Origin of the sequence: Neorhizobium sp. P12A (assembly GCF_008365395.1) — a bacterium.
Lineage (GTDB): Bacteria > Pseudomonadota > Alphaproteobacteria > Rhizobiales > Rhizobiaceae > Rhizobium.
Window position 1 is genome coordinate 394,057 of the sequence record NZ_QOVX01000002.1, and the last position, 55,258, is coordinate 449,314.

General features: G+C 59.9%; 57 protein-coding genes, 1 tRNA gene and 1 pseudogene (2 of these 59 running past the window's edge). 32 read left to right on the plus strand and 27 right to left on the minus strand.

Annotation, left to right across the window (positions count from 1 at the left end; genetic code table 11):
- Position 1: a 1-nt sliver of an anti-sigma factor gene (locus tag DTW90_RS07960; RefSeq protein ID WP_132520776.1), read on the plus strand. Its footprint begins 707 nt before the window's first position; a 1-nt sliver of its 708-nt coding sequence is all that appears in the window; the start codon falls outside the window, past its left edge; only part of the stop codon is in view: it crosses the left edge, with 1 base visible at position 1.
- Positions 2-190: 189 nt separating this feature from the next.
- Complete coding sequence (locus DTW90_RS07965) at positions 191-748, plus strand: fasciclin domain-containing protein (protein ID WP_149337530.1); 558 nt, start codon at positions 191-193, stop codon at positions 746-748.
- A gap of 57 nt (positions 749-805) precedes the next feature.
- Here the strand turns inward: DTW90_RS07965 and yihA are convergent, their stop codons facing one another.
- Complete coding sequence (gene yihA, locus DTW90_RS07970; RefSeq protein ID WP_149337532.1) at positions 806-1,468, minus strand: ribosome biogenesis GTP-binding protein YihA/YsxC; 663 nt, start codon at positions 1,466-1,468, stop codon at positions 806-808.
- Positions 1,469-1,659: 191 nt separating this feature from the next.
- Here yihA and DTW90_RS07975 point away from each other — a divergent pair, with 191 nt between their 5' ends.
- Positions 1,660-2,625, plus strand: coding sequence for a lytic transglycosylase domain-containing protein (locus DTW90_RS07975; RefSeq protein WP_246664910.1), 966 nt, complete (start codon positions 1,660-1,662; stop codon positions 2,623-2,625).
- A 135-nt stretch (positions 2,626-2,760) separates the two neighbouring features.
- Positions 2,761-3,480 carry a DUF1194 domain-containing protein gene (locus DTW90_RS07980; protein ID WP_165927783.1) on the plus strand — a complete coding sequence of 240 codons (720 nt, stop codon included), beginning with the start codon at positions 2,761-2,763 and terminating at the stop codon, positions 3,478-3,480.
- A 90-nt stretch (positions 3,481-3,570) separates the two neighbouring features.
- Here the strand turns inward: DTW90_RS07980 and yidC are convergent, their stop codons facing one another.
- From yidC to rpmH, 3 genes are read right to left on the minus strand one after another with little or no spacing between them, the layout of a single operon-like run.
- Positions 3,571-5,394, minus strand: coding sequence for a membrane protein insertase YidC (yidC, locus tag DTW90_RS07985; protein ID WP_149337536.1), 1,824 nt, complete (start codon positions 5,392-5,394; stop codon positions 3,571-3,573).
- On the minus strand, positions 5,394-5,783 hold the full coding sequence (gene rnpA / locus DTW90_RS07990; RefSeq protein ID WP_188079900.1) for a ribonuclease P protein component: 390 nt from the start codon (positions 5,781-5,783) through the stop codon (positions 5,394-5,396). Before rnpA ends, yidC begins: the two co-directional genes overlap by 1 nt.
- A 31-nt stretch (positions 5,784-5,814) precedes the next feature.
- Positions 5,815-5,949 carry a 50S ribosomal protein L34 gene (gene rpmH / locus DTW90_RS07995; protein WP_016552555.1) on the minus strand — a complete coding sequence of 45 codons (135 nt, stop codon included), beginning with the start codon at positions 5,947-5,949 and terminating at the stop codon, positions 5,815-5,817.
- 447 nt (positions 5,950-6,396) lie between these two features.
- On the opposite strand from rpmH, the gene DTW90_RS08000 reads away from it, so the two are divergent.
- From DTW90_RS08000 to DTW90_RS08010, 3 genes are all read left to right on the plus strand, one after another.
- Positions 6,397-8,400, plus strand: coding sequence for a methyl-accepting chemotaxis protein (locus DTW90_RS08000; RefSeq protein WP_149337538.1), 2,004 nt, complete (start codon positions 6,397-6,399; stop codon positions 8,398-8,400).
- Positions 8,401-8,615: 215 nt separating this feature from the next.
- Positions 8,616-10,130 (plus strand): HAMP domain-containing sensor histidine kinase, encoded by a 1,515-nt coding sequence (locus tag DTW90_RS08005; RefSeq protein ID WP_132520797.1) that lies wholly within the window; start codon positions 8,616-8,618, stop codon positions 10,128-10,130.
- 126 nt (positions 10,131-10,256) lie between these two features.
- A tRNA-Arg gene (locus DTW90_RS08010) sits at positions 10,257-10,333 on the plus strand.
- 77 nt (positions 10,334-10,410) lie between these two features.
- Here DTW90_RS08010 and DTW90_RS08015 read toward each other — a convergent pair.
- Positions 10,411-10,623 carry a hypothetical protein gene (locus DTW90_RS08015; RefSeq protein ID WP_132520800.1) on the minus strand — a complete coding sequence of 71 codons (213 nt, stop codon included), beginning with the start codon at positions 10,621-10,623 and terminating at the stop codon, positions 10,411-10,413.
- Between the two features lie 388 nt (positions 10,624-11,011).
- Here DTW90_RS08015 and DTW90_RS37030 point away from each other — a divergent pair, with 388 nt between their 5' ends.
- The 3 genes from DTW90_RS37030 (at position 11,012) to DTW90_RS08025 (ending at position 13,106) form a co-directional block, all read left to right on the plus strand.
- The gene (locus DTW90_RS37030) at positions 11,012-11,185 is read left to right on the plus strand and encodes a hypothetical protein (RefSeq protein WP_165927784.1); all 174 of its coding nucleotides are present in this window, start codon (positions 11,012-11,014) and stop codon (positions 11,183-11,185) included.
- 172 nt (positions 11,186-11,357) lie between these two features.
- Entirely contained in the window at positions 11,358-12,017 is a 660-nt protein-coding gene (locus DTW90_RS08020; protein WP_132520803.1) for a peroxiredoxin, read from the plus strand.
- A 51-nt stretch (positions 12,018-12,068) separates the two neighbouring features.
- Positions 12,069-13,106: an MBL fold metallo-hydrolase gene (locus DTW90_RS08025; protein ID WP_132520806.1), complete on the plus strand. Its 1,038-nt coding sequence runs from the start codon at positions 12,069-12,071 to the stop codon at positions 13,104-13,106.
- A gap of 74 nt (positions 13,107-13,180) precedes the next feature.
- On the opposite strand, the gene DTW90_RS08030 is transcribed toward DTW90_RS08025, so the two are convergent.
- Complete coding sequence (locus DTW90_RS08030) at positions 13,181-13,654, minus strand: nuclear transport factor 2 family protein (protein WP_132520809.1); 474 nt, start codon at positions 13,652-13,654, stop codon at positions 13,181-13,183.
- A 92-nt stretch (positions 13,655-13,746) separates the two neighbouring features.
- Between DTW90_RS08030 and DTW90_RS08035 the strand changes: the two genes are divergently transcribed.
- Positions 13,747-14,169, plus strand: a complete 423-nt coding sequence (locus DTW90_RS08035) for a lipocalin-like domain-containing protein (protein ID WP_132520812.1) — start codon at positions 13,747-13,749, stop codon at positions 14,167-14,169.
- Positions 14,170-14,196: 27 nt separating this feature from the next.
- Here DTW90_RS08035 and DTW90_RS08040 read toward each other — a convergent pair whose 3' ends face one another.
- The 4 genes from DTW90_RS08040 to DTW90_RS08055 all read right to left on the minus strand — a co-directional run bounded on the left by DTW90_RS08040 (position 14,197) and on the right by DTW90_RS08055 (position 18,167).
- On the minus strand, positions 14,197-15,738 hold the full coding sequence (locus tag DTW90_RS08040) for an MDR family MFS transporter (RefSeq protein WP_149337540.1): 1,542 nt from the start codon (positions 15,736-15,738) through the stop codon (positions 14,197-14,199).
- A complete protein-coding gene (locus DTW90_RS08045) occupies positions 15,735-16,184 on the minus strand; it encodes a MarR family transcriptional regulator (RefSeq protein ID WP_149337542.1) in 450 nt (149 codons plus the stop codon). The genes DTW90_RS08040 and DTW90_RS08045 overlap by 4 nt, the downstream gene beginning before the upstream one ends.
- A gap of 121 nt (positions 16,185-16,305) precedes the next feature.
- Positions 16,306-17,025, minus strand: coding sequence for a hypothetical protein (locus DTW90_RS08050; RefSeq protein WP_188079901.1), 720 nt, complete (start codon positions 17,023-17,025; stop codon positions 16,306-16,308).
- A 194-nt stretch (positions 17,026-17,219) separates the two neighbouring features.
- A complete protein-coding gene (locus DTW90_RS08055; protein WP_149337544.1) occupies positions 17,220-18,167 on the minus strand; it encodes an SDR family oxidoreductase in 948 nt (315 codons plus the stop codon).
- Between the two features lie 219 nt (positions 18,168-18,386).
- Here DTW90_RS08055 and DTW90_RS08060 point away from each other — a divergent pair, with 219 nt between their 5' ends.
- Positions 18,387-19,103, plus strand: a complete 717-nt coding sequence (locus tag DTW90_RS08060; RefSeq protein ID WP_149337546.1) for a methyltransferase domain-containing protein — start codon at positions 18,387-18,389, stop codon at positions 19,101-19,103.
- The gene (locus DTW90_RS08065; RefSeq protein WP_149337548.1) at positions 19,103-19,753 is read left to right on the plus strand and encodes a TetR family transcriptional regulator; all 651 of its coding nucleotides are present in this window, start codon (positions 19,103-19,105) and stop codon (positions 19,751-19,753) included. Before DTW90_RS08060 ends, DTW90_RS08065 begins: the two co-directional genes overlap by 1 nt.
- Before the next feature lie 60 nt (positions 19,754-19,813).
- On the opposite strand, the gene DTW90_RS08070 is transcribed toward DTW90_RS08065, so the two are convergent.
- Complete coding sequence (locus tag DTW90_RS08070; RefSeq protein WP_149337550.1) at positions 19,814-20,743, minus strand: LysR family transcriptional regulator; 930 nt, start codon at positions 20,741-20,743, stop codon at positions 19,814-19,816.
- Positions 20,744-20,865: 122 nt separating this feature from the next.
- On the opposite strand from DTW90_RS08070, the gene DTW90_RS08075 reads away from it, so the two are divergent.
- A complete protein-coding gene (locus DTW90_RS08075; RefSeq protein WP_149337552.1) occupies positions 20,866-21,702 on the plus strand; it encodes an oxidoreductase in 837 nt (278 codons plus the stop codon).
- A gap of 34 nt (positions 21,703-21,736) precedes the next feature.
- On the plus strand, positions 21,737-22,615 hold the full coding sequence (locus tag DTW90_RS08080; RefSeq protein ID WP_132520836.1) for an aldo/keto reductase: 879 nt from the start codon (positions 21,737-21,739) through the stop codon (positions 22,613-22,615).
- 173 nt (positions 22,616-22,788) lie between these two features.
- On the opposite strand, the pseudogene DTW90_RS08085 reads toward DTW90_RS08080, so the two are convergent.
- Positions 22,789-23,613, minus strand: a pseudogene (locus tag DTW90_RS08085) (LysR family transcriptional regulator); the annotation flags it as partial.
- 105 nt (positions 23,614-23,718) lie between these two features.
- On the opposite strand from DTW90_RS08085, the gene DTW90_RS08090 reads away from it, so the two are divergent.
- Positions 23,719-24,552, plus strand: a complete 834-nt coding sequence (locus DTW90_RS08090) for an SDR family oxidoreductase (protein WP_149337553.1) — start codon at positions 23,719-23,721, stop codon at positions 24,550-24,552.
- Between the two features lie 282 nt (positions 24,553-24,834).
- Here the strand turns inward: DTW90_RS08090 and DTW90_RS08095 are convergent, their stop codons facing one another.
- Positions 24,835-25,218 (minus strand): hypothetical protein, encoded by a 384-nt coding sequence (locus tag DTW90_RS08095; protein WP_149337555.1) that lies wholly within the window; start codon positions 25,216-25,218, stop codon positions 24,835-24,837.
- A 209-nt stretch (positions 25,219-25,427) separates the two neighbouring features.
- Between DTW90_RS08095 and DTW90_RS37035 the strand changes: the two genes are divergently transcribed.
- From DTW90_RS37035 to DTW90_RS08105, 3 genes are read left to right on the plus strand one after another with little or no spacing between them, the layout of a single operon-like run.
- Positions 25,428-25,589, plus strand: a complete 162-nt coding sequence (locus tag DTW90_RS37035; RefSeq protein ID WP_188079930.1) for a hypothetical protein — start codon at positions 25,428-25,430, stop codon at positions 25,587-25,589.
- 11 nt (positions 25,590-25,600) lie between these two features.
- On the plus strand, positions 25,601-26,311 hold the full coding sequence (locus DTW90_RS08100; RefSeq protein WP_149337557.1) for an SDR family oxidoreductase: 711 nt from the start codon (positions 25,601-25,603) through the stop codon (positions 26,309-26,311).
- Positions 26,312-26,325: 14 nt separating this feature from the next.
- Positions 26,326-27,375 (plus strand): 4-hydroxyproline epimerase, encoded by a 1,050-nt coding sequence (locus DTW90_RS08105; RefSeq protein WP_149337559.1) that lies wholly within the window; start codon positions 26,326-26,328, stop codon positions 27,373-27,375.
- A 43-nt stretch (positions 27,376-27,418) separates the two neighbouring features.
- On the opposite strand, the gene DTW90_RS08110 is transcribed toward DTW90_RS08105, so the two are convergent.
- Positions 27,419-28,288 (minus strand): SDR family oxidoreductase, encoded by an 870-nt coding sequence (locus DTW90_RS08110; protein ID WP_149337561.1) that lies wholly within the window; start codon positions 28,286-28,288, stop codon positions 27,419-27,421.
- Between the two features lie 107 nt (positions 28,289-28,395).
- Between DTW90_RS08110 and DTW90_RS08115 the strand changes: the two genes are divergently transcribed.
- A complete protein-coding gene (locus tag DTW90_RS08115; protein WP_149337563.1) occupies positions 28,396-28,974 on the plus strand; it encodes a TetR family transcriptional regulator in 579 nt (192 codons plus the stop codon).
- A gap of 23 nt (positions 28,975-28,997) precedes the next feature.
- Here the strand turns inward: DTW90_RS08115 and DTW90_RS08120 are convergent, their stop codons facing one another.
- Together DTW90_RS08120 and DTW90_RS08125 are read right to left on the minus strand one after the other, a co-directional pair.
- The gene (locus DTW90_RS08120; protein ID WP_149337565.1) at positions 28,998-29,435 is read right to left on the minus strand and encodes an RbsD/FucU domain-containing protein; all 438 of its coding nucleotides are present in this window, start codon (positions 29,433-29,435) and stop codon (positions 28,998-29,000) included.
- Positions 29,419-30,663: an ROK family transcriptional regulator gene (locus DTW90_RS08125; protein ID WP_149337567.1), complete on the minus strand. Its 1,245-nt coding sequence runs from the start codon at positions 30,661-30,663 to the stop codon at positions 29,419-29,421. The genes DTW90_RS08120 and DTW90_RS08125 overlap by 17 nt, the downstream gene beginning before the upstream one ends.
- 330 nt (positions 30,664-30,993) lie before the next feature.
- On the opposite strand from DTW90_RS08125, the gene DTW90_RS08130 reads away from it, so the two are divergent.
- The 6 genes from DTW90_RS08130 (at position 30,994) to DTW90_RS08155 (ending at position 37,113) form a co-directional block, all read left to right on the plus strand.
- The gene (locus DTW90_RS08130; protein WP_210251408.1) at positions 30,994-32,010 is read left to right on the plus strand and encodes a sugar ABC transporter substrate-binding protein; all 1,017 of its coding nucleotides are present in this window, start codon (positions 30,994-30,996) and stop codon (positions 32,008-32,010) included.
- 80 nt (positions 32,011-32,090) lie between these two features.
- Positions 32,091-33,206, plus strand: coding sequence for an ABC transporter permease (locus DTW90_RS08135; RefSeq protein ID WP_149337568.1), 1,116 nt, complete (start codon positions 32,091-32,093; stop codon positions 33,204-33,206).
- Positions 33,203-33,991, plus strand: coding sequence for an ATP-binding cassette domain-containing protein (locus DTW90_RS08140; protein ID WP_132520866.1), 789 nt, complete (start codon positions 33,203-33,205; stop codon positions 33,989-33,991). The genes DTW90_RS08135 and DTW90_RS08140 overlap by 4 nt, the downstream gene beginning before the upstream one ends.
- The gene (locus DTW90_RS08145; RefSeq protein WP_149337570.1) at positions 33,988-34,620 is read left to right on the plus strand and encodes a nucleoside triphosphate hydrolase; all 633 of its coding nucleotides are present in this window, start codon (positions 33,988-33,990) and stop codon (positions 34,618-34,620) included. The genes DTW90_RS08140 and DTW90_RS08145 overlap by 4 nt, the downstream gene beginning before the upstream one ends.
- Positions 34,621-34,712: 92 nt before the next feature.
- Entirely contained in the window at positions 34,713-35,753 is a 1,041-nt protein-coding gene (gene pyrC, locus DTW90_RS08150; RefSeq protein WP_149337572.1) for a dihydroorotase, read from the plus strand.
- A 181-nt stretch (positions 35,754-35,934) separates the two neighbouring features.
- Positions 35,935-37,113: a sensor domain-containing diguanylate cyclase gene (locus DTW90_RS08155; protein ID WP_149337574.1), complete on the plus strand. Its 1,179-nt coding sequence runs from the start codon at positions 35,935-35,937 to the stop codon at positions 37,111-37,113.
- On the opposite strand, the gene DTW90_RS08160 is transcribed toward DTW90_RS08155, so the two are convergent.
- Complete coding sequence (locus DTW90_RS08160) at positions 37,074-38,063, minus strand: GGDEF domain-containing protein (protein ID WP_149337576.1); 990 nt, start codon at positions 38,061-38,063, stop codon at positions 37,074-37,076. The genes DTW90_RS08155 and DTW90_RS08160 overlap by 40 nt on opposite strands.
- A 412-nt stretch (positions 38,064-38,475) precedes the next feature.
- On the opposite strand from DTW90_RS08160, the gene DTW90_RS08165 reads away from it, so the two are divergent.
- Together DTW90_RS08165 and DTW90_RS08170 are read left to right on the plus strand one after the other, a co-directional pair.
- Positions 38,476-39,165 (plus strand): orotate phosphoribosyltransferase, encoded by a 690-nt coding sequence (locus DTW90_RS08165; RefSeq protein WP_149337578.1) that lies wholly within the window; start codon positions 38,476-38,478, stop codon positions 39,163-39,165.
- Between the two features lie 86 nt (positions 39,166-39,251).
- Positions 39,252-40,178, plus strand: coding sequence for a carbohydrate kinase (locus tag DTW90_RS08170; RefSeq protein ID WP_149337580.1), 927 nt, complete (start codon positions 39,252-39,254; stop codon positions 40,176-40,178).
- Positions 40,179-40,181: 3 nt separating this feature from the next.
- Here DTW90_RS08170 and DTW90_RS08175 read toward each other — a convergent pair whose 3' ends face one another.
- The 3 genes from DTW90_RS08175 to DTW90_RS08185 all read right to left on the minus strand — a co-directional run bounded on the left by DTW90_RS08175 (position 40,182) and on the right by DTW90_RS08185 (position 44,312).
- Positions 40,182-40,979, minus strand: a complete 798-nt coding sequence (locus DTW90_RS08175; RefSeq protein WP_149337582.1) for an alpha/beta hydrolase — start codon at positions 40,977-40,979, stop codon at positions 40,182-40,184.
- A 156-nt stretch (positions 40,980-41,135) separates the two neighbouring features.
- On the minus strand, positions 41,136-42,761 hold the full coding sequence (gene pgi, locus DTW90_RS08180; RefSeq protein WP_149337584.1) for a glucose-6-phosphate isomerase: 1,626 nt from the start codon (positions 42,759-42,761) through the stop codon (positions 41,136-41,138).
- 366 nt (positions 42,762-43,127) lie between these two features.
- On the minus strand, positions 43,128-44,312 hold the full coding sequence (locus DTW90_RS08185) for an aspartyl protease family protein (protein WP_149337585.1): 1,185 nt from the start codon (positions 44,310-44,312) through the stop codon (positions 43,128-43,130).
- 267 nt (positions 44,313-44,579) lie between these two features.
- Here DTW90_RS08185 and DTW90_RS08190 point away from each other — a divergent pair, with 267 nt between their 5' ends.
- Together DTW90_RS08190 and DTW90_RS08195 are read left to right on the plus strand one after the other, a co-directional pair.
- Positions 44,580-45,509, plus strand: a complete 930-nt coding sequence (locus tag DTW90_RS08190; protein ID WP_188079902.1) for a hypothetical protein — start codon at positions 44,580-44,582, stop codon at positions 45,507-45,509.
- Positions 45,510-45,743: 234 nt separating this feature from the next.
- Positions 45,744-46,118 carry a VOC family protein gene (locus DTW90_RS08195; RefSeq protein WP_132520889.1) on the plus strand — a complete coding sequence of 125 codons (375 nt, stop codon included), beginning with the start codon at positions 45,744-45,746 and terminating at the stop codon, positions 46,116-46,118.
- 513 nt (positions 46,119-46,631) lie between these two features.
- On the opposite strand, the gene DTW90_RS08205 is transcribed toward DTW90_RS08195, so the two are convergent.
- Positions 46,632-48,341 (minus strand): long-chain fatty acid--CoA ligase, encoded by a 1,710-nt coding sequence (locus tag DTW90_RS08205; RefSeq protein WP_149337589.1) that lies wholly within the window; start codon positions 48,339-48,341, stop codon positions 46,632-46,634.
- A gap of 280 nt (positions 48,342-48,621) precedes the next feature.
- Between DTW90_RS08205 and DTW90_RS08210 the strand changes: the two genes are divergently transcribed.
- Positions 48,622-49,014, plus strand: coding sequence for a PRC-barrel domain-containing protein (locus tag DTW90_RS08210; RefSeq protein ID WP_149337591.1), 393 nt, complete (start codon positions 48,622-48,624; stop codon positions 49,012-49,014).
- Here DTW90_RS08210 and DTW90_RS08215 read toward each other — a convergent pair.
- From DTW90_RS08215 to DTW90_RS08240, 6 genes are all read right to left on the minus strand, one after another.
- The gene (locus tag DTW90_RS08215; protein ID WP_149337593.1) at positions 49,002-49,796 is read right to left on the minus strand and encodes a carbon-nitrogen hydrolase family protein; all 795 of its coding nucleotides are present in this window, start codon (positions 49,794-49,796) and stop codon (positions 49,002-49,004) included. The genes DTW90_RS08210 and DTW90_RS08215 overlap by 13 nt on opposite strands.
- 47 nt (positions 49,797-49,843) lie before the next feature.
- Entirely contained in the window at positions 49,844-50,239 is a 396-nt protein-coding gene (locus tag DTW90_RS08220) for a VOC family protein (protein WP_132520899.1), read from the minus strand.
- A 76-nt stretch (positions 50,240-50,315) separates the two neighbouring features.
- Complete coding sequence (locus tag DTW90_RS08225) at positions 50,316-51,065, minus strand: ABC transporter permease (protein ID WP_132520901.1); 750 nt, start codon at positions 51,063-51,065, stop codon at positions 50,316-50,318.
- Positions 51,062-52,021, minus strand: a complete 960-nt coding sequence (locus DTW90_RS08230) for an ABC transporter ATP-binding protein (RefSeq protein WP_132520903.1) — start codon at positions 52,019-52,021, stop codon at positions 51,062-51,064. Before DTW90_RS08230 ends, DTW90_RS08225 begins: the two co-directional genes overlap by 4 nt.
- Positions 52,018-53,211 (minus strand): ABC transporter permease, encoded by a 1,194-nt coding sequence (locus DTW90_RS08235; protein ID WP_132520905.1) that lies wholly within the window; start codon positions 53,209-53,211, stop codon positions 52,018-52,020. The genes DTW90_RS08230 and DTW90_RS08235 overlap by 4 nt, the downstream gene beginning before the upstream one ends.
- A gap of 78 nt (positions 53,212-53,289) precedes the next feature.
- Positions 53,290-54,198, minus strand: coding sequence for an ABC transporter substrate-binding protein (locus tag DTW90_RS08240; protein WP_132520907.1), 909 nt, complete (start codon positions 54,196-54,198; stop codon positions 53,290-53,292).
- 450 nt (positions 54,199-54,648) lie between these two features.
- Between DTW90_RS08240 and DTW90_RS08245 the strand changes: the two genes are divergently transcribed.
- Positions 54,649-55,258, plus strand: partial view of a LysR family transcriptional regulator gene (locus DTW90_RS08245; protein ID WP_149338386.1) — the 5' portion only. Its footprint extends 587 nt past the window's final position; only the first 610 of its 1,197 coding nucleotides appear in the window; the start codon lies at positions 54,649-54,651; its stop codon lies beyond the right edge, outside the window.

Here is a 55,258-nt window from a genome sequence, read left to right on the forward strand (position 1 = left end):
AACGATTCTTCGAAACGGTCTCCGTCACCGCTACGGGCGGCAGCGATGAACTGCGCCGCGGGTTTTGAAGAATCTCATTTCGGCTGAAACTCTTTTTCCGGCCTCTTCGTACTTCCAATACCCCCGGCGATGAACGGCAAGCGCTAAGGCAAGCTGCGATAGGGGCCAAAAGAGGAAGAGGATTAGACATATGATCAGGACTACGATCCGCATCGTTGCGATTGCGGCAGCGCTTTCGGCTGGCTCGAGCCTCGCCTATGCGAAGAACCCTGTCGTCGGCGGCGCGCCGATGTATGCGACGAAGAACATCGTCGAGAACGCCGTGAACTCCAAGGATCACACCACGCTGGTCGCCGCGGTCAAGGCCGGCGGCCTGGTCGATACGCTGGAAGGCAAAGGCCCGTTCACCGTTTTCGCTCCGACCAACGAGGCTTTCAATAAACTGCCGCCGGGCACGGTTCAGACGTTGCTGAAGCCGGAGAACAAGGCGCAACTTGTGAAGATCCTTACCTGCCACGTCGTCGCCGGCGACGAGATGGCCTCGGCCATCAAGAAGATGACGATGGGCAATGGTGGCGAATACGACCTGAAGACAGTCGGCGGCTGCACCATCAAGGCAATGGACAAGGGTGGCAAGATAACCCTGACGGACGAGGCCGGGGGCATCGCTCACGTCACCATTGCCGACGTGAAGCAGTCGAACGGCGTGATCCACGTGATCGACAAGGTCCTGTTGCCGAAAATGTAAGGTTTCTCGGCAGCTTTGGCCGTCGCTTGCCCGATCGGGGGCGGCGGCCCTTTTGCGTCAGATATTTGCAATCTCGACCGTATCGCCGATCGCGCGGCGCAACTCGTCCAGCCCCTCGTTCTCTTCGGAGGAGGTCGCGATAATCCCGGGATAGGCTGCAGGCCGCTTGCGGATCTTTTCGGTCGTCTCGGCAATCAGCCTCGGCACACCCGCTTCCTTGATCTTGTCCGTCTTCGTCAGCACCACCTGATAGGAAACCGCTGCCTTGTCGAGCAGGGTCATGACCTCCTCGTCATTCTTCTTGATGCCGTGACGGCTGTCGATCAGCAGGTAGACGCGCTTCAGCGTCGAACGGCCGCGCAGATAATCGAAGACGAGCTTGGTCCAGGCATCGACATGTTCCTTCGGCGCCTGCGCGTAGCCATAGCCCGGCATGTCGACCAGCGCCATCGGCGGCAGGTCGCCCGCTTCGCCGGAATAGCCCTCGGGCACGAAATAGTTGAGCTCCTGGGTGCGGCCCGGCGTATTCGAGGTGCGTGCCAGACCCTTGTGGCCGACCAGCGCATTGATCAGCGACGACTTGCCGACATTGGAGCGGCCGGCGAAGGCGACTTCCGGTGGTCCCTCAGGCGGCAGGAACTTCATCGCCGGAACGCCGCGGATAAAGATCCAGGGGCGCCCGAAGAGGGGCTTTTCATCCTTTTCCGTCGTTCCGGCCATTCTGTCCTGTCTCTCATATCAGGGAAGCGGACCGATTCAGGCTTTTGCGTCCGATTGTCAAGGGAAAGCGCCCGCGGACCGGGCCCACCGTGCGTATGACACATATTTGCCGATGCTAAAAAGTATATTAGTCTTTGCCCCGCGGCTTGAGGGAATGCTTGTATCGGTATCGAAGAAGCTGAGGTGACCGGTTGGAAAAGAGTGACCAGCAGTCCCGCGTCCTGAGGACGATCCTTACCCTCTGCGTTTCCATCCCGCTTTTCCATTCCGCCGCTCAGCCGGCCAGCGCCCAGCCGGAGCCACATCCAGACCCCAAGCCGGCTCTTTCAGGCTGCATGTATCTCGGCCCCTCTCAGACCGATCCCGGAGCAACGCTCTGCATCCGCAAGGAAAGCTATGACAAGGATCTCTGCGGCGCGATCGAGCACTTCGCGGGCGCCAACAGGCTGCCGCCGGATTACTTTGCAAGGCTGATCTGGAAGGAAAGCCGGTTCCAGCCGGATGCGCTGAGCATGAAAGGTGCGCAGGGGATCGCCCAGTTCATGCCGGGAACGGCAAAGCTTCGCGGACTGGAAGACAGCCTCGACGTGTTGAAATCCTTGCGCGCCTCGGCGGAATATCTGGACGAACTTCGCAATCGCTTCGGCAATCTCGGTCTGGCCGCCGCCGCATACAATGCAGGAGAGGCCGGCTTGTCCAACTTCCTTGCCTCAGGCGGCCTTCCCTATGAAACGCGCGGCTACGTGCTTTCGATCACCGGTCACACCGCCGACGAATGGAAGGATACGCCGCCTGACGTCGCGGCCGCCCCCCTCGACAAGGACAAGTCCTTCGTCGACGCCTGCGTTGCGCTCGCCCGGACGAAAAACCTGAAGGAACCCGCCTTCCAGCCGGAGGGCATATGGGCGCCCTGGGGCGTCCAGCTCGCTTCGAACCCGCAGGGACAGGTCGCCCGCAGCCTCTTCTTCCGGGTCGTCAATCGCCTGCCGGCGCCGCTGAATGCCGAACAGCCGCTGATTTTCCGTAAGCGTGACAGGAGCTTCGGCTTCCGGCCTCGATATGTGGCCCGCATCGCAAGGCAGACCCGGCCCGAGGCGGATAAGGTCTGCGCCCAGATCCGCTCCGCCGGCGGCGCCTGCACCGTCTTCAAGAACTGAATGCACTTGCGACGGATCGCATGGCCGCTCTATTCGGCGGCCGATTCCAATCTTTTGGGTTACAGAGTTTCACTCGCAGCCATGATATTATGCCTCTGGTTTGGTTTCGATGAATCCAAACATGGGTGGGGGGCCATGCGACCGACGTTGCTATGTCTGTCTTCCGCACTGTTCCACATTGCAGGCACGGTGTTTCCAGCGCTTGGCTGCGTCGATGTCGCGCTTGTTCTCGCGGTAGACGGCTCCGATAGTGTCGATGAAGGAGAGTATCGGTTCCAGACCAGTTCGATAGCGACGGCATTCCGTGACAAGGCCGTTCTACACGCAATGAAAGGGGCAGGGATCGTTGCGGTGTCCGCGGTGTTCTGGGGCGACGGCCAGCTGCCATCGCAAGAGTTGGATTGGGTCGTTGTGAACCGTGGAGAGGGCGCAGAGTTCTTCGCACGCAAGATCGAAACCAATCTCCGGGCGGTTTATGGCAATACCGACATTGGTAATGGCATCTGGGCGGCGCTTGACCGACTTTCGTCTTCCGATCTATGCGCCCGCCGATCGGTCATCGACATCTCGGGTGACGGTCGGGAAACCCTGGGTCCAAAGCGGGAAAACGTTATCTCGCTGCATCACGCGCGCCGTCGCGCGAAAGAAATGCGCGTAACGATCAACGGGCTGGCCATATCCGACGATGGGGGAGACCTTGCCCGCTATTACGCTGGACATGTCGTCCTCGGGTCGGACGCCTTCGTCATGCATATCAACAAATATGCGGATTATTCCGTTGCCATCAGGAAAAAGCTCGTTGCGGAACTATCGTACGGAGCTAGCGGATATTTCGCCTTCGATGAAGCCAGATAGGATTTCTGCGAATTCGCAACCACGCAAATGTGGAATCGGGATAACTGTATCCCCGATACGAAAAAGCCCCGCCGAAGCGGGGCTTTGACTTTATTTCGATGGTGCCTCTTTTCGTCGGAAGAGACCCTTGAGATTGTCGAAGAGTTCCACCTTCACGCCATGGCGCTTCATGATGATCGACTGCTGGATGACCGAGAGCGTGTTGTTCCAGGCCCAGTAGATCACGAGGCCGGCAGGGAAGCTCGACAGCATGAACATGAAGATCAGCGGCATCCAGTTGAAGATCATCGCCTGCGTCGGGTCCGGCGGGGTCGGGTTCATGCGCATCTGCAGGAACATGGTGACGCCCATGATCAGCGGCCATACGCCGAGATGCAGAACCGTCGGAGCGGCAAACGGCAGCAGGCCGAACAGGTTGACGATCGAGGTCGGGTCTGGCGCGGAAAGGTCGCGGATCCAGCCGAAGAACGGCGCGTGGCGCATCTCGATGGTGATGTAGATCACCTTGTAGAGCGAGAAGAAGATCGGGATCTGAAAGGCGATCGGCCAGCAGCCGGCGATCGGATTGATCTTCTCTTCCTTGTAGAGCTGCATCGTTGCCTGCTGCAGCCCCATCTTGTCGTCGCCGAATTTCTTCTTCAGCTCTTCCATCTTCGGCTGCATGCGCTTCATGTTCGCCATGGATGCGTATTGCTTGCTGGCGAGCGGGAAGAACAGCGCCTTGACGACGATGGTCGTGCAGAGGATCGCGACGCCGAAATTGCCGAAGAAGTGATAGAAAAAGTCCATCAGCTTGAACATCGGCTTGGTGATGAAATAGAACCAGCCCCAGTCGATCAGGCGGTCGAAGCGCGGGATCGAATAGGTCTGCTCATACTGATCGATAACGGGCACTTCCTTGGCGCCGGCAAAGACGAGGTTCTTCAGGTCGACGGACTGGCCGGGAGCGATGGTCACGGCTTCCTGCTTGTAGTCGGCCTGGAAACGCGGCGTTCCATCGGTGAAGTGCGAGAAGCGGGCATCATAGGCGCCGGTCTGCGGCGGCACCATCGTTGCGGCCCAATACTTGTCCGTTATGCCGAGCCAGCCGCCTGTCGCCCTCGGAGGCGCGACATTTTCCTTTTCGACGGCCGCGTACTTGTATTCGAGCAGGCTGTCGCCGACCACGCCGATGAACCCTTCGTGAAGGACATAGGTCGAGGCGACGAGAGGCTTGTTGTAGCGCGTGACGCGGCCATAGCTTGAAAGCGCGACCGGGGCCTGACCGGCGTTGCTGATCTTGTCGGCCACGGTAAACATATAGTGATCGTCGACGGAGATCGTGCGGCTGAAGGTGACGCCCTTGTCGTTCGTGTAGGTCAGCGTGACCGGCGTCTTCTCCGTCAGCTTGTCGCCGCTTGCGAGCTTCCATTGCGTGCCGGGGCCGGGCGCGGTGCCTGCGGCTGCGTCGCCGACATAGCCGAGTTCGGTAAAGTAGCCGTCCTTGGTGTCGGCCGGTGCGAAGAGCGTGACGATCGGGCTGCTCTTGTCGACGGTCTCATGGTAATTCTTGAACTTCAGGTCGTCGAGGCGGGCGCCGACGAGATTGATCGAGCCCGTAAGCGCCGGGGTGTCGATGATGACGCGCGGGGTCTTGGCAAGCGCTTCATCAACGGTCTCCACCGTCGGCGTCGACTGGCCGGTCGCCGGAAGAGAGCCGTTGACCGGAGCACCCGTGCCTGCCGCCGGCGTTTGTGCTTGACCCGTTTGGGCCTGTCCCGTCTGGGCTTGCTGCGTCGTGTGCTGCTGCGCCTTGGCCAATTCGTCGGCCTTGCGCTGCGCTTCGATGCGCGGATTCATGTAAAGAAACTGCCAGGCTAGGACAATCAGCACAGACAGGCCAATCGCGATGAAGTAATTGCGGTTGTTTTGCATCATACCTTCCTGGGGCGGTCCTCACGGGACCGCCGGTGTTTCTGCCTGTTTTCGAAGCGGGCGACGAGCTCGTCGGCCAGCACATCGAAGGGCGCAGTCAATACCTCACGCCGCGCGACAACCACATAGTCGTGTCCGGGCTGCATTGCAATTCCGCCATGGAGACGCACCGCTTCTTTCAGCCGGCGCCGCATGCGGTTTCTTTCCACCGCGTTTCCGTGTTTTTTGGTAACGGTAAAGCCGACGCGAGGATCGGTATCGGGCTCTTTGCGATCGAGTGCTTCGATCAGGAAGAAGCTGCCGCGGCGCTTTTCTCCCTCCCGAACAGCAAGAAACTGCGGCCGGCTTTTCAGCCGCCCGACAGTCTTTTCTGGTCGATTATTCGTCATTCGCCCGCCATCTCTATCGGGCATTCCGGCCTTAGGCCGAAAGACGCTTGCGGCCACGGGCACGACGGGCAACGATGACCTTGCGGCCGCCCTTCGTCGCCATGCGCGCACGGAAACCGTGACGACGCTTGCGGACAAGCTTGGATGGTTGATAGGTACGCTTCATTTATTTTAACACCGCGGAGTGCGGCCCTTCTTGAGTTTGCATTTTAGCAAGGAGCGTTATGCAGCGCGAACAGGCCCGCAAAAGCAGGCTCCAAGATCGAGCGTGCGCGGGCTTATAAGGTTGAAGGCTCTCGAAGTCAATTATCGCCGGGCAGATTCATCTCGGGCGAGATATTCCTTGATAGGTTCGCGCCTCGCGCTATGTGGCTTCAGGCATGTTTCCCTAAGTTGTGCTTTTGATCTGGAAAATATCCGCAGTTTGCTCTTTCCAGCCAAGCAACCTCAGTATTTCGCAATTTTTACGCTTTCCCGAAGAGAATCATGTGCAACTGTATGAATTTTCCGCCGATCTATATTAGGGACGGCGCAAGGTAACATTAAGCATTTTAGTCAATCTTGAGCGGTATATCCGGGGAACTTCTGTTCTCCGCCCCAAGGAGATACACCGTTGAATATTCGCGGCAAGATTAACCTGCTCGTTTCCGTCATGGCCTGTGCGGCGTTGCTGATTGGCGTGACTGCCCTTTATGCGATGCGCCAATACAATGAAAAGCTGCAGGCCTACGAGCAGGCGGCGAGCCGCGCCTATATGGGCGAGCGGCTGAACCGCTACGTCACGGCCGTCGTCATGGAGTCCCGTGGGATCTATGCTTCGGGCTCGACGAAGGAAGCAAAGCCCTTCGCAGACGGATTGATGAAGGATCTTGACGAGATCGATAAGGGCTTTGCCTCATGGTCGCCGCTCGTTCCGGCAAGCGAAAAGCCTGAATTCGACAAATTGCTGGCCCGCGCCCAGGAATTCCGGACTTTCCGCACCGAGACCGCGCGGCTCGGAACGGTCGAGAGCCCCGACGCTGCAAACAAGCAGGGTAACAACGACGCCAACAGAGCCAACCGCAAGGCCTTCCAGGCCGAGATCGACGCCGTCGTACAGACCGACAAGGATGCGCTCGATGAGGTAAATGCCGATCTGGAGGTTTTCCGCAGCATCGTCTTCTGGCTGGTGCTTGGAATTATTGCCCTTGGTATCGGAGCGGGTGTCAGCATGGGCTTCTATATCGGCACTGCCCATCTCAGCCGCCCGATCAAGAAGGTGACGAATGCCATCAAGGAGGTTGCCGAGGGCAATTTCGATGCGGCTGTTCCCTTCGCCGGACGCAGGGATGAAATCGGCGAGATGGCTGCTGCCGTCGAGGTCTTCAAGCAGAATGGTCTTGCGGTGAGGCGGATGAACGCGCAGGAAACTGCCATGCGCGCCAAGAGCGACGATCTGCAATCCAGCATGTCGCTCGTCGTTGCCTCTGCCGCGGAAGGCGATTTCAGCCGCCGCATCGAGAAGGACTACGAGGACGCCAACCTCAACCGTTTCGCCCGCAACATCAACGAGCTTCTGTCCGGCGTCGATACCGGCGTCACCGAGACCCGTCGCGTGATCGCAAGCCTTGCCGAGGGCGATTTGACACAGACCATGCGCGGCAGTTTCCAGGGTGCTTTCGCCGAACTGCAGCAGAACGTCAACAGCACGCTGGCAATCCTGCAGAAGACGATGCGAGAGGTCCACGAGACCACGCAGTCGATCACCGGCAACAGCAACGAGCTGCGTCACGCCAGCGACGATCTCTCCAAGCGCACCGAACAGCAGGCCGCCGCACTGGAAGAGACCTCGGCCGCGCTCGACGAGATCACCGCCGTCGTGCAGAATTCGACGGCTCGGGCCCAGGAAGCGAGCACGATGGTGACGGAGGCCAAGGAAAATGCAGCCCGTTCCGGCGTTGTCGTGCGCGATGCCGTCGCTGCCATGGGCCGCATCGAACAGGCCTCCCGCGAAATCAGCCAGATCATCAGCGTCATCGACGAGATCGCCTTCCAGACAAACCTTCTGGCGCTGAATGCCGGCGTCGAAGCCGCCCGCGCCGGCGAGGCGGGCAAGGGCTTTGCCGTCGTCGCCCAGGAAGTGCGCGAACTGGCGCAACGCTCCGCCACCGCCGCCAAGGACATCAAGGCGCTGATCACCAAGTCCGGCGGTGAAGTGCAGGTCGGGGTCAAGCTGGTGCAGGCGACCGGCGAGACGCTGGGCGAAATCGAGACCCGCGTTCTTGCGATCAACGATCACATCCACTCTATCGCCACTGCTGCCCGCGAACAGGCGACCGGCCTTCAGGAGGTCAATACCGCCGTCAACCAGATGGACCAGGTGACCCAGCAGAATGCCGCGATGGTCGAGGAAACCTCTGCCGCCACTCACAAGCTCTCCGGCGAAGCCGATGGCCTGCTGCGCCTGATCTCTCGCTTCAAGGTCGGCAATGCGGCACCCGCCGCGCCCACCTTGGTCCGTTCGCAGTCGCATGCCGCCGTGGGGTCGCCGGCGCGACGCATGGTTGGCAAGGTCGCGAGGGCTTTCTCCGGTGGCGGAAATGCAGCCGTGGCCCAGCAGGATTGGGAAGAATTCTGATCGATCAGGCAAGCGCCTGACGAAGCGCCGTGCGGCAACGCGCGGCGCTTTTCATATCATCTGCGCCCTGTCGCATTCCTACGCGGAATCCAGGCAAAGTAAGCGGGCTCTAGATTCGCCTGGGGAGAGATTGGAAAATCGGTTGCGATCCCTTATTATCGCGTCCAACGCCGGCTTTGCCAGGCGCGCCTTGCAATGAAGCGGGAATATCCGGAATGGACATGAGGCAGGATACGAGTGCCGCCAGCGGTGGGGCTTCCGCCAAGGGGTCGTCGCTTCTGAGCCGCCCTACAGGCATATTCGGCGGCCTGTCCGGCAAGCTCCTGCTGCTCACCGTCGTCTTCGTCATGCTCGCCGAAGTGCTGATCTTTCTCCCCTCGATCGCCAACATGCGCATACGCTGGCTCGAGGATCGCCTGAATACGGCGGCCGCCGCGGCAATCGTCATCGACGGACTACAGCCGGTCGAGCTGCCGCGCGAATTGCAGCGAGAAACCCTGATGGCGACAGGCACGCGCGCCATCGTGCTGCGCAAGGATGGCACCTCCAGGCTGCTGGCAACCGCCCAGATGCCGTCCTCCGTCGACGACCAGTATGATTTGACCAATGTCTCGCTGCCCTCGACGATCTGCGATGCGCTCGACACGCTTCTGTTCGGCGGCGATCGGATCATTCGCGTCTTCGGCCCGGTTGGAAGTTCCAACATGGGCGTCGAGGTGGTCCTGCGCGATACGCTGCTGCGCAAGGCGATGATCAGCTATTCCATCAATGTCTTCCTCGTGTCGATCCTGATCTCGCTCTTCACCGCGACGCTGATTTTCTTTGCCATCAACCGCATCATGATCCGCCCCATCCGGCGCTTGACCGACAGCATGCAGACCTATGCCGAGGATCCGGAAGACGAACGGCGCGTGCTTGTGCCCGATAACGGGCGCGACGAGCTCTCGGTCGCCGGACGGCATCTGGCCAATATGCAGTCGCAGCTTCAGAAGACGCTGAAGCAGCAGAAGAACCTCGCTGCCCTCGGCCTCGCGGTCTCGAAGATCAATCACGACATGCGCAATATCCTGTCCTCTGCCCAGCTCATGTCGGACCGCCTGGTCGATGTCGATGACCCGATGGTCAAGCGGTTTGCGCCCAAGCTGCTGCGCACCATCGACCGCGCCGTCGGTTACACGACCGAGGTGCTGTCCTATGGCCAGACCTCGGAATCGGCGCCGAAGCGCCGTCGCCTGCGGCTTCAGGATCTCATCGAAGAGGTGAGGGACATTCTGGCGATCGATCCGGAGAGCGGCATCGAATTCAGCGAGCAGATCGGGCGTGACCTGGAGGTCGACGCCGACAGCGAGCAGCTCTTCCGCGTGATCCACAATCTCTGCCGCAACGCCCATCAGGCCCTCGTTGCCTATGGCGAGACCGAGCCGGACAGCATTCGCCGCATCACCGTGTCGGCCCATCGCCTGGGCAGCGTCGTCGGCATAACTGTCGACGATACCGGCCCCGGCATGCCGTTGAAGGCGCGCGAAAACCTCTTCACCGCTTTCCGCGGCTCGGCTCGATCGGGCGGCACCGGCCTTGGCCTTGCGATCGCGCGCGAACTCGTGCTTGCCCATGGCGGCACGATCGCGCTTGTGGAAAAGCCGGCAGCCGGCACGCAATTCCGCATCGAAATCCCCGATCGCCCCGTCTCACTCGACGACTATCGTAACCGCAACGTCCACGAAAACTGAGCTTCGCGAACCCATCTCGCGACCGCGAAGGAAAATTACGTTTTTTTGACAAAGGGTACTTGCTTTCACCGACCGGACCCTTTAGAGGATCGCCCACGCCAGCGGTTAACAACATCGCTGCAACACGCACCCGTAGCTCAGCTGGATAGAGCACCAGACTACGAATCTGGGGGTCAGGAGTTCGAATCTCTTCGGGTGCGCCATTTCTCTCCTTTTTCTAAGAATACTGACGCGATAGTTGCTGCTAGGCGATTGGCTTCTTGACTCGATATGCGTCGACCTAATACCTGCGGCGCCTGGTGGACGCGCTGAGATAGCCAAATGCAAGCGCCACGGCGGCGACCGCGATGCCGGTGCTGATCACGCCCGCCGGCGTTATCCTGGCACTGCCCTGTAAGGTAATGTACTTCCCCACGCGCAGATCGAAGACTGATTTCATCTCCTCCGGATGCGAGGGGACCGTGGTTGAAGAATCTTCCTGAACAACTGTCATTTTGAGGCTCCGGTGCAATGTGCCTCGGCCGAACCTTCATTCTGAGGCGGGCCTTAAGACTTGGTCGACGCCACGATAGCACAGCAACTTCTGCTTTCATCCCGTCCGGCGCCACATTTTTATCTGGCGGCAATCAGGTTGATCTCCCAAAAAGAAGGCCGGCTAAGGGAGCCGGCCAGGGGGAAGGTTTTCCTGGGAACCTTCATCAGGGGAGCATCGGATGAGGAAAACGATTCGATGTGTTTCATTGTATGGCTGCAGCCCCGTCAAACAACCCGCGCCAATCTAGGGGATCGTGCCAAAACGATAAGGAATACATAGAAAAATCGGAACGGCATCGGCGTTCGGTCGTTGAGAATAGGTCACCACCTCAACAATGGAGACGATAATGAGCAAGACCGATGCACACGAAATCCAGAAGAGGACCGAGCGGCAGGTCGAAAATACCAGCGCCGGCGGTCATCTCGGCGGTACCTATTTCGGTCAGCAGCCCGATGGCAAAACCGCTTCCGCGACAGCCAAGGTGGGGCCTAAGTCCCGCGCCAACGACGGAAGCAACTAGCTGCGTCAGAATTCAGACCGGAAACCCCGCCATAGAGCGGGGTTTTCTGGTTTTAGGCTTCATTGCTACATTCACCTGGGTACAAAGAGTTAACATTGCTTAAAATGCTAAAATATAAGAAAATACGTCCACGAAGATCTTGAAAAGCTTCTTTCAAGGGTAGGAGGGTGCGATGACTCTTGCGATCAACGATACGGCTCCGGATTTTCACGCGCAGACAACCGAAGGCCCGATACGGTTTCATCACTGGATGGGAGATTCCTGGGCTGTGCTTTTCTCGCATCCCAAGGACTACACGCCCGTTTGCACGACCGAACTCGGCTATATGGCGAGGATCAAACCCGAATTCGACAAGCGCGGTGTCAAGATCATCGGCCTCTCGGTCGATCCGCTCGACCGCCATGCGGGTTGGGCAAAGGATATCCAGGAAACACAGGGCGCTGCCCCGAATTTCCCGATGATCGCAGACGTCGACTACAATGTATCGAAACTGTACGGCATGCTTCCGGCGCCGGTATCTGGCGATCCGACAAAGCGTACGCCGGCCGATAACCAGACCGTCCGCAACGTTTTCGTCATCGGCCCGGACAAGAAGATCAAGCTGATCATGGTCTATCCGATGACGACAGGCCGCAATTTCGATGAGGTCCTGCGGGTGATCGACTCACTCCAGCTGACGGCGAGCCACAGGGTCGCGACGCCGGTCAACTGGAAGCGTGGGGAAAAGGTCATCATCGCCGGCTCCGTCAGCGACGAGGAAGCAAGGGCGCTCTATCCGGAAGGCTGGCTTGCGCCGAAGCCCTATATCCGCATCGTGCCGCAGCCAAAGTGATAGCGACCAGCATTCCTATATCCGGGCAGATTTGCGCAAAGGGAGCCGACTGTGATCTTCCGCCAGCTTTTCGACAGCGTTTCCGGCACATATACCTACCTCATTGCCAGCCGACGCGGCGGTGAGGCGTTGATTATCGATCCCGTGCTTGAGAAGGTCGACCGCTACCTCAAGCTCATCGAGGAGCTCGACCTCAAGCTGGTCAAGGCCGTCGACACCCATCTGCATGCCGACCACGTCACCGGACTGGGTGCTCTGCGCGACCGCACCCACTGCACGACGGTCATGGGTGAGCAGACCCTTGCCGACGTCGTTTCCATGCGCGTCACCGAAGGTGATCGTGTCTCGATCGAGGGGCTGAGCCTGGATGTGCTCTATACGCCCGGGCACACGGACGATTCCTATTCCTTCCTGATGGGCGGTCGCGTCTTCACCGGCGACACGCTGCTCATTCGCGGCACCGGCCGCACCGATTTCCAGAACGGCAATCCGCGCGACCAGTATAATTCCATCTTCAACAAGCTGCTCAAATTGCCGGATGAAACGCTGCTCTACCCCGCGCATGACTACAAGGGCGACACCGTCTCGACCATTGGCGAGGAAAAGATGTTCAATCCGCGCCTGCGGGTAAAATCGGTCGATGAATATATCGACCTGATGAACAATCTGAACCTGCCCAATCCGAAGATGATGGATGTGGCCGTGCCGGCCAACATCCATGTCGGCCTGCATCAGGACGAGATCGCGCGGAAGGGCTGGGCCGTTTCAGCCGCTGATGCCATGGTGCTGAGGGGCCGTCCCGACATCGCGATCGTGGACCTGCGCGAAAGGTCGGAGCGTGAAAGGCACGGAACGATCCCGGGCGCGCTGCATGCGCCCTATCCCGACTTGCTGGAAAATATCGGCATCGGCGGCGTACTGCATGAGCTGGCGGAGACGACAGGCAAGCGGATCGTCTTCTATTGCGCCTTCGGCGAGCGCTCGGCCATGGCAGTGCAGGCGGCCCAGGATGCCGGTCTCAAAGGCGCCTGCCATATCGAGGGCGGCATCGACGCCTGGAAGAAGGCGGATGGGCCGATCGTGCGGTAACGATGACGCCTCGTTTTGATATGATCGCCCTCCGGCGCGTTTTGCCCGCGTCGGCGACAAACCTGTGTCTGAACTTATAGCTGAAGGCGGCTCTCGCTGACTGGCTCAGGGGCAAAAGGGATTGCCTCCTGGGGGCTCAGCAGGCCTGCCGTATCCGCGACCAGATGGGTGTCGATGAATTCCAGGTAATCGGTAATCAAGCCGCTGTCTGAAAATGTGAGCCTGTCCAGCAGCTCGGTCTCGATGACTGCGCCTGACGGAACGAAGCAGACTTTCCCGGCGCGGTGGACGAAGGCCGTGTTGCCATCGACGTGGAGGCTGATGATGTGCAGTTCCGACAAGTCCCAGTCGTCCACGAGTGCGCCCATGGCGGCCCGCAGGGATTCTTCGCCCCGGACCAGCTGGGTGATAGGCCCCAGCTGGTTGCTTCCGGCGATACGGAAGCTGCAGTCCGGGTCGAGCATTGCGATCATGGCGTCGAGATCGTTCCTGTTTCGAGCGCTGTAGAATGTCCGAACGGTGCTTTCGAGTTCGCTGCGGTCAACCATCGAAATAACCCTCCTCTTCGATGAGATGAATTTGCGCTTATTTTAGCAATGTCGCAACTTATGGTACGCTTCTTTTCGAAAGGACGATCGAGATGGAAAACACCGCCCTGCTCGGAACATGGAAAATGATCTCCTGGACGCGCGAGGTCGTCGCAACGGGCGAAATCGCCGATGCCATGGGCGCAAATCCCGTCGGCTACATCGCCTATCATGCGGACGGCCGGATGATGGCGACGGTCTTTCGTCGCGACCGAGGCAAGCCCATGGCCTCGGCGCCAACCGACAAGGAAAAGATCGGGCTGTTCGACACGATGCTCGCCTATTGTGCCGCATACACTCTGGAAGACGGCAAGGTGATCCATCATGTGGAGGGAGCCTGGAACCCGATTTGGGAGATGGATCTTGTCCGTCCCTTCATGCTTGACGGCGACGAGCTTCTGATCAGCGACGCGCCAGGAATCGACCCGAGGACGGGCGAAGCCGTGATTTTCCGGCTGAGGTTTCGAAAGGTCTGACGTCTTTCGCAGTACCGGGCGGAAAGACTATCGCTTGCCCGGTTGATCCTTGTGTTCGCCGTGATGAGTCCGCAGTGGAACCTCCGGCAGGAAGAACAGCACGATCAGGGCGAGCAGAACGATGATCGTGCCTGCGGTAAAGGTCGTTGCGACCGCGCGCCGGTAGACCACGAGAGCGGCCGCCTGTGTTTCCGGCGAGACATTGGCAAGCGCGCCCACATTGCCCTCCGTCAGCGGCGGCAGGTTCATGCCGCTCACCTGGCGCGCCAGGATGGCGCCGGAACCGGTGACGCCGATCAGGCCGCCGAGCGATCGGAAGAAGGCGAGCGTCGCCGTGCCGACGCCGCGATGGGTGAAGGGCAGGGCGTTCTGAACCGCGATCGTCATGTTCGGCATGACAAGGCCGAGACCGAGGCCGAGCGCAAAAACGGCGGGCTCGATGACGACAAAGCCCTGGCTGGTCGCCGCACCCCAGGATAGGACGGCAAAGGCGATCGTTGCCAGCGTCAGCCCGAAGACCTGCGCGGGCTTGTAGCGGCCCGACCGCGGCAGCAGCACGCGACCGTTCACCATGGACGAGATGACGACGCCGATCATCAGTGGTCCGGTCAGGAAGCCCGAATGTGCAGCGCTCACGCCCATGACGACCTGGAAGAACAGCGGGAAGAACAGGCTGGCCCCGAGCATGCCCATGAAAGCTAATGCCATAACGACGGAAGCGATGACGAAGGTGCGGTTGTTGAAGAGGTCGAGCGGCAGCACCGGCTCCGGTTCGCGCCGCACATGGAAGACGAAGAAAATCCCGGCCACGAGAGCCAGCGCCACAAGGCCGATGATATTGGGCGAATTCCACGGCCATTCGGAGCCACCAAGCGCGAGGACCAGCAGGAAACTCGTCGTGCTGATGGTGAGCAGCGCCGCGCCGAGATAGTCGATCCGCCGGCTATGCGACTGATGCGGCCGCTTCAGCGCACGGCCGATCATGACGAGCGCAACGGCGCCGACCGGCAGGTTGACGTAGAAGATCCAGTGCCATGACAGAAGATCGGTAATGACGCCGCCGAGAACCGGGCCGATGACGCTGCAGACGGCAAAGACCGCGGCGATCGAGCCTTGGCTGCGGCCGCGCTGGGCGGGTGGAACGAGATCGCCTATGATGATCTGCGCAAGCGGCAGCAATCCGCCCGCACCGATACCCTGGATCGCGCGGAAGATGATCAGCTGCAACAGGCTTTGCGCCGCGCCGCTGAGCACCGAGCCCAGGAGGAAGATCAGGATTGCCACGTAGATCAGCGGCTTGCGGCCATACTGGTCGCTGAGCTTGCCGTAGAGCGGCATGGTGCTGGTGGAGGCAAGCACATAGGCACTGACGACCCAGGAGAGATGCGTGATGCCGCCGAGGTCGCTGACGATGCGCGGCAGGGCGGTCGCAACGATGCTCTGGTCGATCGCGCCCAGCCCGAGAACGATCATCAGGCCCAGTATGACGGCGCGAATTTCGCGGCGATCCGGCTGTCCAGCGCCATCCTGTGGCGCAGCCGCCACCGTATTCTGCTTTCCTGTCGTCATTTGCCGATCTCTCCGAGCGGGCCGATGGCGCCGCGAATAGCCCTACGTTCGGATGTGGATAGCTTCGAAAGCTCGAAGGCCAGCCAGTCCGTGCGCCGGCGCTTGATATTGTCGATGACAGCGCATCCTTCAGGCGTAGCGACCAGCCCGCTGCGGCGCCCGTCCGTTGGATCAGGCGCGCTGCGGGTGACGTATCCCGCCTGTTCCATCGTCTTGATGTGGCCGCTTATCGTCGGGCCACGCAGCTTTTCCAGACGGGCGAGTTCGGCCACGCCGATCCCCGGCTGGCGGATGATGGCGACCAGCAGCAATGCTTGTAGCGGCGATATGTTGGGGTCGTCGCTCTCCCGGCGAAGCTGTCGATAGAGCCGATGGAGCACCGGGCGCAGCTCTTCAGCCAGCGCCATCGCATCCTCCATGTCCTGCAAAAGTCCGTCTCCAGCCATGACAAAGCCTATAGATAGGTTTCCTACCTATCTATAGGCCGCCCTTGCGCCGTCAAGCAAGCGTGCAAAAGCCCGCGCACGAATAATTGAGCGCGGGCTTCTATGAGAGAGGCGGAACCGATCAGGCGCCAGTATTCGTCGAGCTGGAGGACGTTGTGCCGGTGCTGGAAGCGGTCGAGCCGGATGCGCTTGAGTCAGCAGATCCAGCCGATGCCGCCGGCCAGCTGAGGTAATAGAACTGGTTGCCGACCTGGCCGAAATAGGATTCCTCTCCCGTGACCTTGTCGGTGTAGCTGCCGTCGCTGTTCTTGACGAAGGCGGCGTCCGAGCCGCGGGTCAGATGGGCGTTGAGAAAATCGTTCCAGTCCTGCGTCGGAACCGTGGTCGCATCGTTGCCGGTGGTGTCCGTGCTGGTAGAGCCCGTGTTGTCGGAATTATCCGGGTTCCAGGCCGTGATGGACTGACCGGCGGTCGGGTCGGTGACCGTCAGCGTGCCATTCGCGATCGCATTCAGCATTGCCTGAGCCTGGCCGCTGTCGCCGTTCTGGACCGCGGTCTGAAGATTGCTCTGCAGGAGCGACATGAAATCGGAAGACGTCATGTCGGGATCATCGGTGCTGGCGCCGGTAGTAGGCTCGCTCGCACTCGTCTGGTCGGTAGACGGGAGACCGTTGAGCAGGCTGGTCAGCGATGCCTGGGATTGTGATGGCAGGTTGGAAACATCACCGAAGTCTCCCAACAGGGGATCATCGGAGCTTGAAGACGTGGGCACGTCGGTCTGCAGCATCTGCAGGGCGAGCTGGGCCGATATCAGGCGGGTTGTAGCGAGCGCGGAAACCATGAGTGCATTTTCCCTGGGTAAGGCACCCCGGCAAAATGCCGCCGGCGCCGCGATGACGGATTAAAGCTCTCCGGCAACCGTCGGCACGATGGGCAAGATGGCGCCCGCCATGGCCCGATGACCGGCCAATGAACTCCATTGGCCCGATCGTATGATCATAAACTTACGCGGGGCTGGCGGGATCGGCCGGCCGTTCAGGCGGCTTCGGGCACCGGGATCTTCAATCCTGTCAATCCCTCGGAGACGTCCCAGAGCCGCTTCCACACAGCCTTGTCCAGTGCGCGGGGCACGATCTTTGCAAGTTTCGGCGGCCCCTTGAGTTCGTAGAAGCCGTTGGGTCCATACATGACGCCGCCCTGGGCGCTCGGCGAGGTGGCGGCGAGAAGTGTAGGCAGGGCGCCCTCGGCAGCCGAATGGGAAAGGTAAGGCTCCAGAAAACTGCCGAGGCGTTCGAGTGCGGACATGGTATCGCGATCCCATGATCGGCCGGCGCTCTGCAGGCCGGTGCGGGCATAGCCGGGATGGGCGGCCGTGCTCATCAGGTTCCAGCCGGCGGCGCGTGCGCGTCGCTCCAGCTCCAGGCTGAACATCAGCGTCGCAAGCTTCGACTGGCAGTAGGCCTTCCAGGGCGTATAGCGCTTTTTTGCCTGCAGATCGTCGAAGTCGATCCTGCCGCCCCGGTGGGCAAGGCTGCTGACCGTGATGACCCGTGGCGTGCGGGCTGCAAAGACCTTCGGCAGAAGCCTCATGTTGAGCGCGAAATGGCCGACATAGTTCGCGCCGAACTGCATCTCGAACCCGTCTACCGTCTCGTGTCGCGTCGGAATGGACATGACGCCAGCATTGTTGATGAGAAGATCGATGTGCGAAACAGAATCCGCAATGCGCCGCGCACAATCCGCCACGGAGGAGAGGCGCGAAAGATCCAGCGGCTCGAAGGAGACTTCGCCGCCGGCATGGGCTGCGCGGATACTCGCCAGCACCTCCGCACCCTTCTTCTCATTGCGCGAGGCAATGATCACGCGCGCACCGGCGTCGGCAAGCGCCTTGGCCGTCTCATAGCCGATGCCGCTCGTGGCGCCGGTAACAACGGCAATACGGCCCGTCTGCGGCGGAATATCCCTGATGGTGAAATTCGACATTAGGTTTCTCCTCTAAGCTAGAGGTTGGGTGATCGGAGCCAAAATATAAATATTGCATTTAATGCAAAAATACAATAGATATAATTATGCATTAGGATGTCGCGCCATTGTGACGTGAAATTACCATGGCTGGAGGCCTTCATGCCTTTGAATTGCCACGCTGTTCCGCCCTACGTCTGCGCCATATTCGAAATCGTCGTCAAAGATTGGATAGTCTCAATGAATGCAGTTTCGGCCACGCCATGCTCCGATTTCGTTCAGTTCTTCCGCTCCTGGATCACCAATCCCCGGCAGGTTTCGGCAATCGCGCCATCGGGAGAAACGCTTGCGCGGATCATGACGCGGGAAATTGCGGTGGAGAACGGTCGTGTGTTGGAACTCGGGCCGGGAACCGGCGTCTTCACGCGGGCTCTTCTCTCCCGTGGCATCGATGAAGCGGATCTTACGCTCATCGAATTCGGCTCCGAGTTTGCCGATGTCCTGAAGAAGCGTTTTCCGCATGCTCGGGTGCTGCAGATGGATGCGTCCCGGATTGCCCAATGCGGCCTGTTTGAGAACTCGCCCTTTGGCGCCGTTGTCAGCGGGCTGCCGCTTCTTTCGATGCCGCCGCTGATGATCACCGGCATCGTGGGCGGCGCCTTCAGCGTCCTGAAATCAGGAGGCGCCTTCTATCAGTTTACCTATGGCCCGCGTTGCCCGGTGCCGCGCCATATCCTCGATCGGCTTGGCCTTGAGGCTATCCGCGTCGGCGGAACGGTGCGAAACCTGCCGCCCGCCAGCGTCTACCGGATTTCGCGTCGAAAGCCGCTTGAGGTCTCGCCTCGCAAGCACAGATATCGTAGCAGGGATGTGAACGCCGATATCGCGACACTTGCTGCCGAACTGGCAGCCAGAAGCAATGCGATGGAGGCGGCGGGGACGGAATCGAGACTTTAATGGCAGACGACAGGCATATGGACGGGGATGTGAGGGAAGGTCGCCGCGAGCGCAAGCGGCGCCAGACGCGGGAACGCATTGAGCAGGCGGCCATGAGGCTCTTCCTCGAGCGCGGCTTCGAGGCAACGACGATCGAGGATATCACGGAGGCGGCTGACGTCTCCAAGCGCAGCTTCTTCGACTATTTCCCGAGCAAGGAGGAGGTCGTCTTTGCCTGGCAGGACGCCTTTGCCGATGGGCTCGCGGCCGCCATTTCCGCCCGGCCTGCCGGTGAGCCGGTCGTGAAGGTCATCGAGGAATCCTTGACTTCAGCCATCGTGGCCGCCGCCGATCCGCAAAGCGTGGCGCTTGGCGATCTCATCCGCAACACGCCGGCGCTCTGCGCCCGCGACCAGCTCAAATACACCAAGCTCGAGCAGAAATTGACCGAAGCCCTGTCTGCGCGCGCGGGCGATAGCGAGGAGGAGCCTTTTCGCATGCGTCTTCTCTCCGCCATTGTCGTCGGTGCAATGCGCGCCGGCGGTGAAAGATGGCACCAAATGCCAGAAAAGGGGCCGCTCGAGGCCTTCGCACGTGAGATCTTCCGCGACCTCTGGAAGGTGCTGGCAAGCTTCGGTAAAGAGATCAACTCTGAGAGTGATAAAGGTTGACCCCACAGCAATTCCAGCAAAAGTGTCAAACGGTTTTGCGTTCGGAATTGCGTCAAAACTCTAGGTCAGCGCGCCGGCCGTCTGCGGCTTGATGCCGTTCCCGCGCCTGCGCAGGAAGTCGATCAGAGCTCTGAGCTTGGCCGGCACGCGCCGGCGGTCAGCATAGTAGAGCGTCAGGCCCGCAAGATCGGGGCTCCAGTCGGAAAGAATGCGAACCAGGCGCCCATCATCCAGGAAGCGGTCGATATAGCCGTTGATCATATAGGCAATGCCGATGCCGTCGAGCGCAGCCTGTGTCAGCGCCGCTGAATCGTTGAGAATGAGGCGGCCGCTGACTGCGAGTTCGATCTTCTCTCCATCCTTCTCGAATTCCCAACGCTCGATCTGGCCGCTGCTCGAATGGCGGAAACCGATGCAATTGTGATTGAGCAGATCTCGCGGATGTCTCGGCACGCCATAGCGTGAGAGATAGTCTGGTGACGCAATGATGTGCGCATCGATTGCCGGGCCGATCTTCAGGGCGACCATATCCTTCTGCACCAGATCGCCGAAGCGGATGCCGGCGTCGAACCCTTCGCTGACAATGTCCACCAGCGACGCCTCGATGCGCACTTCCAGCCCGATATCGGGATAGGCATCGAGAAAATCGCGCAGGATCGGCTGAAGGGCTATCATATAGCCTGCCCGCGCGACATTGATGCGGAGCAATCCGGCGGGCCGATCCGACGCCTCGCCAAGCTCGGTCGCTGCAGCTGTCAGATCGCGCACGGCGGGAACGACGCGTTCGAGATAGCGTGAACCGGCTTCCGTCAGGCTGACGCTTCGCGTCGTGCGGTTGAAGAGGGCGAGCCGCATCCGCTGTTCGAGCTTGCTGATCGACTGGCTGACTGCGGAAGGAGAAACGCCGAGCCGCACGGCTGCTGCTGAAAAGCTCTTTTCTTCGGCCACGATGACGAAAGTCACCAAGCCATCCAGCATGTCCTGACGCATGAAATCCTCCGCTGCCAGATCGAGATTAATCAGTTTTTCTAAAAAGGGTATCGCCCATTGATCAGATTATCGAAAATGTCAGGGCGGTTTATCTTCCTCCTACCCAACAAGGAGTATTGCCGATGCCAGACACCAAGACATTCTTCATCACCGGCGTATCGACCGGTTTCGGTCGTGCGCTTGCTGAAGCCGCACTTGCAGATGGTCATAAGGTCGTCGGCACTCTGCGTAACGAACAGGCCCGCAGCGAATTCGACGCGCTGAAGCCGGGTCATTCCTTCGGCAGGCTGCTTGAGGTGACGGATACCGCTGTCATTGCGCCCGTTATCGCCGAGGTGGAAGGGAACGTCGGCGGCATCGACGTGCTGGTCAACAATGCCGGTTACGGCCACGAGGGATTGCTGGAGGAATCGACGATCGAGGATCTGCGCCGCCAGTTTGAAGTCAATGTTTACGGCCCCGTCGCTGTCATGCAGGCAGTGCTGCCCTATATGCGCAAGCGCAGGAGCGGCCGGATACTCAACATCACGTCGATGGGCGGGATTACGACGTTTCCGGGAATCTCTTTTTATCATGGCAGCAAGTTCGCGCTGGAAGGCATATCGGAAAGCGTGGGCAAGGAAGTCAGGAGTTTCGGCATCTATGTGACGGCCATCGAGCCGGGCGGATTCCGCACCGACTGGGCCGGCCGTTCCATGGTTCGTGCGGAGCGATCGATATCGGATTACGACGAGGTTTTCGAACCGCTGCGTGCACGCCGCCTGGAACGCAGCGGCAAGCAGGCCGGCGATCCGAAAAAAGCAGCGGACGCAATGCTGAAGCTGGTTGCATCGGACAATCCGCCGACCCATCTCCTGCTTGGTCGCGATGCGATCGATTTCGTACGAGAAAAGCTCGGGCTGCTGAAGACCGAATTTAATGCCTGGGAGCCGGTATCGAGCTCCACGGATTTTGAGTGAGCACTGAAACATTTTTGTTAGGAAGGAAAAGACCATGTCTGATTTGAACGCAGCAAGATCCGGTACTTTCAAGATCGGCGGTGACCTCAGCGTCAATCGTCTCGGCTTCGGCGCGATGCGCATCACGGGCCGTGGCATCTGGGGCGAGCCGGAAGATCACGCAGAATCCATCCGCACCCTGAAGCGCCTGCCGGAACTCGGCATCAATTTCATCGATACCGCCGATTCCTATGGCCCAGATGTTTCCGAGCGCCTGATCAAGGAAGCACTCCATCCCTACAGCAAGGTCGTCATTGCCACCAAAGCCGGTCTTACCCGCACGGGTCCAGACCAGTGGATCCCGCTTGGACGCCCTGAATACTTGCTCCAGCAGGTGCACAAGAGCCTGCGCAATCTCGGTGTCGAGCAGATCGACCTCTGGCAGTTGCACCGCATCGATCCGAAGGTTCCCGCCAAGGAACAGTTCGACGCCGTCAAGTCTTTGCTCGACAGCAAGCTTATCCGTCATGCCGGTCTGAGTGAAGTCTCCGTCGCCGACATCGAGGCCGCTTCGAAGGTCTTCAAGGTCGCGACGGTCCAGAACCGTTACAATCTCGTCGACCGCACCAGCGAGGATGTTCTCGACTATTGCGAAAAGCACAATATCGGCTTCATCCCCTGGTTCCCGCTCGCGGCCGGCGATCTTGCCAAGCCCGGCTCGCTGCTCGATACGATTGCGAAGAAGCACAATGCCGCGCCGAGCCAGATAGCGCTCGACTGGGTACTGAAGCGCAGCCCCGTCATGCTGCCGATCCCCGGTACCTCTAAGGTCAAGCACTTGGAAGAAAACGTCGCTGCCGTGAACATCACGATCTCCGACGAGGAGTTCAAGGCCCTCGACGCGGAAGGCAAGAAGCTGTTCAAGGCCGCGTGATGCTTCTGGTTTGCGGAGTTTGAAGACCGCACAGGCAGAACAAAGGGGGCGCGTGACGCCCCCTTATTTTTTTCATCGTCGTGATGTTCCATGGAAGAGGCGGCGGCCCTCGTCATCTCGCGGACGAGGCCGACGAAAGCCGTCAGTGCCGCAGTGGGATGTCGGTGCCTTGGGTAGTAAAGGCAGATGCCGGGAAAGGGCGGTGTCCACTCTTCAAGAAGATGCACCAGCCGCCCTTCGGCTATGTCCTTTGCCACATTATCGACGATGAGATAGCCAATGCCCGCGCCGCCGAGCACGGCTTCGCGCATTAGTACAGCACTTTGCAGCGTCATCGGCCCCCTGGTGTCGATCCGGATTTCCTCGCCGCGACGCTCGAATTCCCATCGATAGACGGTGCCGCTTGGCAGCCGTAACCTGATGCAGTCATGCGCGAGAAGATCCTGAGGGGTCTGTGGTGCTTCTCTTCTCTCGAGATAGGAGGGCGCGGCCACGACGGCGAAGCGCTCTTCCGGCTTCAGCATGATCGCGATCATGTCCTGCGGCACGGTTTCGACCAGCCTGATGCCGGCGTCATATCCCTCCGCCACGATATCGACCATTCGCCCCTCGGTCGTGATATCAAGATGGACATCGGGATAACGCTTCTGAAATTCCAGCAGGATCGGCATCAGGCGGTGCCGCGCCGCGCCTTCCGAAGTGTCGATCCGAAGCGTCCCGCTCGGCTTGGCACGAAACTGGTTGATGGCTTCCACGGCGCCCGAAATGTCGCGCAGGGCGGGACCGACGCGCGCCAGGAATTCTTCGCCCGCTTCCGTTGGGGATACGCTTCGGGTGGTCCGGTTGAAAAGCCGAACGCCGATCCGCGTCTCCAGCGTCGCGACGGCGTGGCTGACCGCCGAAGGCGACATGCCGAGTTCAAGCGCTGCAGCACGAAAATTGCGCGTCGTCGCCACGATGACGAATGCATTCAGTTCGACCAAACCTGCCATACGCATTGTGCGATTTCCCTCATGAACCCATTCGAAAATATGCTGGTTATCCGCACAGTGCCAGCGGCTTATTTTGAGGCTCGAACCAAATGCTTCGCGAAAGGGAAGAGCATGAAAAAGACAATTCTGATCACCGGCGCCTCATCAGGCATTGGTAAGGCATCGGTGAAACTCTTTGCCTCCAGGGGCTGGAACGTCGTCGCCACGATGAGAAATCCCGATCGGGAAAAGGAACTGAACGGGCTGGACGATGTCCTCGTGTCGAGGCTCGACGTGCAGGATCGCCAGAGCATCGCCGAAGCGATCGAAGCCGGCATCGACCGCTTCGGTAGGATAGATGCCCTCGTCAACAACGCCGGTTACGGTCAGAACGGCATTTTCGAGGCAGTCCCGCGCGAGAAGGTCATCGAACAATTCGATGTCAACGTCTTTGGGGTGATGGATGTCACCCGCGCCATCTTGCCCCATTTTCGCAAGAACAAGACCGGTATGATCATCAATGTCAGTTCCGGTGCCGGGCTTTTTACATTGCCGATGATATCGCTCTACTGCGCCAGCAAATTCGCCCTGGAAGGCTTCACGGAAGCGCTGTCCTATGAGCTTTTGGCGCTCAACATTGGCGTAAAGCTGGTGATACCGCATGGCGGCGTCAGCGAGACCACTTTCGTAGAGCGCGCGACGCAGGGCGGAACGGACAATGTCACGCCGCCGGATTACCACGCCTTTCTGCAAAGTTCGCAGCAGGCCTTTGCAAGAATGGCTGCCGCCCGCACCATGAATTCTGCAGACGTCGCTGCCATCGTTCATGAAGCCACGACCGACGGCACGGATCGCCTGCGTTATCTCGTGGGAGACGATGCGCGCGGCTTCATCAAGGCCCGTCGGGAAATGACGGATCAGGGCTACATAGACTTCATGCGCGCCCATTTTGCGACTGCAAATTAGGCAGAAATCTCTTCAGTCCGCCGTTGCTCATCGTTTTTTCAGGAGTTTCGGAAGGAAGCTATGCGGTAAATGCATTACTGCATTGCGGCAAAACCTCTAGGAATGTCTGCTCTCAATCTATATCTACTCCCTCGAAGGCAGCGCACTCCTCCTCCCAGCGCTCCTTCGTCGACTGGCAACACTCCTCCTCCTCCCAGTTGCCAGTCAGGATCAAGAGCCCGATGCATCCTCCTCCCGCATCGGGCTCTTTCATTTTCCGAACTTCCGTTCAAATACGCAGGCTCAATCGCCGATCCGGGCTGTGCCCTTCTGGCCATTGTCGCGTGTCCAGCGGACACGATCCTCACCGGCGCGCTCCAGGCTGTAGCAATTCGTGTTTCCCTGGTACCATGTCTGGAACTGCTGGCAGAGCTTGTTGTCCTTGATCCACCATTTGCCCGTATCGGTCGGCTTGCCGAAGGCGGCAAAGCCAAGCGCTCTGCCCGTGCCCTCCAGCTGTCCCGAAGTGTGATAATTCAGCGGTAACTCACCGCCGAGAGGGGTTGCGACATACATCGTTCTGCCGATGATGTCGCTGCGTATGTCGTTCGCGGTCATGACTTCGGCCAGCGCCAAGGCCGGCAGAAGCAACGCCAATGCGAAAATGACGAGCGAAACCGATCTCATTGCCCTATCTCCTGATTTTCGGAATCGCTAAAATAAGGGCGTAGACGAAGAAAAGTTCCAGAAAAATCGACCTGCTTTGCTGCTGAGGCCGCGTTTGGCTAGTGGATTCGTCAAAAAAATCTAGGCAGATCGCGTCGCCTGATATATCACAACTTCAGTTAGTTCGGCGCGGGTGGATCGCCGCCATAAATATTCGACGCGGGGACAGCTTGGGAGACGGTCCGCAGGTTGTGATCGTTGCGGCTGCCGGGGTGATCCGTGCAGCATTTCGGGCTTACGTTTCGGCGACGACAGCGCGGCTGATGGCCGATATGATCACGGACATCACGCCCGCGGTCGACATGACCGCGTTCCGCATCAATCGCTATTAGGAGGATAGCCAATGCCCGACACGTCAAAACCAGTAGCCCTAATCACCGGCGGTGGCCGCGGCATGGGTGAGGCGATCGCCCGCGAACTCCATTCGAACGGCTATCGCCTGGCGCTGATGTCGCCTTCGGACAGCTGCGAGAAACTGGCGAAAGAATTGGGTGGCGTCGCCTCGCGCGGCGTGGCCGAAAAGGCCGAGGACATCAAGGCGATCTTCGACCTGACGATGAAGAGCTACGGCCGCATCGACGCCGTCGTCAACCACACCGGCCATCCGCCGAAGGGCGATCTGCTCGATATATCGGACGAAGACTGGACGCTCGGCTCCGACATGATGATCCTGTCCCTCGTGCGCATGGCCCGTCTCGTGACGCCGGTCATGCTGGAGCAGGGCAAGGGCGCTTTCGTCAACATCACCACCTTTGCGGCCTATGAGCCGTCGCTGGTCTTTCCTGTTTCCTGCACCTACCGTGCTGCCGCGGGCGCCTTCACCAAGCTCTATTCGGATCGCTATGCGGCCAACAATATTCGCATGAACTGCATATTGCCCGGCTATATCGATAGCCTCAACCACAAGCCCGAGACCGCCGACAAGATCCCGATGAAGCGCATCGGCCACATGGAGGAAATCGCCAAGACGGCAGCCTTCCTGCTGTCCGATGGCGCAGGTTATATCACCGGCCAGAACATCCGCGTCGACGGCGGCGTAACAAGACATGTCTGATTGGAGAAAATGAAATGAGATGGAAGCGTACGATCCAGCTTCTGGATGTTCATGCCGAAGGCGAGATCGGCCGGGTGGCGATCGGCGGCGTGCCGAAGATCCCGGGCAAGACAGTTGCCGAGCAGCTGCACTGGATGAACACCGATCCCAAGGGCCAGGAGCTGCGCCGTTTCCTCGTGCTCGAACCGCGCGGCACGCCGATGGGCTCCGTCGTGCTTTTGCTTCCCGCCAAGCATCCGGATGCTGATGCTGGCTTCATCGTTCTGCAGCCGGACCAGGCGCATGCAAGCTCGGGCTCGAATTCCATCTGCGCCACGACCGCGCTCCTGGAGTCCGGCATGGTCGAGATGAAGGAGCCGGAAACGGTGGTCACGCTCGATACCGCTGCCGGCATCGTCAAGGCGGTCGCCACCTGCCGCGATGGCCGCTGCGAAAAGGTCAAGCTGACCATGGTGCCGTCCTTCGTGCATGAGCTTGATGTCGCCCTCGACACACCAAACTGGGGTCGCATAAAGATCGACATCTGCTATGGCGGCATCTTCTATGCGCTGGTCGATGTCGGTCAGGTCGGCCTTACCATCGAGAAGTCGAATGCCGCGGCCTTGGTACAGGCCGGCATGGTCCTCAAGGACCTGATCAACAGCTCGATCCCGGTCGTTCACCCCGAAATCCCGGCGATTGCAGGCGTCGCTTACGTCATGTTCCGCGATATCGATCCGGATGGCTCGGTACGCACCTGCACGACCATGTGGCCCGGCCGCGTCGACCGTTCGCCCTGCGGCACCGGCAGTTCGGCCAATCTGACCACCATGCACGCCCGCGGCAAGGCCAAGGTCGGCGATATCTTCAAGTCGCGTTCGATCATCGGCTCGGAGTTCGAAGTCGGACTTTCCGCGGAAACGACCGTCGCGGGCAAGCCGGCGATCATCCCGACCATCGCAGGTCGCGGCTTCACCTTCGGCCTGTCGCAGGTGGCACTCGATCCCTTCGATCCGATGGCCGAAGGCTTTGCGCTGACAGATGTCTGGGGCCCCCTTGCGGGCGGTATCGGCGACGGACGCTGAGCGAATAGAGGTTCGGACATGTGACCATGTCCGAACCTGAATTTTACCGGATCGGAACCACCGGTCGCCCGGGCTCCACGCCCGGCAGGTCGGTCGAGAAGGCGAGGTCCTTCTGCGCCTCCAGCGCGGTAAGCCGATCGGTCAGGGCCTTGTGGATCATGGTATAGGCGTCGCTGCCAAGAACGATGCGCTTCGGAGCGGGAGACTGGGCCACGCTGGCAATCATGGCCGCTGCCATCTTGGCGGGATCTCCCGGCGGGACACGTGAACCCTCTTCGACCATCCGCCGCACCATGCCCGCAGGCGTATCCGCGTAGGCGTCTATCTTCGGGCCGAGCTTGGCGCTGGAAAACGCGAACTCCGTGCGTGCGCCGCCCGGCTCGACTATCGTGGCTTCAATGCCGAAGGGCGCAACCTCCTGCATCAGCGCTTCGAAGAAGCCTTCGATACCCCATTTGCTGGCATGATAGAGCGAGCCGCCGGGATAGGCGATCTGACCGCCGACGGTCGATACCTGAATGATCCGGCCGCTGCGTTGTGCCCGCAGATGCGGCAATGCCGCGCGTACCATCTGGATCGAGCCGACAAGGTTGGTATCGAGCTGATGCCTGATCTGCTCGTCCGTCAGCTCTTCCGCAGCACCAAACAGGCCGTAGCCGGCATTATTGACCACGACGTCGATCGTGCCCAGTTCAGAAAAGGCCTTGTTGACCACCCGACGAATGGCCGGCGTATCGGTCACGTCGAGATGCGCCAGCCATAGCAGATCGCCATAGCGCGCCTTCAGCTCGCTCATCGCGTCCATCTGCCGGACGGTCCCGGCGACACGATCTCCCCTTGCCAGAAGCTGCTCCGTCATCTGTCGGCCGAGGCCGCTGTTCACGCCGGTAATCAACCATGTGCGCTGCGTCATCGCAAAACTCCTTCATCGAATTTTATAACTAACTAGTCAGTTAGAAAATATGTCTATCTAACCGTTTAGTCAATTGCTATTCCGAAGATGGACGAATGGAGGTCCGGATGCGGAACGCCGAGGCGACACGGGAACGGATATTGGACGCTGCCATGGCGGAATTCTCGACCTATGGCATTGCAGGTGCACGCGTCGATCGCATTGCAAAGGCTGCCGGCTGCAACAAGAACCTGATCTATATCTATTTCGAGAACAAGGAGACGCTGTTCTCCACCGTTCTCCAGAAGCACCTGCTCGGCGTCTACGAGGAGATGCCGTTCACGCCGGAAGACGTGCCGGGTTACGCCGGGCGTTTTTTCGATTTCGCCATGGCGCATCCTGACCTGATGCGATTGATGACATGGTTCGGCCTGGAACAGAGGCCGGAAGGCTCGTCCGAGCGGATCGCATCCTTTATTGCCAAGACGGAGGCGCTGCAGAAGGCTCAGGACGAGGGCATCGTTGGCTCGACCTTCCCGCCGCGCTTCCTGCTGACCGCGCTGATGGCGCTCGCAACAGCTTGGACCGCCACCAATCCCTTCGGACCGTCACTCGACCCTGAGGCCGTGGAGCACCAGGCGGCGCTGAAACGCGATATCGTCAAGGCCGTCACGCTTCTCACTGCGCCCGATCGCATCAGCGACTGAAGCACGTGCGCCGGACCTGAGTTTCAATCGCCCTTCGGATAGATCACGCCCTTGCGCAGGATGATATTGCCGTAGAGCCGAGGTTCGCTCGTCTGGATCAGCGCATGCGCCTGCCGGACGCGCTCGTAAAAGTCCTTGGGCAGCAGCGGTACGACCTTGATGTCGGGCACGTGGCGCGCGCAGCAGGCGATCATTTCTTCATGCACAGGGTCGGCGGCATCGCGATCCTGTTTGACGGTGGCGCGGAAGATTGCGTGATCGACGAAGTCGTCGATCGGCAGCACGCTGAGAATGGCGTCGAGCACGGGGATCGTACCGTGCCCGTCAAGTCGGATCAGGCGCCTGGCATGCTCCAGGCCCGGATAGTTGCCGTCGACGATGGCGATCTCGTCGCCGTGCCCCATCGCGCGCAGCGTAAAGAGAAGGTCGGGGCTCAGCAGTGGGTCAAGGCCCTTCAGCATGCTCGATTTCCTTGAAGAGGACATTCTGGTCGATGAGATAGCGGGCAAAGATCGGCAGGCTGGCGCCGCCGATGGCGCGTGCCTGGGCACCGACGATACCCTCGACAATATCGGGCATCACCACGCCCTGCAAATCCAGCTTCCTCGCTTCACGGATCGTCGCGTGCACGACGCGCTCCCTGACCCAGCCGGGAAAACCGCCGTCGATGACGGCGGCGCTGAAGTCGATGATCGAGGCGGCGGCGACGACTGCCTGCGCCAGCGCCTTGGCCGTCTCCTGTATCCAGGCTTCCAGCGGCTCGCCGAAATCGATCCAGTCGTCGGCGGAATACCAGAGCGGCTGCGGATCGATGCCGTGCTCCCGCAGCAAGTTTTCCAATACGAAGATCGATGCGATCTCGAGGAGCTGGACGCTCTCGCCGTTGTGGCCACGCACCGGCAGCGGGCCGATCGCGCCTGCCGTTCCCGTGCGTCCGCTGAAAATCGAGGAGTTCAGCACGATGCCGCCGCCGATGAAGGAGCCAATAAAGAAGTAGACGAAGTCTGGATAATGCGGTCCGACGCCGAAGACGAGTTCCGCGCCGCAGGCGCTGGTGGCGTCGTTCTGCAGGAAGACGGGGTAGGGCACCTTGTCTGATATCTCGGCCTGCAGATCGAAGCCGCGCCAGACCTCCATCGCCCCCTGTGGTGCGCCGACCTCTTCAGCCCAGTTCCAGAGTTCGAAGGGGGCCGCGATGCCGATGCCGGCCACGCGGCTGCGCTCTTTTTCGTCGAGCTTCGTCTCAAGTTCCTTGATTCCGGATGCGATGAAGCCGAGCAGGTCCTGGGGTAGTGGATAGGGATAGATCTTGTGCAGTTGCAGTCGGATGCGGCCGACAAAATCCATCAGCACCAGATCGGCGCTGCGCCGCCCGATCTTCACCCCGAAAGAGAGGACGGCATCCGGGTTGAGCCGCATCGGGATGGACGGTTGGCCGACCTTGCCGCGCACCGGCGCATCGCGCGTCAGAAGCCCTTCCTTCTCGAGTGCCCGCATGATCACGGAAACGGTCTGTGCAGACAGCCCGCTCCGACGGGCGACATCGGTCTTCGACTGCGCGCCATGGCGACGCACCAGCGAAAGCACGAGCCGCTCATTATAGGCACGCACGCGAACCTGGTTCGCGCCGCCGCTGGAATCGAGAATTTGAGGCGGAACAGGATTGTCCGTCCTCCTTAGGGATGACATGGGTCATCTCCTCCTGACCCTTGTGCACGATCCAGGGGCTTAAAAAAGGATCATGCAGATTCAAAGTGTTACAGCATCACTTGCCTTCTCCTCCAGACAAACGGCGCCGTCAAGCAGACTGCTCAAGTTATCGGCAGCATGCCACATTGGATTAATAATTCAATTGGATTTATTTATTGACAAGCCTATTTCCTTGGTTCTTAATTGTTGCCGTAAAGAATGCGGCAAGGCTTTTGGAGGAAGCCCGCATAGGAGAAATTCAACAGTCATTGTCGCGACTTTGATCCGGGACCGGAGGGTTCCGGCGTTTCATATTCTCGGGAGGATCATGTGAAAAAATCTGTTCTACTCGGCGCCGTTGCTGCGCTTGCCATGATGGGCAGCTCCGCCTTTGCGGCCGATGTCGTCGGCCTCATCACCAAGACCGATACCAACCCCTTCTTCGTCAAGATGAAGGAAGGTGCGCAGGCCAAGGCGAAGGAGCTCGGCCTCAATCTCCAGACCTTCGCCGGCAAGTATGACGGCGACAACGACAGCCAGGTTGCCGCGATCGAGAGCCTGATCTCCGCCGGCGCCAAGGGCTTCGCCATCGTGCCGAGCGATTCCAAGGCGATCGTTCCGACCATCGAGAAGGCCCGCAAGGCCGGCCTGCTGGTCATCGACCTCGACACGCCGACGGATCCGATCGACGCCGTCGACGCGACCTTCGCGACCGACAACTTCAAGGCTGGCCAGCTGATCGGCTCGTGGGCCGCCAAGACCATGGGCGACAAGGCCAAGGATGCGCATATCGCCTTCCTTGACCTAGCCGCAAACCAGCCGACAGTCGACTTCCTGCGCGACCAGGGCTTCATGAAGGGCTTCGGCATCGACATCAAGGATCCGAACCACTACGGCGACGAAGACGACAAGCGCATTTCCGGCCATGACGTGACCGGCGGCGCCGAAGAAGGCGGCCAGAAGGCCATGGAAAACCTTCTCCAGAAGGACCCGTCCATCAACCTCGTCTACACGATCAACGAACCGGCTGCAGCTGGTGCATGGCAGGCCCTCAAGGCTGCTGGCAAGGATGACGGCAGCGTCATGATCGTCTCGATCGACGGCGGTTGCCCGGGTGTCAAGAACGTCAAGGCCGGCGTGATCGGCGCAACCTCGCAGCAGTATCCGCTGCTGATGGCCGCAAAGGCCATGGAGGCAATCGCCGAATTCACGAAGGACGGCAAGAAGCCGGAAAAGACCCCGGGTCTGCAGTTCACCGACACAGGCGCAACGCTCATCACCGACAAGCCGGTCGATGGCGTACCGTCGATCACTTCGGACGAAGGTCTGAAGAAGTGCTGGGGCTGATATCAGCCTGATAGCCTGATCCGTCAATCGAAGGGACGGCCTTGCGGCCGTTCCTCACTGGACCGCGCAGGAAACACATCATGACCACTCCAAACGAAGCCAAAGGCCCCGCCGGGCCGGCTGATTACGAACGCGTCCTTTCGGGCAGCGACCAGAATGTCGCGAGCTTCGAAGAAGCCAAATCGCTCATCCGGCGCCTGCAGCACTTCCTGCATTCCAATCCCACGACCATTCCGCTGATCGTTCTTCTGATCGGCATCATCGTGTTCAGCATCTGGGTCGGCGGACGCTTCTTTGCGCCATTCAATCTGTCGCTGGTGCTGCAGCAGGTGACGATCATCGCCATCGTCGGCATCGCACAGACGCTTGTCATCTTGACAGCAGGTATCGACCTCTCGGTCGGCGCCATCGTCGTGCTCAGCCATGTCGTCATGGGCAAGCTTGCGATCGACATGGGCATGCCCGTGGCTTTCGCGTGGCTGATCGGCCTGTTGATCGGCATCCTCTGCGGCGCCTTCAACGGCACGCTGATCTCCTATTTCAAGCTGCCGCCCTTCATCGTGACGCTCGGGACATGGAGCGTCTTCGGTTCGCTCAATCTCTGGTATTCGCAGAGCCAGACCATCCGTGCCCAGGATATCGAGGCGGCCGCGCCCTTTCTGCAGTTCATGGGTACGCCGATCGGACCACACATCGCGCTCTTCGGCCTGAGCTTCAATATCGGCGCGCGCTTCATTCTCGGTTCCATCCTGATGCTGCTGATGGCGGCATTCGCCTGGTATGCCCTGACACGGACCGCGTTTGGCCGGCATATCTATGCGACCGGTGACGATCCTGAAGCAGCGCGCCTTGCCGGTATCAACACCTCGCGGACCCTCTTTGCCGTCTACACGATCGGTGGCCTTATCTGCGCCATCGCTGGCTGGGTGCTGATCGGCCGTATCGGCGCGGTCAGCCCGCAAGCAGGTGGCACCCTAAACATCGATTCGATCACCGCAGTCGTGATCGGCGGCACCAGCCTCTTTGGCGGCCGCGGTTCGATCGCAGGAACCTTGTTCGGCGCCCTGATCGTCGGTGTGTTCAGAAACGGCCTGCAGCTCGCCGGTGTCGACGTGCTCTGGCAGGAATTCGCGGTCGGCCTCCTTATCATCGTCGCTGTCGCGATCGACAATTGGATCAGAAAGGCTTCGGCATGAGCGAACAGCTTCAACCCGTTCTTCAGGGCCGCGGCCTCGTCAAACGCTATGGCCGCGTGACGGCCATGGACCACGCGGATTTCGAGCTTTTTCCCGGCGAGATCCTCGCTGTGATCGGCGATAACGGCGCCGGCAAGTCGACCCTGATCAAGGCGCTTGCAGGCGCGGTATCCCCCGATGAAGGCGAAATTCACCTGGATGGCAAGCCGGTTCATTTCCGCTCGCCGCTGGAGGCACGCGCCGCCGGCATCGAGACCGTCTACCAGAACCTTGCTTTGTCGCCGGCGCTCAGCATCGCGGAGAACCTTTTCCTCGGCCGCGAGCGCCGCTCGCCGGGCATTATCGGCACGCTGTTCCGCAAGCTCGACCGCCGCGGTATGCAGGCGGATGCGCGAAAGGCGCTGTCGAACCTCGGCCTGATGACGATCCAGAACATCAACCAGACGGTCGAAACGCTGTCAGGCGGCCAGCGCCAGGGTGTCGCGGTTGCCCGCGCGGCAGCCTTCGGTTCGAAGGTGGTCATCATGGACGAACCGACGGCAGCGCTCGGCGTTAAGGAGAGCCGCCGCGTGCTGGACCTGATCCTCGATGTGCGTTCCCGCGGCTTGCCGATCGTTCTGATCTCGCACAATATGCCGCATGTCTTCGAGGTGGCGGACCGCATTCACATCCACCGCCTCGGACGACGCCTGACCGTGATCAATCCCAAGGATTATTCCATGTCCGATGCCGTCGCCTTCATGACCGGCGCCAAGGCTCCGCCGGCGGAGACCGTTGCCGCATGACATCAACGATTGCAGACATCGCTGGCGATATCATTTCGCGCGCCGGCGACCGGAAACGCTTCATGATCGCCATTGCCGGCCCTCCGGGCGCCGGCAAGTCGACGCTGGCGGACAATCTCGCCAATGCCATCAAGGCGAGGGGAGAGAGCGCCGAGGTCCTGCCGATGGATGGCTTCCACATGGACAATGCCATCCTGATCGAGCGCGGACAGCTTGCCCGCAAGGGCATACCGGAGACTTTCGACATCCGCGCTTTCCTCGACATCATCAAGGCAGTGCGTCCGGGCGACCAAGAAGTCCTGGTTCCGGTCTTCGACCGTTCCCGGGAGCTTGCGATCGCCTCGGCCCGCGTCGTGTCGCCGGACCATCGCTTCATCATCGTCGAGGGCAATTACCTGCTTTTCAGCGAGGGGAAATGGGCGGAGCTGGAAGGCCAGTTCGATTATTCGATCATGCTGGCCCCGCCGATGGAAGTTCTGGAAGAGCGGCTCTGGGCGCGCTGGCGCGGTTACAAGCTGACCGAGGAGCAATCGCACGCCAAGGTCTATGAGAACGACCTGCCGAACGGCCGTCGAATTCTTGAAAACCGCCGTCCCGCCGACATCACGATCGAAGTCGTTCAGGATTGACGAGAGCGCTCGTTACAAATCATTCCGGATTGTTTTGCCGCCGCCTATGATGCTATCGAGGCGCAACCGCCAAACAGCTCGGAGACCACCCCATGCAAAAGCTTACCATCCGCCGTCCCGATGACTGGCATTTGCATTTGCGTGACGGCGCCATGCTGGAAGGCGTGATCGGCGATACCAGCCGGAATTTCGCCCGCGCCATCATCATGCCCAATCTCGTGCCCCCCGTCGTGACGACCGACGACGCGAAGGCCTATCGCGAACGCATCATGAAGGCTCTGCCCAAGGGCGACCGGTTCGAGCCGCTGATGACGCTCTACCTCACCGAACACACCAGTGCCGACGATGTCGAGGAAGGCAAGAAGAGCGGGCTGATCACCGCGGTGAAGCTCTACCCCGCCGGCGCGACCACCAATTCCCATGGCGGCGTTCGCGACATGAACAAGGCGATGCCCGTTCTGGAGCGGATGGCAAAGATCGGCCTGCCGCTCTGCGTGCACGGCGAAGTCACCAGCCCCGAGGTGGATATTTTCGACCGCGAAGCCGTCTTCATCGAAACGGTGCTCGATCCGCTTCGCAAGCGCCTGCCTGAGCTAAAGGTGACGATGGAACATGTGACGACCTCCGACGGCGTCGATTACATCAAGTCGGCCGAGCGCAATCTTGCCGGCACGATCACCACCCATCACCTGATCATCAATCGCAATGCGATCCTCGTCGGCGGCATCCGCCCGCATTATTATTGCCTGCCGGTCGCAAAGCGCGAGAGCCATCGCCTGGCGCTGAGGGCTGCGGCAGTGAGCGGCGACCGCCGCTTCTTCCTCGGCACCGACAGTGCCCCGCACGTCGATCCGCTGAAGGAATGCGCCTGCGGCTGCGCCGGCATCTATACCTCGGTCAATACGATGAGCTGCCTCGCCCACGTCTTCGAGCAGGAAGGCGCGCTCGACCGGCTGGAAGCTTTCACCTCGCTGAATGGCCCCGCCTGGTACGGGCTTTCGCCGAACGAGGAGACGATCACGCTCGTCCGCCGCACGGAATCCGTCTCATATCCGGAAAAAATCGAGACCGGAGCAGGTCCGGTGACAGTATTTGATCCAATGTTCGCGCTACATTGGGACACCGAAGGCTGATTTCGGGAAAGCATCATTTCAGACTATCTGTATATAACTGAAATCATACACGTTTCAATGCGTTAACTTAAGCTTCGACTTGCGATATCTTTAGCCGCGCGAGTAACCAATTTGATACTTCTTACGCGATAGCTTGCATGCAAATATTTGCGTCGCGGGGTAACCGTGGAGAAGAACAAGCATGATGCTCGACTATAATTCTCTGCTGATCGCCTTGGGCGTATCAGCGACCTGTCTGGCGTTCACGCTGATGGGAAGCTGGTTTGCCCGGCGTCCGGAGACATTTCTTTTGACCTGTACAGGCGGCCTTTTCTTGGTCGTTGCAGGCATTTTTACCTATAGCTTTTACGTCGCATGGCCGATCCGCTTTGTCGGCAGCATGACGTTTGTCATGTTCATGGTCGGCTTCTCCATCATCTGGGCCGCAGGATATCAATTCCGCAAAGGACATTTGTCGCGCTGGCGGATACTGCTTGGAAGCTTTGCCGGCATGTTCGCCACCCTACCGGCGATGGTAGCGGGCTATGATGGTCTTGCCTTCATGGGCGACAATATTGTGATCGCGACGCTGCTGTTTGCAACTGCGCGGGAATATTGGCTCAGCCGCAATGAAGCCCCGGCACCGCTCTACGGCATTTCGGCTCTCTATGCTTTGACTGCGATCACGTTTGTTATGTGTGCGGCGGTTCTGATCTCGGATGGCAAGCTGGTTCTTCGTCATGCGCCGGACAATTGGGCGGAAGATATCAGCCTGGCCGTCTGCATTGCAGGCATGACCGGCATCGGCGCGCTGTCGCTGGCGCTGCATCAGTGGCGCCAGGCCGCGCGCCATCGCGTCGAAGCCAACACCGACCCGCTGACCGGTCTTCTCAATCGCCGTGCCCTGTTTGATCTCTATGGCCAGCGTGCCTTCACCTCGTCCATGGCCGTTGTTGTTTTCGACATCGATCGGTTCAAGGCGGTAAACGATCACTATGGCCACGCTACTGGCGACGCCATCCTGAAGTTTTTTGCAGATGAGCTGTCTCGAAACCTGCGTGCCTCCGATGTCGTGGCTCGTATGGGCGGAGAGGAGTTTGCGCTGGTCCTGGAGGAGATCCTGCCCGGCCGCGCGGAACAGGTGGCCGAGCGCGTGCGTAGCGGCTTTGCGGCCCGCGAAATGGTTGTCGATGGCAAGCTGCTGAAATGCACCGTCAGCGCCGGCATAGCAATTGGCAGCAGCGATCGCCTGGCCTTCGACAACGTGCTCAATTCCGCCGACAAGGCGCTCTATGCGGCCAAGCGCGCTGGCCGCAATCGGGTCGAACTGGCGGATTTCCTCTACAGCGTGCCCCCGGAACCGTCGCGAATCGTATCCTGATCCGGGTGATGCGACCGCTTTGACGCGGTCGCCGCGTGTGATCCCCCGACATCATTTGTCAATTCATGGGCGAAAGCTGGGGCAACGTGCCAATGCACGGCGTTTCTGCCGGCATTCTTTGCGGCATAAAGCTTTCGGTCGGCCGCGGTCATCATCATCTTCAGAGACTCGGTTGCCGGATCACCGCGATAGACGCCGAAGCTCGCCGTAATGGCGCCTGACGTCAGCGGGCCGACGCTCTTGCTGGCGATTTCGCGACGCAGCCGTTCTGCGATGGCGATTGCCAATGCGGCGGGGGTACGCGGCAGGACGATGCAAAATTCCTCGCCGCCTATACGGGCTGCGATATCATAGGGCCGCAGGCTATGCTGGATGGTCGCGCCCGTCATCATCAGAACCTGGTCGCCGACATCATGGCCGAACTGGTCATTGATGCGCTTGAAATGATCGAGATCGAGGATGATGACGCTGAGTGGTGTCTTCTCGCGCGATGCCCGCTGCAATTCCATGCCCACGATCTCTCGCAGCCAGCGACGGTTGCCGAGCCCGGTCAGGACGTCGGTGCTGGCTTGGCGGCGAAGCTGCGAAAGGGTGGCGTCAAGCTCGACGATCAGCGCCGACACTCCGTTGACCACCCGGCCGATCTCGTCCTGCCGCACAGAGGTCATCGGCTTGACTGCGCCATTGCTGCGATAAGCGTCGATCATGGTGACGATGTCCTGCAGCGGCTGGATCAGCCGCCAGACGGAATAGAGGCAGAAAATCGTGCCGACGAGTGTTGCGCCGAGAACGGTCACAAGCACCGGTATCGGATCGCTGGCATAGCCGATCGCAAGATAGCCTGCGAGTACAAGCAAGGGAGCATGTGTCGCCACAAAGCAGATCGAGAAGATCTTCATGGTCAGGGGAGAAAAAGACCTTCCCAATGCAATGGACATTCTTGGATTCATTCCAAATTCTCCTCCGTAAGCCCGTCGTTTCGAACCGAAGGTAGGTTTGAAAATCCAACCTGGATGTTAATCGCGATATTCGAATTTTAGTGAATTGTGGTACTTGGCTGTGACGCGCACTGCCGAACGACTGGAAACAAAGGAATGTAAGAACATTCTAAATTTACGAATAATTCGGTTGAAAAGATTGGATTTTCTTCAAGCTAAACCGTCTGTTGCAAAAATTTTCTATTCGCCTCATGGAACAATTCACAGCAATGCTTCGATCTCACTATGGGACATGGCGAAATTCTTGCGAGACACTTGCCTCAAGGTCGCAAAAATAGAAGCTGGTGAAATGCCGCTCGCTTCTGGAACTCTTTTCCGCTTGCTGCTATGCCGCAGAAGTGTCCGACAGCTGAAGGAGAGAGCGATGATCCAGACGACATTTCCCGACCGCGCCGTGATGGCCGAACTTGTGGCGAAGATGCTCTGGGAGATCAAGGCGGTCCATTTCAACGCCGAGACGCCCTATAAATACGCCTCCGGCATTGCGAGCCCGGTCTATATCGATTGCCGCAAGCTGCTTTCCTATCCGCGCATCCGCTCGACCGTCATGGATTTTGCGGCAAGCATTCTGATGCGTGACGCCGGCTTCGAGCAGTTCGATTGCATTGCGGGCGGCGAGACTGCGGGCATTCCCTTCGCAGCCCTTCTGGCCGATCGTCTCGGCCTGCCGATGATCTATGTCCGCAAGCAGCCGAAGGGCCATGGCCGCAATGCGCAGATCGAAGGCGAGATGCCGGCCGGTGCGCGCGTGCTCGTCATCGAAGACCTGACCACGGCGGGCGGCAGCATGTTCAAGTTCATCGATGCCATCCGCGCGGCCGGCGGTGTCGTCGAACATGGCATAGCACTCTTCTACTACGGCATTTTTGCCGAAGCCGAGGAGCGGTTTGCCGCTGGCGAGGTGAAGTTCCACCATATCGCCACATGGCGAGATGTCCTCGCCGTCGCCAAGGCGCAGAAGCTGTTCGACGACAAGACGCTGTCAGAAGTCGAGGCCTTCCTCAATCGCCCGCTGGAATGGTCCAGCGCGCATGGCGGCATTTCGACGCTTTAAAGCGTCGCGGCGCTTTGCTTTTGCCGCGATTTTATCTAATCGATTTGACGACCGATATTTAACGACAGGTTCTCTGGGAGGCCGGAATGATATTGTGCTGTGGCGAAGCCCTGATCGACATGCTGCCGCGGGATACGACGCTCGGCGAAAAGGGCTTTGCGCCCTATGCTGGCGGCGCGATCTTCAACACGGCGATCGCGCTCGGCCGCCTCGGCGTGCCGACGGCCTTCTTCACCGGCCTTGCGGACGACATGATGGGCGAGATCCTGCTCGAGACGCTGAAGGCAAGCAAGGTGGACTCCTCTCCTTGCGCCATCGTTGCCCGCCCGAGCACCATCGCCTTCGTCAAGCTCGTCAACGGCCAGGCGACATACGCCTTTTACGACGAGGGAACCGCCGGCCGCATGATCACGGAAGCCGACCTGCCGACCCTGGACGATAGCTGCGAGGCGCTGCATTTCGGCGCCATCAGCCTGATCCCCAGCCCCTGCGGCGAGACCTATGAAGCCCTGATGAAGCGCGAGCACGAGAAGCGCGTCATCTCGCTCGACCCGAACATCCGCCCGGGCTTCATCAAAGACAAGCAGGCCCATATGGCCCGCATCAACCGCATGGCCGCGATGTCAGATATCCTGAAATTCTCCGATGAGGATCTGGATTGGTTCGGCCTGTCGGGCGATCATGACGCACTGGCCGCCCACTGGCTGAAACACGGCGCCAAGCTTGTCGTCATCACCAAGGGTGCCGAGGGCGCCAACGGCTATACAAAATCGCTCAAGGTTTCCGTTCCCAGCGAACGCGTCACCGTCGTCGACACTGTCGGCGCGGGCGATACGTTCGATGCCGGCATCCTCGCCTCTCTGAAAATGAACAACCTGCTTACCAAGGCTCAGGTTGCCTCGCTGGATGAAAAGGCGCTGCGTGACGCGCTCGCCCTCGGCGCCAAGGCAGCCGCGGTCACCGTGTCGCGCGCCGGCGCAAACCCGCCCTGGGCGCACGAAATCGGGCTTTGAGCTTCAGCTAAGCCTGTCGAGGAACCCGAGTATTTCGCGGTTGAAATAGTCGGGTCTCTGCAGCGGTGCGAAATGGCTGACACCCGAAAGTAGGATCAGCTCTGCATCCGGGATACTGCTGGCAAGGTAGTCGGCATGTTCGGGCTTGATGAATTCGTCCTGCTCGCCGAGCACGACCGCGACCGGTACGCGGATCCGTGCCAGATCCTTCGCGGAATAGTTAGGCTCCGTCGCCATCATCTTGCTGACCGACTGGACGAAGACATCGAACTGGTCGGGCGTGCGCGACAGGGCTGTATAGTCTTTCCGGTGGCGGCTGAAGCAGTGATCGATGACCGGCGTCGCCACGAAGGGCTTGGTGCCGCTCGGATCCATGTTGCAGGCAAAGAAAAAGACGCCTGATGTCCTCTCCGGATGCCGATCGGCAAAGACCAGGGCGGTACAGGCGCCGTCGCTCCAGCCTATAAAGGAAGCCTTGTCGATCTTCCGCCTATCCATGATAGCAAGGACGTCCGAAGCCATCAGCTCGTAGCGATAGGGGCGATCGTCTCGGGTGCTGCGGCCGTGGCCTCGGCTGTCTATAACGACAGCCCGACGGCCCGAAGCGACGATGGCAGGCACCTGGTAGCCCCAGTTTCCGCTGTTGCCGAGACCCCCATGCAGCATGATGACGGCAGGGCCGGCGCCATAGGCGGCAAACCAGATCTCGGCGCCTTCATTGACAACGACGCCCTCTTCGTCAGGCGCGGGCAGGGCTGCGGCGCCTTCGGCCTCGAATTTCACCAGTTCGTCGTCCGTCATTCCAGCCTCCCAGCTATTTTCCCCAGGGGAAGCTTAGCGGCTCTGAACTGACTTTCGCAACCTGTTCGTCCGGCCAAAATAGAAACGGCCCCGCATCGTTCTTCGAGCGGGGCCGCCTGATGTTGGCTGTAATTTCGCGCCAAAGCGGCGGGAAGATTACTTGGCCAGTTTCGCCAGCGCGGCCACGAGGCCCTGCGTCGAGGAATCGTGACCTTCCGCACTCTGCTTGCCTTCGACGACAGGCAGCAGGCCCGTTGCCAGTTCCTTGCCGAGCTCGACGCCCCACTGGTCGAAGGAATTGATGCGGAAGAGCACACCTTCGACGAAGACGCGATGTTCGTAGAGCGCAATCAGCCGGCCGAGCGCGAACGGCGTCAGCTTGTCGTAAACGAAGGTGATCGATGGACGGTTGCCGGTGAAGACGCGGTGCGGCGCGATGAAGTCCGCCTTCTTGTCGTCCATGCCCTTGTCGGTCAGCTGCTTCTTGGCTTCCGCGAAGGTGCGGCCCTTCATCAGCGCTTCCGATTGGGCAAGCACGTTCGAGACCAGCAGCTGGTGCAGGTGCTTGAGGTCGGGCTCGAAACCGTTGGCAGCGATCATGAACTCGGCCGGGATGATGCTCGTGCCCTGGTGGATGAGCTGGTAGAAGGCGTGCTGGCCGTTGGTGCCCGGCTCGCCCCAGACGACGGGACCGGACTGGCCTTCGACCGGCGTGCCGTCGATCGTGACGCCTTTGCCGTTCGATTCCATGTCGAGCTGCTGAAGATAGGCCGGGAAGCGCGACAGGCGCTGGTCATAGGGCAGGACGGCGCGCGTCGGATAGCCGAGGACATTGCGGTGGTAGAAGCCGATGAGGCCAAGCAGCATCGGCAGGTTTTCGCGGATCGGCGCCTTGCGGAAATGATTGTCGATGGCATGGGCGCCGTCGAGGAACTTGCCGAAGTTTTCCGGACCGATCGCGATCATGATCGGCAGGCCGATTGCCGACCAGAGCGAGTAGCGGCCGCCGACCCAGTCCCAGAAGCCGAAGACGCGATCCTGGTCGATGCCGAAGGCTGCGACCTTGTCGAGCGCCGTCGAGACGGCCGCGAAGTGATGCTGCACGGCCTTTTCGCCGAGCGCCTTGGCGATGAACGCGCGCGCGGTCTGAGCGTTGGTCATCGTCTCGACTGTCGTGAAGGTCTTGGAAGCGACGATGAAGAGCGTCGTTTCCGGCTGCACCAGCTTCAGGGTGTCGGCGATATGGGCGCTGTCGATATTCGAGATGAAGTGCGAGCGTGGACCGTCATGGAAAGGCGCCAGTGCCAGCGTCGCCATAACAGGGCCGAGGTCGGAGCCGCCGATGCCGATATTGACGACATCGGTGATCGCCTTGCCGGTCGCGCCCTTCAGTTGACCCGAGCGGATGCCGTCGGCAAACTTGCCCATGGCAGCGAGCACCGCGTTGACATCAGGCATCACGTCCTTGCCGTCGACCATGACCGGTGTATTGGAGCGGTTGCGCAACGCGGTATGGAGAACGGCGCGGCCTTCGGTGAAGTTGATTTCTTTGCCGGTGAACATTTCCTCCCGCTTGGCCTCGACGCCGCCTTCCTTGGCGAGCTGCTCGAGCAGATCAAGGATCTCCTTGTTCACGGCCGTCTTGGAGTAGTCCATCAAGAGGTCGTCGAACGACACGGAAAAGTTGGAGAAACGATTGGAATCGGCGGCAAAAGCCGCGCGGATATCGGTTGCCTTGGTGGCGGCTGCGGTGCTCTTCAGTTTTTCGACGATCGCTTGCATGGGAAGCTCCTTGGGGTTCATCGCACGATCCCGAAAGTGTAGATCTTTTCGGCGACGATCATGCGAATTTGAAAGCTCCGGAATGCATGCTCATCCTGAAAAACATGAACGCCGGAGGGTCGCGGAAACTATTCGCTTTGTGATGCGTAAATCAAGTTCGTGCAGACGTGAAATATAAAAAAGCGGACGGGTGGCAAGGGGGAGGCGCTCGATGAGAACGCTCAATTACGTGACAAATGACACTGGACCTTGAATGCGTCCAGCGGCGCCTTTCCTCCAAGGCCGTCCTCGTTACACGGGTAGGAATCTGGACTTTCTGCCCGACGCTGGAGGCCCCGGAATACGCGTTTGTCGATGACGATTGTATCAGCCCGAGGAGTGCGCTTCGTTTTTGGCTTCTATGCGCCATTCCTTCGCGCCGAAGGTTACATCAAAGCGCGATAGAAACGAGCGGCCCAACAGACCATCGATTCCGTCACCAAGCGGCTTATTGTCGCCTGACAGGACAACCGCCGCAACGTCATCTGCCTCGACATGGCCGACCTGAATTTTGCCTGCGGAGCTTGGTTCTGCTGTCGAGACACCGTTTGCTGTTTGCACTCGAACGGAAAAGCCGCCTGACATCGGTATCTTAGCCGCATCAGCAAAATGTTGCGTCATTGAAACAACGCTGGCTCCGGTGTCGACGATGAAGCGACCGCGAACGCCGTTAACAACGGCTGTCACCACGATCACGTCCCTTCCATATGTGGCGAAATGATCCTTGCCAGAGGCATACGATCCCTCGCAATTGCCTTTGGAGCTATAGTCTTGGATCAGAGCTTGCCAGGTAGGGCTATCGTTTTTGGCTGGGTTGAGCGAGATCCATGTTTGGATTGGCGTCATGGCTTCGCAGAATTGGCCGAGAGCGGCGTAGCTCAAGGACATCTTGCGGAACACTTCGCTATTCAGAGAGCTCAGATCCGCAGTGAGACCCAGAAGCGTCTGGAATGCGTCGATTGCCTCCTTGTCGCGCTTTGCGTCGTGGAAAACTTGCGCACGAAGGTAATAGGGCTGCGCTAGGTCCGGAGCGATCGTAATCAATTCATCGCTGATTTTGATGGCGGCGGGGAGGTCGCTTAGTCCATAAAGCATATCCGCGGCCGAATAGAGTGCCACATCCGAAGGCCTGCATTTTTCGGAGAACGTAGTGAAAACCTTTGCAGCCTCTCTTGAATAACCCGCCTTCTGCAGATCTACGGCGAATGCATAGGTGGCGTCCCAATCGCAAGGTTCTCGAAGCAGCGTAGCGACATGCTCGGATGCTGGACTGCGGTCGACCACAGCCCGGGGCAGTGGCTGAATATCAAAGCGGGTGTAGAAGTCCTTCGGCAGAGCAGCTGGGGCGATCCCCGCCCATTGCCGGACGTTATCCTGGAAACTGTCAATGCAGGTGTAAGCAATTAGGAATCCGGCTATAATCAAGCAGGCGGCCACAATGGCGTACTGCACGCAGCCCCTGGAAGTTCGAATGGGACCAGCGCTACGATCACCCAAGTCTGCTTTGAGCATTTATTACGTCCTGAGGATGGATTGAACTCATCGGCGCCATGATGAGGGCTAGCGACGGCGTGCGGCTCGAAGGCGCATCCATTACCTGATCAGTTCTATCCACGCGCCCGGCCCCACGTTGCGTGAGTCTGAAGCTATTCGAACAATTTAATGCAATCAATAGGCGGTCTTTACGAGTGCCGAATTCGCGGATAGGCAACAAAAAAATAGGCGAGCGAATGTGGTCGCTGCGGGCTCACATTCGCTACCGAATTCCGTGAAGAGAGCGTGCCGGAGAACCTACCCCCGCAGCTCGTTGCGCAAGATCTTGCCGACATTGGTTTTCGGCAGCTCGGTGCGGAATTCGATGAAGCGTGGTCGCTTGTAGTTGCTGAGATTGGTGGCGGGATCGCGCCCACAGTCGTCATTGCGATTGACATAGGTGTCTTTGTTAAGCAAATAACGCAGCTGCATCAACAAAATGCGTGTGGCGTGACCACCGCTTTATCAATGTCTTCCGATTTAGCTGCCTACACGACCAATGATCTGCTTCGCATGATACATGGCGGAGAGGACCTGGGGCCGGACTTCGCTTACAATGCGCTATGGGGCACCGTGTTTGGACGATGGCGCAAGGGGATTGACCTAGACTCGCTCATCGAACTTCTTCAATCCGAAAAATCAAGCGAGCGTCAGCGCGGGGCGTGGTATCTTGACGAAGCTAGCCCGCCCAAGGACCAGATCGCCGACATCGTCATAAAGCTGGCCGATGACCCGATAAGCCACTGCCGATGGCGGTTTGTGGCCTATGTAACGAATTCCGGCCTCTACAGCGACGCGATTGCGGATCGTCTTGCCGCCTCCCTTTTAGACTTAGATCTGTACGTGCGAGCGGAAACGATCTTCTGGGCCGTCTGGGCCGACGACGCGAACTTCGATCACTTTGTGGGAGTGGTCCTCTCCGGCGCCGGCACGAAGCCGTATAGGTTCAGAAACCCTCAAACTACGGCATTTTGGCGGGAGTCGGAGCGCAAGCGTGCCGCACGGGGCATCGAAATTGCCCAGCGCCTTCGTGCAGGAGAATCGATTGCGAGCATTCGCGAGAGCGTGCCAGAGGAAGATAGTTACAGTTTCGATAAATTGGCCTTTCTTGATCACGCAATAAAGCGCGCTCTTGAGCGCAGAGCCCAAAAGGCTAACGCCGCCTCCGGGCCATGAAGAGAGGCAAGTCAGAGTAATCTGTTTGGAAATGACTGCTTTCGGCCGATAGCGGCCGCGGCCGGAGAGCGCCATGAGCGGTCATTGCGGCTGCCGCAAAACTCGTTATTTTGCGGCATCGCAAAAGTCGGGAAAACAAGTGTCGATTTAATCGGGAGTTTCGCGACTGGGCCCATGGCTAGGATTGGGTACACTAGGATGGGGAGCCATTGAGTACCTTACCGGAGATGAAGCATGTTCACCCACGTCATGATCGGCAGCAACGACTTGGAGCGGGCCAGAGGCTTCTACGACGCCACGTTTGCTGCATTGGGGGGCAAGCCCGGCGAAATGGATGCGAGAGGCAGGCTGATCTATGCCCACGAGGGCGGTCGGCTGATGATCACGAAACCGATAAACGGCCAGCCGGCGACTGCGGCCAACGGTGGGACGATCGGTATCGCCGCCGCGAGCCACGACCATGTTCTAGCGTGGCACAAGGCCGGTACCACGCATGGTGGCACAGCGATCGAGAGCCCGCCTGCGGAGCGTCCGAACGGTTCCTTCGTCGCCTATCTTCGTGATCCGGACGGAAATAAACTCACCGCACGGTCTCAGCCGACGAAATGAGATAAGCGTCAGCAGCGCCTTCCGGCCGATAGCCGCTTAGACGGCTTCGCGCCAGGAGCGGACTCTTATTCAGAGTGAGTCCAGAGATCATTGTCTGCTTTAATAGCGGCCACAGTCGATCTTGCGCGTGCGTAGGTATCGGGTTGCTGTCCCAAGCCCATTTGGGCCGTCTCGACGCTCACGAGAAGTTCTATAACGTCTTGGTCCGGAGTTCCTCGTCGTAACAGTCCAGCGGCCTGGATCAAGTACGCATCATATTCGTCCGCGAACGCTTGCGCTTCGTCCCACCTCTGTCCAGGACCCAATAAGCCTATTGGGTCCCACAGCGACCAGCCAATGTCGCGCAGTCGCGACAGCTTTAGCTTAGGCGGGGTGGGGAGAGGAGCCATAGAAGTGCTTCCACTTGCTGCGCAGCACAGTTACATCTCTGGCCAGCAAGTCCACAATGGCGCGATAGCCGTCGAGACGTGATCGTGCTCTTGCAAGGCACTGCGGCCATGATCGACCCGCGGTCTACCCCCGCAACTCCTTGCGCAAGATCTTGCCGACATTGGTCTTCGGCAGCTCGGTGCGGAATTCGATGAAGCGCGGCCGCTTGTAGTTGGTGAGATTGGTGGCGCAATGCGCCTTCACGTCCTCCTCCGTCAGCGTCGGATCCTTCTTGACGATGAAGATTTTCACCGCTTCGCCGGAATGCTCGTCGGGCACGCCGACGACGGCGGCTTCCAGTATGCCCGGATGCATGGCGGCGACCTCCTCGATCTCGTTCGGATAGACGTTGAAGCCGGAGACGAGGATCATGTCCTTCTTGCGGTCGACAATTTTGGTGAAGCCGCGCTCGTCCATGAAGCCCATGTCGCCGGAACGGAAGAAGCCGTCCGGCGTCATCACCCGCGCCGTTTCCTCCGGCTGGTTCCAGTAGCCGGCCATGACCTGGGGGCCGCGGATGCAGATCTCGCCGACCTGCCCAAGCGGCATCGAATTGCCCGCTTCGTCGCGGATATCGAAATCGGTGGAAGGCATGGGCAGGCCAATCGTCCCGGTAAACTCGGGCGTATCGAAGCGATTGGCGCTGGCAACGGGTGATGTCTCGGAGAGGCCGTAGCCCTCGGTGATCCAGGTGCCGGTCATCTTCTGCCAGCGCTCGGCGACCGGCCGCTGTACCGCCATGCCGCCGGCAAGCGTGCTGACATGCGACAGGTCGAGCTTGGAGAAATCGGGATTGTTCATCATCGCATTGAACAGGGTGTTGAGCCCCGGAAAGATGTCGAAGCGATATTTGCCGAGTTCCTTGATGAAGGCCGGAATGTCGCGCGGATTGGCGATCAGCACATTGTGGGCGCCGATCGAGAGGCCCATCAGCGAATTCACCGTCAATGCGAAGATATGATAAAGAGGCAGGGCGCAGACGAAGTTCAGCACTTCAGGGCGCTTCTTGGTGATGTAAGCCGAGTTGAGCCAGAGCTGCATCTGCACCTGGTTTGTCAGCAGGTTGGCGTGGGTGAGCATCGCTCCCTTCGCTATGCCGGTCGTGCCGCCGGTATATTGCAGGAAGGCAATGTCGCTGCCCTGGATGCTAGCTGGCTTCAAGGTTAAGCGCCGCCCTTGCTCCAGCGCCCGCCGGAAAGACGTATGGCCGGGGATGGACCACGCCGGCACCAGCTTCTTCACCTTCCGCACGACATAATTGACGATCAGTCCCTTGAGGCCGAGCATCTCGCCCATCGATGTGACGACCACATGGCGCACGTCGGTGCGCGCCAGGACCTGTTCGACCGTATGGGCGAAATTCTCCAGGACGAAGATCGCCTTGGCGCCGGAGTCGCGCAGCTGATACTCCAGCTCGCGCGGCGTATAGAGCGGATTGACGTTGACCACGATAAGGCCGGCACGAAGGATGGCGTAAGTCGCAATCGGGTTCTGCAGCACGTTCGGCATCATGACGGCGACCCGGTCACCCTTTTCGAGGCCGGTGCTCTGCAGCCATGCGGCGACGTTGCGAGTCAGGGTGTCGAGATCGCCATAGGTGATCGACTTGCCCATGCTCGAAAATGCATTGCGGCTCGCATAGCGCTTGCAGCATTCCTCGAAGAGTTCTGTGATTGAGGCATGATCGAGCGGCGGAATCTCAGCTGGGATGCTCTCAGGATAAGAGGCGAGCCATATCTTGGCGCCTGCCTGCGCTCCCGACGATCCGCTGGACGAAACCGAAACCGTATTCATGCCGTCTTCCTCCCAGGCGGACCCGACATTTTGCCGGCATCCCGAGCCGCCGAACTGGTAGCTCGATACAGGCCGATTGAAAAGTCCACCGCTTCTCCCGCCGGTCAAGCTTATGTCATTGCTTTGAAAGCACAAGCAACAAAGGGTTAATTTAGGCTCCGGTGTAAGGGTCAATTTCTTCAACGAAATTTGTCGTCTTTGAATGCGGGAACCTTCGCAAGACGGACACGTTGACCAACTGTGGATGAACCACGAGGAAACAGCAAAAAGGAGGTGCAACATGTTGCACGAGACCACCGACGCTGCCCGCCGCGACCCTAATGTTAAGGATACGCCGTCGCTGATCGCCAGCGATCGTGTAGAAGGCACCCGCGTTTATGGCGCCGACGGCAAGCATATCGGTTCCATCGAACGTTTGATCCTCGAAAAGCGGGGTGGCCGCGTCGCCTACGCCGTCCTGAGTTTCGGCGGCTTCCTCGGCATGGGGCATGACCATTATCCCCTGCCGTGGGAAAAGTTGAGCTACGATCAGCAACTTGACGGCTATCGCATCGACCTCACCAGGGACCAGATCGAAGGCGCTCCGAGCTATGCCGACGATGATGATACCTGGTACGCCGACAATGGCCGCAGGGTCTACGATTACTACGGCATTCCGCCCTACTGGATGTAATCCAGTCTCGTGGCGAGGAGGAGACCCTGTTCGCTTCTGGCGGGCAGGGTTTCATTTTGCGGAGACGGCAGATCGAAAACCGTCACGCCCTCGACAAACTCATCGACGCGCTGAACGACACGGCCCTGCGGATCGACGATGACGGTGCAGCCATAGCTCGCCCAGCCCTCGGAATTCGTCCCGACGACATCGGATGAAACCACCCAGCAGCCCGTCTGCAGCGCGCAATCCCTGAAGCCGGCAAGGCAGGGCTCCCGCCAGCGGGAGATTTTCGTGGGACTGAGCATCATGTTGATGGGGCAGCAGATGAGGCCCGCCCCCTGGTTTGCAACATTCCGGGCCAGATCAGGCCGCCGGAGATCAGAACAGATATTGATGCCGAAGCGCCAGTCCCCGATATCCCACACCGGAAAGGCGCTCCCTGGCAGGCAGCCGGTTTCGATCGGGTTGGCTTTGGCATAGACGCCCTTGAGGTGTCCGCCTGCAATCACCATTGCACTGTTATAGACACCGCCGGCCCGGCGCTCGAAAAAGCCGACGATCGCCGTGGCCTTCGTCGTCCTTGTCTGGTCGATAACGGCAAGAAGCCGGGGATCGTCAAGCGAGAGGGCACGCCGTTTGGTCAGGCCTGGACTGTACGTATGCCCCTGCAGATAGGCTTCCGGAAAGACGAGGAGGTCGACGCCGTTCGCGTCCGCCCACGCGATATCGCGCAACAGGACATCTGCCGCCACCTCGACAGCATCAAAGATCGCCAGTCGTTGAAAGGCAGCCACACGCATGCGGCGAAGCTATCTGATTCGTTTGCCGTCCGTCATGCAGCCAGAGCCTATTGGAACCGGCCTTGCCGCTGCAGCACTTCTATTCTGTAACCGTCGGGGTCGGTCACGAAGAAGAACAGGGCAAAGAGCCTGTCGTCGCGGTTGAGCTCGATGATATCGCCGGGATTGAGGCCGAGGCTGGTAAACCGCTCGTGCTCTTGCTTCAGCTCATCGACGGAAACGGCGAGATGGCCATACGCTTGCCCCAGCTCGTAGGATTCGATCCGCCCCTGGTTGACGGTCAGCTCCAGTTCGAAGCCGGTTTCCCTGTTGCTGAGATAGAGGAGTGTGAAGGTCTCGAATTCGATGCGGTCAGCGACGTCAAGGCCGAAAGCCTTTTTGTAAAACTCGACCGATCGCGCCTCTTCCAGCACGCGGATCATCGAATGGATCATCTTCGCCATGGCGACCTCCCGTTACCAATTCTCACTGCAAGCGTAGCTTTCGGCTTACAGCCCGGGCCGAAGCATGGAAAGCGCTTTAATGTGACTGCAATCCGATCTTGCGGGTGATGACGCCTTCGACGATGCCCATCGCATCGTAGAGGAGGACCGCGATCAGGCCGACGATCAGGCCGCCTTGAAGGATGAAGGCGGTATTGTCCGAAATCAGTCCTGCGATGATGACTTCTCCAAGCCCTTTTGCGGCAACCGTGGAGCCGATCGTCGCCGTACCGATATTGATGACGGTCGCAATCTTCAGCCCTTCGAGGATCAGCGGCAGCGCCAGCGGCAATTCGACGGAAAACAGCCGCTGCCGGCCATTCATTCCCATGCCGTCGGCCGCGTCGATGATCGAGTCCGGCACCTGCTGCAGCCCGGCGACAGTATTTTCGAAGATCGGCAGCAGCCCATAGAGAAAGAGCGCGATCAGCGTCGGCACCATCCCGAAGCCGGTCGCGGGAACGGCCAGCGCCAGCACGGCGACCGGCGGAAAGGTCTGCCCGGCGTTGGCGATCGCGCGCGACAGCGGCAGGAAGTCGGCACCGCTCTTTCGCGTAACGAAAATGCCGCCGATGACGGCAAGGACAGCGCTGCCGACGATCGAGACCGCGACCAGCTCGATATGCGACAGCGTCAGCAGCGCCAGCGAATTCTGCGTGTAGATCGGCGGCGCATTGAAATTGGTAAGCGGCGCGAGCAGCGGCGTCAGCCATTCCGTGCGGAACAGCAGGATCAAAAGCAGCGCCAATGCCGCAAGCCGGAAGATGTTAGCGAAGAGCAGCTTCATGCCTTGCGACCCAGCTGCAGCAGGTGCTGGAGCGAAATCGAGCCGATGGGCACCTTGTTGGCGTCCTGCACCGCGGCCTCGCCGACGCCCTGCCAGATCATCTCGGCCAGCGCGTCACGCAGATTCAGCGTTTCGGGGAGCGCATGGTTAAGCCCGGGCTGCACCGGTTCCATGGCGCCTTTCAGCGACGTCAGCGACATCAGTTTCAGTGCCCGGCCGGAGGTGCCGGTGAGTTGCTGCACGAAGGGATCGGCAGGTTCGGTCAGGATCTTCTCGGGCGTCGAGCATTGCAACAGCTTGCCCTCGCTCATGACGGCGATCTGGTGGCCGAGATGGAAGGCTTCGTCCATGTCATGCGTGACGAGGATGATCGTGGTGCCGAACTGTTTCTGGATCGCCAGAAGGTCGTCCTGCGCCTTGCCGCGGATGACCGGGTCGAGCGCGCCGAAGGGCTCGTCCATCAGCAGGACTTCCGGTTCGGCGGCGAGAGCCCGGGCAACGCCCACGCGCTGTTGCTGTCCGCCCGACAGTTCATGCGGATATTTTCCGGCGAAGGTCCCGGGATCGAGATGGAAAAGGTTCAGCAGCTCGTCGACGCGACGACCCGTTTTGTCTTTGTCCCAGCCGAGCAGTTGCGGCACGGTCGCGATATTCTGCGCGACGGTCCGGTGCGGGAAGAGGCCGTGGCCCTGGATCGCATAGCCGATACGGCGGCGCAATTCCGTCGCCGGAACGCTCATGATGTCGCGGCCGCCGACCGAAATGTGCCCCGCCGATACTGGCACCAGCCGGTTGATCATCCGCATCAGCGTCGACTTGCCCGAACCGGATGTGCCGACGATGACTGTTATCGTACCCTTCTCGACGCTCATGGTCACATTGTCGACCACGGTGAGGGGCTCATAGCGCTTGGTGACGCCCTTCAACTCGATCATGTTTTCGGTTTTGTCGGTCATGGGTGCTGCCCCCGGATGCTGTCGATAACCGCATCGAGGATGACGGCCGATGAGAAGGCGAGAAAGACGGTCGGCACGGCGCCGAGGAGCACGAGGTCCATGGCCGTCTGGCCGAGTCCCTGGAAGATGAAGAGGCCAAAGCCGCCGCCGCCGATCAGCGCTGCGACAGTGACCAGCCCGATTGCCTGCACCAGCACGATGCGGATGCCCGTCAGGATGACGGGGAAGGCGAGCGGCAGGTCTATGCGCATGAGGATCTGCGTCCGCGTCAACCCCATGCCGGCAGCGGCATCGCGCACGGAGGGATCGACGCCCTCGAGCCCGACGACCGTGTTGGCGACGATCGGCAGGAGGGAATAGAGGATGAGCGCGATCAGCGCCGGTGCCGTGCCGATGCCATGAATGCCGAGGTCGGCTGCCAGCGGCACATGCGTCGAGATATAACCGAGCGGCAGCATCAGGATGCCGAAGAGCGCGAGGCTCGGAATGGTCTGCACCAGGCTCAGCGCCTGCAGCACGATGGCGCGCAGCTTCGGAACCCAGAAGCAGAAGATGCCGAGTGGCAGCGCCAGCACGATGGCGATCGCGACTGATCCGAAGGCAAGGAAGAGATGGTTCAGCGCCTCGCCCCAGAATTGGTCGGAGCGGGTGGCGAATTCCTTCATGATCGACAGGTTGTTGAGCAGCCCCGAACGGAGGAAGAGCCAAAGCAGCGCCGAGTAGACGAAGAGCGAAGCGACGCGCATCCACGGCGTCAGCTTGATCTTGACCAGCGCATCGGAGATGAGAAGCCCGACGACGGCAAGCAGAACCCAGAAGGAGCCGCCCGGCGTGATGCGCGCCGATGTGCTTGTCGGCGGTGCGGCGGCCGAAGAGACGAGCCCGATCGTCAGGATCAGCAGCGCGATGCAAAGCGTGGAGACGATCAGGCGAGCCGGTGCGCTGCGCAGGAAGAGGGCCGAGAGGGCAGTCAGGATCAGGAGAATGCCGAGCGCGGCCACAGGGAGAAGAATGGCGAGCGTGCCAGCGAACGGCTGGAACGGGAGCTGTGACAACAGCAGGGGCTTGCCGGCGGCGATGCGGTTGGCTTTGACGATGATGAACGGCATCAGCGCCGTCGCCAAAGCACCTGCGGCCACGAGGACCACTCCGAGGCGGTCCAGAATGCGGACCGCTTGCGCATCTTCCATCAGGCACTCCTTGGGGTCGCTAAAATCCGAACGGCCCCGCTGTATCAAGGCGGGGCCGTAACGGCAATCGGCGGATGATTACTTCAGGAAGCCCTTTTCCTTCAGGAAGGACTCGGCAACAGACTTCGCCGGCTGGCCGTCGACCTGGATTTGGCCGTTGAGCTTGCGCAGCTCGTCGGCGGTCAGGCTCTGGAAGATCGGAGCAAGAATTTCCTCGATCTTCGGATTGGCCTTCAGCACGGCCTCACGGATGATCGGGGTCGGCGCATAGACCGGCTGCACGCTCTTGTCGTCTTCCATGACCGTCAGCTCGGCGGCTTCGATTGCGCCGTCGGTGCCATAGACCATGGCGGTGTTGACGCCGTTGGTCTGGTCGGCCGCAGCCTTGATCGTCGCAGCCGTGTCGCCACCGGAAAGAACGACTTCCTGGTCCGGCTTGATCTGGAAGCTGTAAGTCGTCTGGAAGGCCGGCAGTGCCGCAGCCGAATTGACGAATTCAGAGGAAGCCGCAAGCTTGACCTTGCCGCCGCCGGATATCCATTTGCCGAAGTCGGACATGGTCTTCAGATTGTTCGGGCCTGCAACATCGTTTCGCACGGCGATCGCCCAGGTGTTGTTGGCCGGGGAGGGCGTCAGCCAGACGATCTTGTTGGCGTCGTAGTCGAGCTGCTTGGCAAGCTTGTAGCCGGCGTCGATGTTCTTCCAGGCTGCATCATCGGACTTGTTGAAGAAGAAACCGGCATTGCCGGTATATTCGGCATAGATGTCGATTTCGCCTGCCGTGATCGCCTTGCGCAGCACCGGTGTCGTGCCGAGCGCGATGCGGTCCTGCGTCTTGATGCCGTTGGCGTTGAGCGCCAGCAGGATGACGTTGCCGAGCAGCGTGCCTTCCGTGTCGATCTTCGAGGAGACGACGACATCGGCTGCCGATGCGGTGCTTGCGACGAAGGCCGCGAGAGAGGCGGCAATTGCGAGTTTCTTCAACATGTTAATTCCCTTCATACCCCGTTGAACTGATCGTTTGCACACGTCCGTTCGGCGGGCGCCGGTCCCCGGACACATGTTTGCCCATGCCGTGGGAAAAGCTCCCCGCATGTCTGTTTCGAAGAAGTAGCGCCCATCGAAAAAAAATCGACGTTACGCCGCCCCGTCTGTCGCAGTTGCGGCGCGATTATGGCGACGGTCCTGACGATAAGCGCGAAACGACTTTTCTTTTTTGAAGGCCGGTAAGATTTGTTTTTGTTCCCATTGTGCTTTTGGCGCTCTTCCAATCCTCTTTTACGCATTCCGAAGAATGGCGGGATCGGTGACGAGCTGACCGGAATGATAGCCGCGTAACTTTTTCTACGGGATATCTTTTCTGCGGAACACGCCATATCGTCCGTCCCGATGATGACGCAGGCGATGCTGCCTGCGACGAAGGAAGGATTGAAGCGCGTGCACCTGGGGGCGCTCTATATTGCCGATACGGTCTTCTCTCTCGGCTCCGTGCGGGAAACTGCCCGGCGCCTGTCCCTGTCCGCTTCCACGGTCTCCGGCATTCTGCGCAGACTGGAGGCGGAGCTTGCGATAAAGCTGGTCGAGCGTGCTTCCGGCGAACTGGTGACCCTGCTTGCCAGCTCCCGGATACAGAAGGGGTTGCAGCCCATCCTCATCCAGATGCGCGCGCTGGCCGCGCTGACCGCCGATCCGCCGTCGCCGGATGACTTTTCCGCCTGGGCCTCGCGCCTGCCGCTGAAGATCGCCACGATCGAACGCTTCCTCGAAGTCGCCGACCAGGGCAGCATCAATCGGGCGGCCCGCCGTCTCCGGCTTGGCCAGCCGCAACTGTCCCTGCAGATCGCCAATCTGGAGGAACTGATGGGGTGCCGGCTGTTCGAGCGTCAGGCGCAAGGCTCGGTGCTGACGGAGAAAGGGCGAAACACCTATGCCGTGCTGTCGGCGATCGGCAATGCATGGAGCGAAATGAAGGCTGCGGCCGACGATCGGTTCCAGCGCACGACCCGTGCCGTGCGCATCGGCTCGATCATCCCGACGGGGTCGGAAA

Bases quoted from the DNA above. Each gene is read 5' to 3' on its own strand.
- DTW90_RS07965 (WP_149337530.1), top strand. From the start codon at position 191: ATGATCAGGACTACGATCCGCATCGTTGCGATTGCGGCAGCGCTTTCG.
- yihA (WP_149337532.1), bottom strand. From the start codon at position 1,468: ATGGCCGGAACGACGGAAAAGGATGAAAAGCCCCTCTTCGGGCGCCCC.
- DTW90_RS07980 (WP_165927783.1), top strand. From the start codon at position 2,761: ATGCGACCGACGTTGCTATGTCTGTCTTCCGCACTGTTCCACATTGCA.
- yidC (WP_149337536.1), bottom strand. From the start codon at position 5,394: ATGCAAAACAACCGCAATTACTTCATCGCGATTGGCCTGTCTGTGCTG.
- rnpA (WP_188079900.1), bottom strand. From the start codon at position 5,783: ATGACGAATAATCGACCAGAAAAGACTGTCGGGCGGCTGAAAAGCCGG.
- rpmH (WP_016552555.1), bottom strand. From the start codon at position 5,949: ATGAAGCGTACCTATCAACCATCCAAGCTTGTCCGCAAGCGTCGTCAC.
- DTW90_RS08005 (WP_132520797.1), top strand. From the start codon at position 8,616: ATGGACATGAGGCAGGATACGAGTGCCGCCAGCGGTGGGGCTTCCGCC.
- DTW90_RS08015 (WP_132520800.1), bottom strand. From the start codon at position 10,623: ATGACAGTTGTTCAGGAAGATTCTTCAACCACGGTCCCCTCGCATCCG.
- DTW90_RS37030 (WP_165927784.1), top strand. From the start codon at position 11,012: ATGAGCAAGACCGATGCACACGAAATCCAGAAGAGGACCGAGCGGCAG.
- DTW90_RS08020 (WP_132520803.1), top strand. From the start codon at position 11,358: ATGACTCTTGCGATCAACGATACGGCTCCGGATTTTCACGCGCAGACA.
- DTW90_RS08030 (WP_132520809.1), bottom strand. From the start codon at position 13,654: ATGGTTGACCGCAGCGAACTCGAAAGCACCGTTCGGACATTCTACAGC.
- DTW90_RS08035 (WP_132520812.1), top strand. From the start codon at position 13,747: ATGGAAAACACCGCCCTGCTCGGAACATGGAAAATGATCTCCTGGACG.
- DTW90_RS08040 (WP_149337540.1), bottom strand. From the start codon at position 15,738: ATGACGACAGGAAAGCAGAATACGGTGGCGGCTGCGCCACAGGATGGC.
- DTW90_RS08045 (WP_149337542.1), bottom strand. From the start codon at position 16,184: ATGGCTGGAGACGGACTTTTGCAGGACATGGAGGATGCGATGGCGCTG.
- DTW90_RS08050 (WP_188079901.1), bottom strand. From the start codon at position 17,025: ATGGTTTCCGCGCTCGCTACAACCCGCCTGATATCGGCCCAGCTCGCC.
- DTW90_RS08055 (WP_149337544.1), bottom strand. From the start codon at position 18,167: ATGTCGAATTTCACCATCAGGGATATTCCGCCGCAGACGGGCCGTATT.
- DTW90_RS08060 (WP_149337546.1), top strand. From the start codon at position 18,387: ATGAATGCAGTTTCGGCCACGCCATGCTCCGATTTCGTTCAGTTCTTC.
- DTW90_RS08065 (WP_149337548.1), top strand. From the start codon at position 19,103: ATGGCAGACGACAGGCATATGGACGGGGATGTGAGGGAAGGTCGCCGC.
- DTW90_RS08070 (WP_149337550.1), bottom strand. From the start codon at position 20,743: ATGCGTCAGGACATGCTGGATGGCTTGGTGACTTTCGTCATCGTGGCC.
- DTW90_RS08075 (WP_149337552.1), top strand. From the start codon at position 20,866: ATGCCAGACACCAAGACATTCTTCATCACCGGCGTATCGACCGGTTTC.
- DTW90_RS08080 (WP_132520836.1), top strand. From the start codon at position 21,737: ATGTCTGATTTGAACGCAGCAAGATCCGGTACTTTCAAGATCGGCGGT.
- DTW90_RS08090 (WP_149337553.1), top strand. From the start codon at position 23,719: ATGAAAAAGACAATTCTGATCACCGGCGCCTCATCAGGCATTGGTAAG.
- DTW90_RS08095 (WP_149337555.1), bottom strand. From the start codon at position 25,218: ATGAGATCGGTTTCGCTCGTCATTTTCGCATTGGCGTTGCTTCTGCCG.
- DTW90_RS08100 (WP_149337557.1), top strand. From the start codon at position 25,601: ATGCCCGACACGTCAAAACCAGTAGCCCTAATCACCGGCGGTGGCCGC.
- DTW90_RS08105 (WP_149337559.1), top strand. From the start codon at position 26,326: ATGAGATGGAAGCGTACGATCCAGCTTCTGGATGTTCATGCCGAAGGC.
- DTW90_RS08110 (WP_149337561.1), bottom strand. From the start codon at position 28,288: ATGACGCAGCGCACATGGTTGATTACCGGCGTGAACAGCGGCCTCGGC.
- DTW90_RS08115 (WP_149337563.1), top strand. From the start codon at position 28,396: ATGCGGAACGCCGAGGCGACACGGGAACGGATATTGGACGCTGCCATG.
- DTW90_RS08120 (WP_149337565.1), bottom strand. From the start codon at position 29,435: ATGCTGAAGGGCCTTGACCCACTGCTGAGCCCCGACCTTCTCTTTACG.
- DTW90_RS08125 (WP_149337567.1), bottom strand. From the start codon at position 30,663: ATGTCATCCCTAAGGAGGACGGACAATCCTGTTCCGCCTCAAATTCTC.
- DTW90_RS08135 (WP_149337568.1), top strand. From the start codon at position 32,091: ATGACCACTCCAAACGAAGCCAAAGGCCCCGCCGGGCCGGCTGATTAC.
- DTW90_RS08140 (WP_132520866.1), top strand. From the start codon at position 33,203: ATGAGCGAACAGCTTCAACCCGTTCTTCAGGGCCGCGGCCTCGTCAAA.
- DTW90_RS08145 (WP_149337570.1), top strand. From the start codon at position 33,988: ATGACATCAACGATTGCAGACATCGCTGGCGATATCATTTCGCGCGCC.
- pyrC (WP_149337572.1), top strand. From the start codon at position 34,713: ATGCAAAAGCTTACCATCCGCCGTCCCGATGACTGGCATTTGCATTTG.
- DTW90_RS08155 (WP_149337574.1), top strand. From the start codon at position 35,935: ATGATGCTCGACTATAATTCTCTGCTGATCGCCTTGGGCGTATCAGCG.
- DTW90_RS08160 (WP_149337576.1), bottom strand. From the start codon at position 38,063: ATGAATCCAAGAATGTCCATTGCATTGGGAAGGTCTTTTTCTCCCCTG.
- DTW90_RS08165 (WP_149337578.1), top strand. From the start codon at position 38,476: ATGATCCAGACGACATTTCCCGACCGCGCCGTGATGGCCGAACTTGTG.
- DTW90_RS08170 (WP_149337580.1), top strand. From the start codon at position 39,252: ATGATATTGTGCTGTGGCGAAGCCCTGATCGACATGCTGCCGCGGGAT.
- DTW90_RS08175 (WP_149337582.1), bottom strand. From the start codon at position 40,979: ATGACGGACGACGAACTGGTGAAATTCGAGGCCGAAGGCGCCGCAGCC.
- pgi (WP_149337584.1), bottom strand. From the start codon at position 42,761: ATGCAAGCGATCGTCGAAAAACTGAAGAGCACCGCAGCCGCCACCAAG.
- DTW90_RS08185 (WP_149337585.1), bottom strand. From the start codon at position 44,312: ATGCTCAAAGCAGACTTGGGTGATCGTAGCGCTGGTCCCATTCGAACT.
- DTW90_RS08195 (WP_132520889.1), top strand. From the start codon at position 45,744: ATGTTCACCCACGTCATGATCGGCAGCAACGACTTGGAGCGGGCCAGA.
- DTW90_RS08205 (WP_149337589.1), bottom strand. From the start codon at position 48,341: ATGAATACGGTTTCGGTTTCGTCCAGCGGATCGTCGGGAGCGCAGGCA.
- DTW90_RS08210 (WP_149337591.1), top strand. From the start codon at position 48,622: ATGTTGCACGAGACCACCGACGCTGCCCGCCGCGACCCTAATGTTAAG.
- DTW90_RS08215 (WP_149337593.1), bottom strand. From the start codon at position 49,796: ATGCGTGTGGCTGCCTTTCAACGACTGGCGATCTTTGATGCTGTCGAG.
- DTW90_RS08220 (WP_132520899.1), bottom strand. From the start codon at position 50,239: ATGGCGAAGATGATCCATTCGATGATCCGCGTGCTGGAAGAGGCGCGA.
- DTW90_RS08225 (WP_132520901.1), bottom strand. From the start codon at position 51,065: ATGAAGCTGCTCTTCGCTAACATCTTCCGGCTTGCGGCATTGGCGCTG.
- DTW90_RS08230 (WP_132520903.1), bottom strand. From the start codon at position 52,021: ATGACCGACAAAACCGAAAACATGATCGAGTTGAAGGGCGTCACCAAG.
- DTW90_RS08235 (WP_132520905.1), bottom strand. From the start codon at position 53,211: ATGGAAGATGCGCAAGCGGTCCGCATTCTGGACCGCCTCGGAGTGGTC.
- DTW90_RS08240 (WP_132520907.1), bottom strand. From the start codon at position 54,198: ATGTTGAAGAAACTCGCAATTGCCGCCTCTCTCGCGGCCTTCGTCGCA.